Source organism: Streptomyces sp. NPDC111656, from assembly GCF_055656965.1.
In genome coordinates this window covers 224,666-280,356 of sequence record NZ_JBVKCA010000015.1, presented here as the reverse complement: position 1 = coordinate 280,356, position 55,691 = coordinate 224,666, and the positions used below count along the sequence as shown (strand labels likewise).

54 protein-coding genes and 3 pseudogenes (2 of these 57 running past the window's edge) are annotated in these 55,691 nt (G+C 70.6%); 32 read left to right on the top strand and 25 right to left on the bottom strand.

Annotation, left to right across the window (positions count from 1 at the left end):
* From ACZ7M3_RS36470 to ACZ7M3_RS36460, 3 genes are all read left to right on the top strand, one after another.
* A protein-coding gene (locus ACZ7M3_RS36470) for an AAA family ATPase (protein ID WP_472069115.1) crosses the window boundary here: on the top strand, positions 1-514 show its final stretch. It extends 2,495 nt beyond the left edge of the window; 514 of the gene's 3,009 nt are visible here — the last part of the coding sequence; its start codon lies off the left edge, out of view; it ends in the stop codon at positions 512-514.
* A 226-nt stretch (positions 515-740) separates the two neighbouring features.
* A complete protein-coding gene (locus ACZ7M3_RS36465; RefSeq protein WP_472069113.1) occupies positions 741-1,481 on the top strand; it encodes a vWA domain-containing protein in 741 nt (246 codons plus the stop codon).
* A 245-nt stretch (positions 1,482-1,726) separates the two neighbouring features.
* Positions 1,727-3,520: a DEDDh family exonuclease gene (locus ACZ7M3_RS36460; protein WP_472069111.1), complete on the top strand. Its 1,794-nt coding sequence runs from the start codon at positions 1,727-1,729 to the stop codon at positions 3,518-3,520.
* 270 nt (positions 3,521-3,790) lie between these two features.
* Here the strand turns inward: ACZ7M3_RS36460 and ACZ7M3_RS36455 are convergent, their stop codons facing one another.
* Together ACZ7M3_RS36455 and ACZ7M3_RS36450 are read right to left on the bottom strand one after the other, a co-directional pair.
* On the bottom strand, positions 3,791-5,740 hold the full coding sequence (locus tag ACZ7M3_RS36455; RefSeq protein ID WP_472069110.1) for a hypothetical protein: 1,950 nt from the start codon (positions 5,738-5,740) through the stop codon (positions 3,791-3,793).
* 655 nt (positions 5,741-6,395) lie between these two features.
* Positions 6,396-7,349 carry a hypothetical protein gene (locus tag ACZ7M3_RS36450; protein ID WP_472069108.1) on the bottom strand — a complete coding sequence of 318 codons (954 nt, stop codon included), beginning with the start codon at positions 7,347-7,349 and terminating at the stop codon, positions 6,396-6,398.
* A 457-nt stretch (positions 7,350-7,806) separates the two neighbouring features.
* Here ACZ7M3_RS36450 and tap point away from each other — a divergent pair, with 457 nt between their 5' ends.
* From tap to ACZ7M3_RS36410, 8 genes are all read left to right on the top strand, one after another.
* A complete protein-coding gene (tap, locus tag ACZ7M3_RS36445; RefSeq protein WP_472069106.1) occupies positions 7,807-9,939 on the top strand; it encodes a telomere-associated protein Tap in 2,133 nt (710 codons plus the stop codon).
* Positions 9,940-9,943: 4 nt separating this feature from the next.
* The gene (gene tpg / locus ACZ7M3_RS36440) at positions 9,944-10,501 is read left to right on the top strand and encodes a telomere-protecting terminal protein Tpg (protein WP_472069104.1); all 558 of its coding nucleotides are present in this window, start codon (positions 9,944-9,946) and stop codon (positions 10,499-10,501) included.
* Positions 10,502-10,978: 477 nt separating this feature from the next.
* On the top strand, positions 10,979-11,329 hold the full coding sequence (locus ACZ7M3_RS36435; RefSeq protein ID WP_472069102.1) for a hypothetical protein: 351 nt from the start codon (positions 10,979-10,981) through the stop codon (positions 11,327-11,329).
* Positions 11,326-12,066: a restriction endonuclease gene (locus tag ACZ7M3_RS36430; protein WP_472069100.1), complete on the top strand. Its 741-nt coding sequence runs from the start codon at positions 11,326-11,328 to the stop codon at positions 12,064-12,066. The genes ACZ7M3_RS36435 and ACZ7M3_RS36430 overlap by 4 nt, the downstream gene beginning before the upstream one ends.
* Positions 12,067-13,182: 1,116 nt before the next feature.
* Positions 13,183-13,959, top strand: a complete 777-nt coding sequence (locus tag ACZ7M3_RS36425; RefSeq protein ID WP_472069098.1) for a hypothetical protein — start codon at positions 13,183-13,185, stop codon at positions 13,957-13,959.
* A gap of 968 nt (positions 13,960-14,927) precedes the next feature.
* Positions 14,928-15,185: a hypothetical protein gene (locus tag ACZ7M3_RS36420; RefSeq protein WP_143605076.1), complete on the top strand. Its 258-nt coding sequence runs from the start codon at positions 14,928-14,930 to the stop codon at positions 15,183-15,185.
* Positions 15,160-15,693, top strand: a complete 534-nt coding sequence (locus ACZ7M3_RS36415) for a DUF6879 family protein (protein ID WP_472069096.1) — start codon at positions 15,160-15,162, stop codon at positions 15,691-15,693. The genes ACZ7M3_RS36420 and ACZ7M3_RS36415 overlap by 26 nt, the downstream gene beginning before the upstream one ends.
* 25 nt (positions 15,694-15,718) lie before the next feature.
* Positions 15,719-16,570 (top strand): helix-turn-helix domain-containing protein, encoded by an 852-nt coding sequence (locus tag ACZ7M3_RS36410; RefSeq protein ID WP_472069094.1) that lies wholly within the window; start codon positions 15,719-15,721, stop codon positions 16,568-16,570.
* Positions 16,571-17,036: 466 nt separating this feature from the next.
* Here the strand turns inward: ACZ7M3_RS36410 and ACZ7M3_RS36405 are convergent, their stop codons facing one another.
* The 3 genes and pseudogenes from ACZ7M3_RS36405 to ACZ7M3_RS36395 all read right to left on the bottom strand — a co-directional run.
* Entirely contained in the window at positions 17,037-17,609 is a 573-nt protein-coding gene (locus tag ACZ7M3_RS36405) for an HNH endonuclease family protein (protein WP_472069092.1), read from the bottom strand.
* Positions 17,610-17,746: 137 nt separating this feature from the next.
* The gene (locus tag ACZ7M3_RS36400; RefSeq protein ID WP_472069090.1) at positions 17,747-18,286 is read right to left on the bottom strand and encodes an AAA family ATPase; all 540 of its coding nucleotides are present in this window, start codon (positions 18,284-18,286) and stop codon (positions 17,747-17,749) included.
* A gap of 95 nt (positions 18,287-18,381) precedes the next feature.
* Positions 18,382-18,638: pseudogene (locus ACZ7M3_RS36395) on the bottom strand (MarR family transcriptional regulator); the annotation flags it as partial.
* A 46-nt stretch (positions 18,639-18,684) separates the two neighbouring features.
* On the opposite strand from ACZ7M3_RS36395, the gene ACZ7M3_RS36390 reads away from it, so the two are divergent.
* The 3 genes and pseudogenes from ACZ7M3_RS36390 to ACZ7M3_RS36380 form a co-directional block, all read left to right on the top strand.
* Positions 18,685-19,569, top strand: coding sequence for an NmrA/HSCARG family protein (locus ACZ7M3_RS36390; RefSeq protein ID WP_472069088.1), 885 nt, complete (start codon positions 18,685-18,687; stop codon positions 19,567-19,569).
* Between the two features lie 54 nt (positions 19,570-19,623).
* Positions 19,624-19,869 (top strand): annotated as a pseudogene (locus ACZ7M3_RS36385) (heavy metal transporter CzcB); the annotation flags it as partial.
* 9 nt (positions 19,870-19,878) lie between these two features.
* A pseudogene (locus ACZ7M3_RS36380) lies at positions 19,879-19,992 on the top strand (flavoprotein); the annotation flags it as partial.
* Between the two features lie 12 nt (positions 19,993-20,004).
* Here ACZ7M3_RS36380 and ACZ7M3_RS36375 read toward each other — a convergent pair.
* From ACZ7M3_RS36375 to ACZ7M3_RS36360, 4 genes are all read right to left on the bottom strand, one after another.
* Positions 20,005-20,238, bottom strand: coding sequence for a hypothetical protein (locus ACZ7M3_RS36375; RefSeq protein ID WP_472069086.1), 234 nt, complete (start codon positions 20,236-20,238; stop codon positions 20,005-20,007).
* Positions 20,239-20,560: 322 nt separating this feature from the next.
* Positions 20,561-21,190: a class I SAM-dependent methyltransferase gene (locus ACZ7M3_RS36370; RefSeq protein WP_472069084.1), complete on the bottom strand. Its 630-nt coding sequence runs from the start codon at positions 21,188-21,190 to the stop codon at positions 20,561-20,563.
* Between the two features lie 243 nt (positions 21,191-21,433).
* The gene (locus ACZ7M3_RS36365; RefSeq protein ID WP_472069082.1) at positions 21,434-22,030 is read right to left on the bottom strand and encodes an NADPH-dependent F420 reductase; all 597 of its coding nucleotides are present in this window, start codon (positions 22,028-22,030) and stop codon (positions 21,434-21,436) included.
* Between the two features lie 48 nt (positions 22,031-22,078).
* Positions 22,079-22,918, bottom strand: coding sequence for an inositol monophosphatase family protein (locus ACZ7M3_RS36360; RefSeq protein ID WP_472069080.1), 840 nt, complete (start codon positions 22,916-22,918; stop codon positions 22,079-22,081).
* Between the two features lie 135 nt (positions 22,919-23,053).
* Between ACZ7M3_RS36360 and ACZ7M3_RS36355 the strand changes: the two genes are divergently transcribed.
* Together ACZ7M3_RS36355 and ACZ7M3_RS36350 are read left to right on the top strand one after the other, a co-directional pair.
* Positions 23,054-23,959 (top strand): LysR family transcriptional regulator, encoded by a 906-nt coding sequence (locus ACZ7M3_RS36355; protein WP_472069078.1) that lies wholly within the window; start codon positions 23,054-23,056, stop codon positions 23,957-23,959.
* A gap of 469 nt (positions 23,960-24,428) precedes the next feature.
* Positions 24,429-24,617 (top strand): hypothetical protein, encoded by a 189-nt coding sequence (locus ACZ7M3_RS36350; RefSeq protein ID WP_472069077.1) that lies wholly within the window; start codon positions 24,429-24,431, stop codon positions 24,615-24,617.
* Here ACZ7M3_RS36350 and ACZ7M3_RS36345 read toward each other — a convergent pair whose 3' ends face one another.
* Both ACZ7M3_RS36345 and ACZ7M3_RS36340 read right to left on the bottom strand, forming a co-directional pair.
* Positions 24,618-25,823: a low temperature requirement protein A gene (locus tag ACZ7M3_RS36345; protein ID WP_472069076.1), complete on the bottom strand. Its 1,206-nt coding sequence runs from the start codon at positions 25,821-25,823 to the stop codon at positions 24,618-24,620.
* Between the two features lie 29 nt (positions 25,824-25,852).
* The gene (locus ACZ7M3_RS36340; RefSeq protein ID WP_472069074.1) at positions 25,853-26,755 is read right to left on the bottom strand and encodes an MBL fold metallo-hydrolase; all 903 of its coding nucleotides are present in this window, start codon (positions 26,753-26,755) and stop codon (positions 25,853-25,855) included.
* 122 nt (positions 26,756-26,877) lie between these two features.
* Between ACZ7M3_RS36340 and ACZ7M3_RS36335 the strand changes: the two genes are divergently transcribed.
* Entirely contained in the window at positions 26,878-27,708 is an 831-nt protein-coding gene (locus ACZ7M3_RS36335) for an aldo/keto reductase (protein WP_472069072.1), read from the top strand.
* Positions 27,709-27,736: 28 nt separating this feature from the next.
* Positions 27,737-28,180 (top strand): tautomerase family protein, encoded by a 444-nt coding sequence (locus tag ACZ7M3_RS36330; protein ID WP_472069070.1) that lies wholly within the window; start codon positions 27,737-27,739, stop codon positions 28,178-28,180.
* Positions 28,181-28,210: 30 nt separating this feature from the next.
* Here ACZ7M3_RS36330 and ACZ7M3_RS36325 read toward each other — a convergent pair whose 3' ends face one another.
* Both ACZ7M3_RS36325 and ACZ7M3_RS36320 read right to left on the bottom strand, forming a co-directional pair.
* Positions 28,211-28,849, bottom strand: a complete 639-nt coding sequence (locus ACZ7M3_RS36325; RefSeq protein WP_472069068.1) for an alpha/beta hydrolase — start codon at positions 28,847-28,849, stop codon at positions 28,211-28,213.
* Positions 28,846-29,736: an alpha/beta fold hydrolase gene (locus ACZ7M3_RS36320; protein WP_472069066.1), complete on the bottom strand. Its 891-nt coding sequence runs from the start codon at positions 29,734-29,736 to the stop codon at positions 28,846-28,848. Before ACZ7M3_RS36320 ends, ACZ7M3_RS36325 begins: the two co-directional genes overlap by 4 nt.
* A gap of 63 nt (positions 29,737-29,799) precedes the next feature.
* On the opposite strand from ACZ7M3_RS36320, the gene ACZ7M3_RS36315 reads away from it, so the two are divergent.
* Positions 29,800-30,048 carry a hypothetical protein gene (locus ACZ7M3_RS36315; protein WP_472069064.1) on the top strand — a complete coding sequence of 83 codons (249 nt, stop codon included), beginning with the start codon at positions 29,800-29,802 and terminating at the stop codon, positions 30,046-30,048.
* Positions 30,049-30,056: 8 nt separating this feature from the next.
* On the opposite strand, the gene ACZ7M3_RS36310 is transcribed toward ACZ7M3_RS36315, so the two are convergent.
* On the bottom strand, positions 30,057-30,941 hold the full coding sequence (locus ACZ7M3_RS36310) for an alpha/beta fold hydrolase (RefSeq protein WP_472069062.1): 885 nt from the start codon (positions 30,939-30,941) through the stop codon (positions 30,057-30,059).
* A gap of 151 nt (positions 30,942-31,092) precedes the next feature.
* Between ACZ7M3_RS36310 and ACZ7M3_RS36305 the strand changes: the two genes are divergently transcribed.
* A complete protein-coding gene (locus tag ACZ7M3_RS36305) occupies positions 31,093-33,846 on the top strand; it encodes a helix-turn-helix transcriptional regulator (RefSeq protein WP_472069060.1) in 2,754 nt (917 codons plus the stop codon).
* A gap of 237 nt (positions 33,847-34,083) precedes the next feature.
* Here ACZ7M3_RS36305 and ACZ7M3_RS36300 read toward each other — a convergent pair whose 3' ends face one another.
* The gene (locus tag ACZ7M3_RS36300; RefSeq protein ID WP_054234267.1) at positions 34,084-34,464 is read right to left on the bottom strand and encodes an anti-sigma factor antagonist; all 381 of its coding nucleotides are present in this window, start codon (positions 34,462-34,464) and stop codon (positions 34,084-34,086) included.
* 164 nt (positions 34,465-34,628) lie between these two features.
* Positions 34,629-35,066 carry a MarR family winged helix-turn-helix transcriptional regulator gene (locus ACZ7M3_RS36295; protein ID WP_095850940.1) on the bottom strand — a complete coding sequence of 146 codons (438 nt, stop codon included), beginning with the start codon at positions 35,064-35,066 and terminating at the stop codon, positions 34,629-34,631.
* A gap of 118 nt (positions 35,067-35,184) precedes the next feature.
* Between ACZ7M3_RS36295 and ACZ7M3_RS36290 the strand changes: the two genes are divergently transcribed.
* Positions 35,185-36,642 carry an aldehyde dehydrogenase family protein gene (locus tag ACZ7M3_RS36290; RefSeq protein ID WP_472069057.1) on the top strand — a complete coding sequence of 486 codons (1,458 nt, stop codon included), beginning with the start codon at positions 35,185-35,187 and terminating at the stop codon, positions 36,640-36,642.
* A gap of 33 nt (positions 36,643-36,675) precedes the next feature.
* Complete coding sequence (locus ACZ7M3_RS36285) at positions 36,676-37,782, top strand: NAD(P)-dependent alcohol dehydrogenase (RefSeq protein ID WP_472069055.1); 1,107 nt, start codon at positions 36,676-36,678, stop codon at positions 37,780-37,782.
* On the opposite strand, the gene ACZ7M3_RS36280 is transcribed toward ACZ7M3_RS36285, so the two are convergent.
* Complete coding sequence (locus ACZ7M3_RS36280) at positions 37,779-38,729, bottom strand: NADP-dependent oxidoreductase (protein WP_472069054.1); 951 nt, start codon at positions 38,727-38,729, stop codon at positions 37,779-37,781. The genes ACZ7M3_RS36285 and ACZ7M3_RS36280 overlap by 4 nt on opposite strands.
* A 69-nt stretch (positions 38,730-38,798) precedes the next feature.
* On the opposite strand from ACZ7M3_RS36280, the gene ACZ7M3_RS36275 reads away from it, so the two are divergent.
* Together ACZ7M3_RS36275 and ACZ7M3_RS36270 are read left to right on the top strand one after the other, a co-directional pair.
* Entirely contained in the window at positions 38,799-39,755 is a 957-nt protein-coding gene (locus ACZ7M3_RS36275) for a GlxA family transcriptional regulator (RefSeq protein WP_472069052.1), read from the top strand.
* Between the two features lie 133 nt (positions 39,756-39,888).
* On the top strand, positions 39,889-40,743 hold the full coding sequence (locus ACZ7M3_RS36270; RefSeq protein WP_472069050.1) for a hypothetical protein: 855 nt from the start codon (positions 39,889-39,891) through the stop codon (positions 40,741-40,743).
* 4 nt (positions 40,744-40,747) lie between these two features.
* Here the strand turns inward: ACZ7M3_RS36270 and ACZ7M3_RS36265 are convergent, their stop codons facing one another.
* Together ACZ7M3_RS36265 and ACZ7M3_RS36260 are read right to left on the bottom strand one after the other, a co-directional pair.
* Positions 40,748-41,302 carry a TetR/AcrR family transcriptional regulator gene (locus tag ACZ7M3_RS36265; protein WP_067360187.1) on the bottom strand — a complete coding sequence of 185 codons (555 nt, stop codon included), beginning with the start codon at positions 41,300-41,302 and terminating at the stop codon, positions 40,748-40,750.
* Positions 41,299-41,661, bottom strand: a complete 363-nt coding sequence (locus ACZ7M3_RS36260) for a DUF1304 domain-containing protein (RefSeq protein ID WP_054234260.1) — start codon at positions 41,659-41,661, stop codon at positions 41,299-41,301. The genes ACZ7M3_RS36265 and ACZ7M3_RS36260 overlap by 4 nt, the downstream gene beginning before the upstream one ends.
* 413 nt (positions 41,662-42,074) lie before the next feature.
* On the opposite strand from ACZ7M3_RS36260, the gene ACZ7M3_RS36255 reads away from it, so the two are divergent.
* Entirely contained in the window at positions 42,075-42,707 is a 633-nt protein-coding gene (locus tag ACZ7M3_RS36255; RefSeq protein WP_472069048.1) for a hypothetical protein, read from the top strand.
* Positions 42,708-42,715: 8 nt separating this feature from the next.
* On the opposite strand, the gene ACZ7M3_RS36250 is transcribed toward ACZ7M3_RS36255, so the two are convergent.
* A complete protein-coding gene (locus ACZ7M3_RS36250; protein WP_472069046.1) occupies positions 42,716-44,020 on the bottom strand; it encodes a PucR family transcriptional regulator in 1,305 nt (434 codons plus the stop codon).
* A 347-nt stretch (positions 44,021-44,367) separates the two neighbouring features.
* On the opposite strand from ACZ7M3_RS36250, the gene ACZ7M3_RS36245 reads away from it, so the two are divergent.
* On the top strand, positions 44,368-46,089 hold the full coding sequence (locus tag ACZ7M3_RS36245) for a fatty acyl-AMP ligase (RefSeq protein WP_472069044.1): 1,722 nt from the start codon (positions 44,368-44,370) through the stop codon (positions 46,087-46,089).
* Positions 46,090-46,150: 61 nt separating this feature from the next.
* Here the strand turns inward: ACZ7M3_RS36245 and ACZ7M3_RS36240 are convergent, their stop codons facing one another.
* Positions 46,151-47,827, bottom strand: a complete 1,677-nt coding sequence (locus ACZ7M3_RS36240; protein ID WP_472069042.1) for an amidohydrolase — start codon at positions 47,825-47,827, stop codon at positions 46,151-46,153.
* Positions 47,828-47,849: 22 nt separating this feature from the next.
* A complete protein-coding gene (locus tag ACZ7M3_RS36235; RefSeq protein ID WP_472069040.1) occupies positions 47,850-49,343 on the bottom strand; it encodes an APC family permease in 1,494 nt (497 codons plus the stop codon).
* Positions 49,344-49,472: 129 nt separating this feature from the next.
* Here ACZ7M3_RS36235 and ACZ7M3_RS36230 point away from each other — a divergent pair, with 129 nt between their 5' ends.
* The 3 genes from ACZ7M3_RS36230 to ACZ7M3_RS36220 all read left to right on the top strand — a co-directional run bounded on the left by ACZ7M3_RS36230 (position 49,473) and on the right by ACZ7M3_RS36220 (position 51,163).
* Complete coding sequence (locus ACZ7M3_RS36230) at positions 49,473-50,240, top strand: TetR/AcrR family transcriptional regulator (protein ID WP_472069147.1); 768 nt, start codon at positions 49,473-49,475, stop codon at positions 50,238-50,240.
* Positions 50,237-50,698, top strand: coding sequence for a pyridoxamine 5'-phosphate oxidase family protein (locus ACZ7M3_RS36225; protein ID WP_472069038.1), 462 nt, complete (start codon positions 50,237-50,239; stop codon positions 50,696-50,698). Before ACZ7M3_RS36230 ends, ACZ7M3_RS36225 begins: the two co-directional genes overlap by 4 nt.
* A 72-nt stretch (positions 50,699-50,770) precedes the next feature.
* A complete protein-coding gene (locus ACZ7M3_RS36220; RefSeq protein WP_054234255.1) occupies positions 50,771-51,163 on the top strand; it encodes a VOC family protein in 393 nt (130 codons plus the stop codon).
* A 44-nt stretch (positions 51,164-51,207) separates the two neighbouring features.
* On the opposite strand, the gene ACZ7M3_RS36215 is transcribed toward ACZ7M3_RS36220, so the two are convergent.
* On the bottom strand, positions 51,208-51,525 hold the full coding sequence (locus ACZ7M3_RS36215) for a DUF4235 domain-containing protein (protein WP_095857548.1): 318 nt from the start codon (positions 51,523-51,525) through the stop codon (positions 51,208-51,210).
* Between the two features lie 111 nt (positions 51,526-51,636).
* Here ACZ7M3_RS36215 and ACZ7M3_RS36210 point away from each other — a divergent pair, with 111 nt between their 5' ends.
* Positions 51,637-52,623, top strand: coding sequence for a cation diffusion facilitator family transporter (locus tag ACZ7M3_RS36210; protein ID WP_472069036.1), 987 nt, complete (start codon positions 51,637-51,639; stop codon positions 52,621-52,623).
* A 145-nt stretch (positions 52,624-52,768) separates the two neighbouring features.
* Here the strand turns inward: ACZ7M3_RS36210 and ACZ7M3_RS36205 are convergent, their stop codons facing one another.
* A complete protein-coding gene (locus ACZ7M3_RS36205; RefSeq protein WP_393021889.1) occupies positions 52,769-53,212 on the bottom strand; it encodes a nitroreductase family deazaflavin-dependent oxidoreductase in 444 nt (147 codons plus the stop codon).
* A gap of 120 nt (positions 53,213-53,332) precedes the next feature.
* Positions 53,333-53,962, bottom strand: coding sequence for a LysE family transporter (locus ACZ7M3_RS36200; RefSeq protein ID WP_472069034.1), 630 nt, complete (start codon positions 53,960-53,962; stop codon positions 53,333-53,335).
* A 405-nt stretch (positions 53,963-54,367) separates the two neighbouring features.
* Between ACZ7M3_RS36200 and ACZ7M3_RS36195 the strand changes: the two genes are divergently transcribed.
* Both ACZ7M3_RS36195 and ACZ7M3_RS36190 read left to right on the top strand, forming a co-directional pair.
* Entirely contained in the window at positions 54,368-55,555 is a 1,188-nt protein-coding gene (locus tag ACZ7M3_RS36195) for a cytochrome P450 (protein WP_472069032.1), read from the top strand.
* Between the two features lie 19 nt (positions 55,556-55,574).
* Positions 55,575-55,691 carry the 5' portion of a ferredoxin gene (locus ACZ7M3_RS36190; RefSeq protein ID WP_266590917.1) on the top strand. 78 nt of this gene lie beyond the right edge of the window, so the window shows 117 of its 195 coding nt (coding positions 1-117); the start codon lies at positions 55,575-55,577; its stop codon lies off the right edge, out of view.

Sequence of the window (55,691 nt, the reverse complement as noted above, 5' to 3'; positions counted from 1 at the left end):
CAGCGCCCGGGTACGCATGCAGCTGGAGGCCTACGTCCTGGCCGCCCGCCTGGAAGAAGTCGTCACCGCCGCCAACACCCGCCTGCACCTCATGTCCGAAGGTCGCTACACCCTCTCCCACTCCGACCATCAAGCGGCCCGCGGCGCCCGCTCCGGCCTGGGGCTCGAGATCACCGACTCCTGGACCGGCCGCCCCCGCAAGACCGACACGCTCTCCGGAGGCGAATCCTTCTTCGCCTCCCTGTCCCTCGCTCTCGGACTGGCCGACGTCGTCACCCACGAAGCCGGTGGCAACCCCCTGGACACGCTCTTCATCGACGAAGGCTTCGGCACCCTCGACGAAGACACCCTCCACAAGGTCCTCGACGTCCTGGACTCCCTGCGCGCCCACGACCGCACCGTCGGGGTCATCAGCCACGTCCCCGAACTGCGCCGCCGCATCACCCACCGCCTCCACGTCCGCAAGGACCCCGCCGGATCGACCTTCGCCCACCTGACGGCAGCAGCCGAGTGACCGCGAAATGGGCCGGACCGGCGGCGAGAGCACCGCGCACATGCCGGGGGTGCCGGACCGGACAGGAGGGCGACGTGGACATCCGCCACCGCCGACGGCCACCCCTTCTGGGCGGTCGGGCCGTTGACCTGGGGTGCACCGGTCAGGGACCCGGTGGAGAACTCTTCCTCGTGGTGCCGCCTCGACCGAGAGGATGAGGGTGTTGCGCGACACAGGAGTGGTGACCATGGGCAGGGTTCAGAACGAGGCCTCGGCAATCAGTCTGTCCAAGATACAGACGCAGGCCCCGGATCTGGTGAGCCTCTACAAGGCGGCCGGGTCGAGCGTGCGCGCGCACGGTCTCGAGGGGGTGCGTGCTGCCGTGTATCTCGTGCTGGACCGCTCCGGTTCGATGCGGCCCTACTACAAGGACGGCACCATGCAGCATCTCGGTGAGCAGGTCCTCTCCTTGTCCGCCCACCTCGATGACGACGGCACGGTGCCGGTGGTGTTCTTCTCCACCGACGTCGACGGATCCACCGATCTCAGGCTCGGAGGGCATCGTGGCCGCATCAACAAGCTGCACGAGAACCTCGGCCACATGGGCCGGACGAACTACCACTGGGCCATGGACGAGGTCATCGACCACTACCTTGCTTCCGGCAGTGACGCCCCAGCCCTGGTGATTTTCCAGACCGACGGCGGCCCCACCAACAAGTCCGCCGCCGAGCGGTACCTGTGCAAAGCCGCCCGCCTGCCGCTGTTCTGGCAATTCATCGGCTTCGGCGACCCCGACGACAACGAGTTCGCCTTTCTCCGCCGTCTCGACGACCTGGCCGTACCCAGACACCGCATCGTCGACAACGCTGGCTTCTTCCACGCTGGCCGCGATCCGCGCACCGTACGCGACGATCTCCTCTACGACCGGCTTCTGCAGGAGTTCCCCAGCTGGCTTTCGTCGGCTCGTACCGCTCAGGTCCTGCAGTGAGCGCTTGAACCGCATCGAACCGGAGGACCGATCTCGCCCGACGTGGCGTGAACAGTTGAATGCCCTCTCGATCCACGGCTCGGGCTCAGCCCGGATCGGATCGGAGCGCACGCGGTGCCCCGTGGCGTGTGCTGTGCTCCAGACGTCGGGAAATACCGGTGCGAGGCCGCCGGCCGAGCCCTGGCAGATGAGGCTCTGGCCGCAGGATTTTGAGCGGTGGGGCGGGACAGGGGATGCTGACCGGCATGGATGGAGTGCCGGTTTCCGATGATGTGTTCAACGCCGTGTCCGGAGCTACCGGGTGGGTGGTCGTGGACGTGGAGACATCGGGCCTGAAGCCGTACGAGCACCGGGTGCTCTCGGTGGCGGTGCTGACACTGGATCCGGCGGGGGAACTGGTGGAGGAGTTTTCCACGCTGCTGGATCCGGGCTGTGACCCCGGGCCGGTGCACATCCATGGCCTCACGACGGAACGCCTGCGGGGCGCGCCCGCCTTCGAGTCGGTCGCCGAGCGCATCGGGACGCTGCTGGCCGGCCGGGTGATGGTGGCACACAACGCCCAGTTCGACTACGAGTTCCTCGCGCGCGAGTTCGCCCGGGCCCGTTCGTGGCTGCCGGTCTCACAGCGGATGTGCACCCTGGCGCTGAACCGGCGGGTCGCGCCGCCCACCGACGATCTGAAGCTGGCCTCCCTGGCCGCTTACTACAAAGTGCCGCAGCAACGGGCGCACGACGCCCTGGACGATGCCCGGGTGCTCGCCGGGATCCTGAGAGGCTCCCTGGCAAAGGCGGGGGAGCTGGGCCTTTCCCTGCCGTTGGTGGCCTGCCCGCCCAAGCAGGGGTCGGGGTATCCGCCCCGGGTGCCGAAGACGCCCTGCGCGCACCGCAACCCCGGCCGGCTCGCCCCGGGCGCTCCGTTGGTGCAGGGCATGAAGGTCGCCTTCACCGGTGACACCCGCACCGCACGGGAGGAACTCGTCGCGCGCTCCGTCGCGGCAGGGCTGAACGTGATGAGCTCGGTCAGCCGTCACACCAGCGTGCTGATCACCGACGAGACCGACTCCGACAGCGCCAAGTATCGTGCGGCACGCAGTGCGGACGTGCCCGTGATCACCGAGGAGGCCTTTCTCGGCCTGCTCACCGACGTGCGGCCCGGTACCGCTCACACGAACCCCGCACCGCCGGCGCCGTCCGTACCCGTCCAGCGGCCCACCGACCGCCCGGCCACTGCCGCACCGCTGTCCGGACGCCGGATCCTGGTGCTGGGCGGCCCCCACGACCACGCGTCGGCGCTGCGCACCCGCATCGCGGAGCTGGGCGGAGCCGCCGCCGTCAATCTCTCCGCCGGCGTCACGGACGTGATCCTCCTGGCCGACGGGGCCGGGGACCGCCGCATGCCCCACATCACGGGACGCGGATTGCCGGTCCACGACGCCCACTGGCTCACCACGCTCACGTCGCCATCGGGCAATACCGAAGAGGTGGAGAGGAGCGACCCGGCCGGTGTCCAGATCCTTCCCCGCGGTGGCGTCATCGACCTGCCGACCGCACCCGGCGACGCCGGAACGTGGACGGTCACCGCAAGCTGGGACCATCAGATCAGCTGCGAGATCGACGTGGTCGCCTTCGTTCTCGACGAGGACGAACAGGTCTCCTGCGACGAGGACTTCGTCTTCTACGGAGCACCCGAACGACCCGACGCGACCGTGCGCCTGACCACCGACGGCCCCAGCGAACAAGCCGTCACGGCGGACCTGACCTCTCTTCCCGACGCCGTCCGCAAAATCGTCGTCGCCGCCGCCATCGACGGGCCCGCGACGTTCGCCCACGCCGGAGCCATCGAGATCACCGTCGCACGGGGAACCAGCGCGCGAGCCGTGGCCCAGGCCACCCTGGACGCCGCGACCACCGAACGAACACTGCTGCTCGCCGAGGTCTACCGGCGTGGCCCGGGATGGCGCGTACGCGCGGTCGGCCAGGGATACGACCACCAACTGGCCTCCTTGGCCCGCAGCTTCGGAGTCGACATCGTCGGCTGACCTCTCACCCACTCTCCGCCGGACAGTGCCCTGCACGACATCGGGCCCACCGTGTCGAGATCCTGCGGGATGACGGGGCCTGCGGCATCCCCCCGCCCCGTCGTCCCGCGCACCCTGCCCGCCACCGCGAGCATCCACCGCGCCCGCCTTTCCCCGGCACACCCTGGGTGGCACCGCGGTTGCCACCCTCACCCTCCGGCTGCGCCGCCGCGACCAGGCGGCCCGCGACCCTGCGTTCGCCGGAGGTACGAGCCGGGAGAGGACCAGGGTCTATCGGCTGCCCGGCGGCTTCGGCCAGGGTGCTCCCGTGGCAGCCGCGTCCAGGAGGTCACCGAGGCGCAGCCAGGCACTCGGTCCGGAGTTGGTTGCAGGGCAGGTCGCGAACCGGTTCCACGCGTCCTGGTCGACGCCCAGGGCATCGCGTACCGCAGCGACCACCGACGGATGCGCGCTCCCACAGCGATCCCCCCGGGCGCGCAGCGCGGGCCAGGCCGGCAGAGCGCGTACGAGGGCCCGTTGGGGGTCCGGCCTGGAAAGGATCAGGCGGGTCCAGGCCTCACGCCATGTCGGTGCGCCGCCGAGGTTCCCGCGCAGGCCCTTGGTGAGAGGGAGCAGCACGGTGTCCGGACAAGTGTGACGCCGCAGCACCCTCTCGAAGTCGTCCTCGGACCTGTGTCCGCTCGCGGCGCAGGCGAGGAGAGCCTTTTCCACGAGGGAGTCGTCGCCTGCGTGCCGGTCCAGGTAGTCGCTCAGTGCTTGTGCCGGGACGCCTGCCAGTTCGCGCACGGTCACCTTGTCCGGGGCGCCGAGCGCAGTGCGGCGGCGATCCCCACCGACGGACGGCGGAGGATCGGCGAGGACGCGCTCGATCGTGTCGAGGATCTCCTCGAGTTCACGCCGGTGGTCATGACGCGGTGGGAATGCCGGATGGTGAGGACGTAGCCGCATACGCGCGTCATGGACGATCGGGCGGATTCCGGCCTTCACGTCGTCGGTGACCGTCGGGAGGTGCAGCACGATCTCGCGCACCCAAGCCACCTCACTCGGGTTGATGGTCGAGTAGCGTTCCTCGGGCTCCCAGAAGGGAAGGGCGCGTGCGGCGGTCTCGGCGAACGTGGTGGCGAGGCCGGCGAGAGCGGCGGCAGGAGCACGCCAGGGAGCCTGTTGGTAGCCGTCCTTGGCCTGCGTCGGGTTGAGCAGGTGACGCCAGGTTCCCGACGCGGCGCCTCGCACCCAGGCCACCGGGGCGTGACACCGCCGGTTGAGCAGTGTCGTGCTCCGCAGGCCCAGGAAGGTAGAGAAGTCGATCTGCTCCTCGTCCGTCAGGGCGGACAACTCCTCGGCGAAATGAGCAAGGACCTGCTCCTCGTCCGATCCGGCGCGGCGCATACGGCAGGCCTCGGCCACCAGGATCTCGAGCGGGAACCGCTCGAGATCTGCTGTGGCGAGCTCGGCCAGCAGCCCCGGCTCGACCGCCCAGGGCAGGCTGCCGAGCAACTCGTTGCGGACCGTCCACTTGGCGTCGGTGCCATCGGCCCACTGGGCGAGTTCTCGATGCCGCTCCGGGTGCCGTTCGAGTACCTGACGCCACATGCTCTCCCACGCCGCGCATGCGCCTTTGTATCGCCTCAGCCATTCCTTCGTGTCACCGTCCGCGTCCAGCTCGTCGGGGCCTGGTGCGGCAGGAAGCGTGTCGCGGGCGGCCTCGAAGACCAGGTCGTGCAGCGGGCCTCGCCGCAGCACGACCTGGGCGGGGGTCGGCATCTCGAGCAGCTGGGGCGTCATGGGTGGGGTCGCACCGCCGCGAATTCGCAACTCCTCGGCAATCGCACCGGCGAGCTGCTCACCGGCTCGCGGGCTTCCGAGCAGAGCCAACTGCTCGACGGTGCAACGCTTCAGCGTCGCATCCTGCAGCGATGCCGGACACGACGGATGCCCGAGCGCGAGGGCGACAAGGGGCATGCCACCCTCGACGTGGTACGTCTCCGTCTTGGCCTCCAGATCCGCCGCCACGGCCGCCTCCAGAAGCCACTGCGGCGCCTGCTGTGCATGAGGCCCCGACAACAGGGCTTCGGCGAGTGCCGAGCGTTCATGGCGAGATCGAGCGGTTCGAACCTGTTGCGCCGCCAGCTGCACCACGGGGTCGTCCGGGCCGCTGCCGGTCATCGCTGTGAGGAGGAAGTTGCAGGGAAGCACAGCGGCGGGGTCCTGGCCGGTCACGAATGGTTCTCCATCAAGCTTGTTCGGGCTGCTTGCCCGGCATGATGCCGTACGGCACTGACATCGACTCCGTACTCACCCGCGCAGTGAACCCGGCCGTGGAACGGGCACTCAGCCGACGTCGGCGATGACCTAGAGGACGCCCGCCGCACCCGGCCCGATGGACCGGCGGGCCTCCTGGGCTGCTGCGCCTTGTCGGGCATGGTTTCCCGTGCGCCGGCCATACGCGCTCAGCGTGATCCGGAGCCTGCAGACAGGCCTCGTCCCCTGACCCGCCGTCGAATCCTGGTCTTGGCCGGTGCGGGCTGGTTGGAATCCGCCGTGGTCCCAGCCCGGGGCGGGAGGCATCTGCGGTTCGAGGCGACGGGAGCCAGGTCATGCGGATTCTCCGGGGCCGCAGGAGGAGTTCTTCGGTCGCTCCGGAAACGCGTCACCGCGGTTTCCTCAAGAGATGCGGTCGGAAGATTTCTGTTTGAGCCCGCCTCGGCATGTCGTGATGCAGTGTCACCATCTCGCGGGGAACGGCGCACCGCGCCGGGGCAAGCGGCCTCGTGGTCCGGGCCGTGGCGGAAACCCAGGGGCAGACTTCCGTCGTGTGAGCCGTTTTCGCAGCCACCAGCGGCCTGGCCCGGCCCGCTCGTTGCTGACGGATGCATCAGAGTGGCAAAGCCTGTTGGGCTTGGACTTTGGAGGCTGCCTTCTGCGTGGCGAGGAAGTCTTTGACGGCGGGCCGGCCCAACAGAAGGGTCACGGTGCGCGGTTTGGGCCGGTGTCCGCCGGTCAGTTCGGTGAGGAAGTCTGTGGTGACGATCCGGCGTGCCGGAGCATCGTGGACGTCGTCCAGGACGCCTTGGTCGAGCAGGCGGGCGGCGGTGTCGTCGAGGGCGTTCTCGATGGTGCGGTAGAGGTCGGCCGCGTCCTGCGCGATGGCCTGCTGCGCAAGGGCGAGGGCCTGTTGGAGCAGGCGGCGGTGGCGCCAGTCGTCGTCGCCGTTCGGGGCAGGGAACGCTTCGGCGGCAGCGTCACGTCGCTGGCTAAAGGTGCCGGCCGAGATGACGGCCGGCATCTTCTGGAGGAGGCCGGCGATGCGTTTGACGTCGAGGGGATCGGGCTCATCCGCCTCGGGTCGCTCGAAGTGTGCCTGCTGCAGGTCGTCCATGAGCAATTCGCGCTGTGCGTCGAGGTCGTCGGCCCAGGCCGCCGACATCTCCCACTCATGCACCACGCCCTCCACGACAAAGGCGATCCGCACGGCTTCCAGCGCACCCGCACGACGCCGCGCGGCAGTCAGCAGCTTGCCCGCCCTCTGGCGCAGCGCAGCCGGTACGCCGTTGTCTGCACCATCACCCATCAGCAGCGCCGGCTCGTCTTCGTCGTCGGCGGCAAAAACGTCGAACTCGTCGGCGTCGAAGTGGTCGAGGTCCCCGTACAGAATGCGGGCCCCGCAGGCGGCAGCCAGCTGTGCAACGGCTTCGGCATCGTATCGGTCAGAGCTGAGAACGGCCCGCAGCCCGGCGGTCCCGCCGACCGATGCCGAGGTCAGCTGCAGCCCGTGCCGAGAAGCCACTCCAGGCAGCGCATCGGCCACCTTGCGCAGGTCACAAGCCACCACAACCTCCGTACCCTCGAGATCACCGGATGCTGAAGTTAGTGGGCGTCGCTGCCGGTGAGGGCGAGCTCTGGACAACCTCGTTCGCAAGGGGGCTGCAGGGAGGGACAATGCGATGCAGCTCCCACGTGCGGAAACGAACCGCTGTCATCGCCACCGAGGGCCCGGCCGGGCTGCGCCCGATGGGGTGTCCCCTCTGGGCGGATCGCACCGTGTCGGCGGCTGCGGGATCGGTCCGTGCAGGGGCGTCGTCGGCGCGGGTCGCGTGTTCGTCCGGGAGGGTGGAACCGGCGCGTCCTGCAGCGGTGGCGCCAGGCTCGGTGATCCGGGACCAGGTCGGGAGAACGGTCGTGGGAGAAGCCGGCGCGACACCCCGAATGTTCCATGAAAGGGTTAAAGGAAAGGGTTAAATGGTGGGGTGGGGCTTTGGTAAGGTCCCGAGCGGAGGTAGTGGTCTGTGGCATCCGAGGAAGAGCTGTTCGCGTCGGTCGACGCACTGTTGGAGGCGGAGCCGCAGCTCCCTCATCCCGCAGAGCGCGCCCGGCTGCGTGAGGCCGCCGGTATCACCCAGGCCCGACTGGCGACCGCACTGAAGACCACAACTCAGTCCGTCAAGAACTGGGAGAACGGCCGGAGCGAGCCGAAGTCGCCCCGCCTGGAGGCATATCAGCGACTGCTGAACGGCTGGGCTGCGAAATACCCCGCACACGGCACGCCCGTAACGGTGCCGGCCCCGCTTTTCTCGCCCCAACCGGAGACGGCTTCCAAGGGGTTCACGGCCCCCGCACCCGCGATCCACGAGACCGACGCCACCACACCGATGAAGACCCCCGAGGCTTCGGCACCCCAACGGCGCCCCACTGCCCGGCCCGCCACATCGGCACACCCACCGGTGAAGAAGTCAGCTGCCCAGCCCCCCGACACCCACCTGCGCTTTCCACACGGCCCACTCGCCGTCCTGGACGGCGACGGCTCCGCCTACGCGACAGCCGGCATCGTGCTCGACTGCCCCGCCGACACCGTCCCGGAACTCGTGGAATGGACGCTCCAGGAATCCGGCCTCGGCGCAGCCAAACTGCACCGCAACGGCAAGGACGCCGATCCCCTGATCGTCCTCACCGCAAGCGCCGCGGTGAACCTCGGCCTCCCCGAGCACCTCGAGGGCCACGAGCAACGCCGCTCCCTGCGCCTGCCCGCCGACCACCCGGTGGTCAAGCAGGTGGCGAAGGCGAAATGGAACCTCACCCAGCGCGGCTTCGGCCCATGGGCGCGCATCTACCGTCCCGCGCAGTCGGGCCGACGCCAGTGCGTTCAGCTCGCCGTCCTGTCCTGGGACGCCCTCGACGAGCGTTCCTGGCCGGGCGTCGCACAGATGGAGCCGGCCGACATCGCCCGCGTCCTGGGCATCTACGCGATGCGGGTCATCACCCCACGCGGCAGCACGGCCGTCTCCGGACTGGAGCTGATGACCGCGCTGCGCCCGCCCACCCGGGCCCTCCAGGACAAGGAGACCGGGAATTGGGTGTCCGGCCACAACCCGGGTTCGCTGGGCACCGAACCGATGGATCCGGCGCCGCCAGAGGCCACCGCCGAACATCCCGTGGTCGTGAACTCCGGCTGGAGCGGTGGCTTCCTGGACGAAGAGGCCTACCAGTGGGTCCGCGACGTGGAACTGCTCACGGGGCAGGAGGCGGCCCTGCCGTGGGCGGTGGGCCTGGATCTGAACACCGCGTTCCTCGCAGCCTCGGCCCGCCTCACCGTGGGCCTGTCCGCCCCGGACCACTTCCATGCCCCCACGTTCAACCCGAAGATCCCCGGCTCCTGGCTGGTCGACCTCAGCCGCATCGAGACGGACCCGCGCCTGCCCTCGCCGTTCACCCCGGCCGGCATCCGCCCCCAGGGCCCGGCCTGGTACCAGACGCACACCGTCGCCTACGCCCAGGAACTCGGCTACAACGTCCAGCCCATCGAGGCGTATCTGCGCCGGGAGACGGGCGCGTACCTGGATCCCTGGCACGACCGGCTCAAGACCGCCTACCTCGACACCCTCGCCGACCTCGGCGTCACCAAAGAACTCACCGACACCGAATTCCTCGCGGCGATGGAGCGGCACAAGGATGCAGACCCGGCTCTGGCCGCGGTTCTCGCCGCGATCAAGGCAACCGTCAAAGGCGGCGTCGGCAAACTCCGCGAGCGCCCGCAGGGCCGCCACTACCGGCAGGGCGAACGATGGCCCGCGCTGGAGCGCCCGACCTGGCGCCCCGACATCCGCGCCGCGGTCATCTCCAAGGCGCGGGTGAACATGCACCGCAAGCTGAACAACATGGTCAAGATGACGGGCCTTTACCCGCTGGCGGTACTGTCCGACTGCGTCGTCTACCCCTCACCCGGCCGCAGCCCGCTGGACTTCCTGCCCTACAGCGCCTCCGGCAAGCCCCAGCCCGGTGGCTTCCGCCTCGGCCCCACCCCCGGTCTGGCGAAACTTGAGGGCGTCCAGGATTTGGCCTGGGCGGTCGACCTGATGGAACAGGGCCTCAACCCCGCCCGCCACATCAAGGGCGGCGACGCCGTCATGGACGACGGAGAGTAGAACCGTGGGACAGATCGACGACGCGATCGAACGCGCCGACCGGGAAGCCTTCACCCGCGAACCGCCCAAGGCCCTTCCGACCCGCATCAACTACCTCCTCAAACAGCTGGGGAACGCGAGGGCCGTCGCGGCGGAACTCGGCGTCACCGCCGACTCGGTGAACCGCTATCGGCGCGGAGCCAGGAAGAACCCGCCCAAGGACATCGCCGCGAAGATCGACGCCGCGGTGCGATCCCGCTGGCAGCCGCGGGTCCGCAAACGCCGACGCAAGCAGGCCGCCGCCACGGGCGGGATCACCGTGGAGACCCGGGCCCGCTTCGGCTACACCGCGCCCATCGGCACGACCGATGACGGCCGTTTCCGCCGCCTCACTGTCCACCTCCCCGCCGCGTACGCACAACGCCTGTTCGACGCCCGCGAGGCCGGCGCAGGCGACCAGGAGATGCGCCAGATCATCGCCGAAGGATTCAAGGACATCTACTTCCAGGACGGCGGAAGCCGCGCCACGGGAATTTCGGACGTGGCCATCAACGACATCGATTACCTCGACCTGGATTTCTGAGCAGATCGCGTGAATGCCGGGCGCTCGGTCATGTTCTGGGACATCTGCGTAGCCCTTTGGCCGAGTTCGTCGAGCGTGACGTCCTGCTCGGTCCTGACCGCTCCTTGCCCCGAGCACCTCACAACAGCCCCTCACTCCCCATCTGTCGCCGAGCGGCGGCAACTCCCGGAAACGGCTGGATCCGCGGGGGGCCTCCGGCCTGATGACCCGCACCGCCACGGCAGAGCCCTGGCCGCATCTCGCATGCCTGCGCCGCAGGTGAATCAGCCTTCCGAGGCAGACCGCAGTCGCTCCCGGCTGGTACCGCACGCTTCTCCTGCCCCGGGAAGAACACGGCGCAGAACACATGAGCGAATGCCTCATGTCCTGAACTGGCCCTCAAAACACGGTAGTTGTAGCTCATCGGGTGATCCGCTGTCAGTGCCTCCCGCCAGCATGACCGTGATGCAGCCGAGCCACGATCACCTGGGGGACCCCATGCCTTTCGTTCGTCCGTACATGCGCTCCGACGGAACGCCGGTACGCGGACACTCCCGCTGGGCGCCGGGCGCCCGCCGGGAGATGACCGTCTTCGCAGCCTTTGGCCTGGCCGTACTCGGCTTCGGCCACACCTCGGCCGCAGAGGGAACCGGCGGTGTGTCGCCCACACCGTCGGTGACCTACCCGATCCGCTTCGACGACGTCCCCCACAACGCCCCGCGGGTGGCCGTCCCACGGCCGACGGTGTCGTATCCGATCACGTTCGACACCCCCGCACCCCGCAAGGCGGCGCCCGCACCCAGCGTGTCGTACCCGATCGACCTCGCAGCCCTGGGAGGCGGGCGATGACCCGGCGTCCGCCCGCCAGGCGTCGGACCACCGGCCGGCGCCCCAGCCGCCGGCGCAGCCGACACGACACATCCGTCACCGTGCCGGCCGCGGCCGCCGTCGCAGCGGCCGCTCTCATCGTCATGGTGGTCAACTGGCTGCTCGCACACTGGTGGTTCCTGCTGATCGCAGCCGTCCTTGCCGCCCTGGGCGGCTTTGGATGGTGGCAGCAGCGGACACAGCGCATGCAGTGGGAGCGGGCCCGCTCACGCGCCCTGCGCTACGGCCTGGCCCAACTGGACGGACTCTCCCACCAGCAGTTCGAGTACGCGGTGCGCGACCTGATGCACCGGGACGGCTGCACCGACGCCGTCCAGGTCGGCGGGCAGGGCGATCTGGGAGCGGACGTGAAGGCCACCGATCCGCTGGGACGCCGCTGGGTGATCCAGTGCAAGCACCGCCGGCACGGTGAACGCGGCGCCGCGGTGGGCACCCCGGAACTGCAGGTTCTCAACGGAACGGGCCGGCCGGTCCACAGGGGGGATGTCGTGGTGATGGTGACCAACGGCAGGATCACCCAGCCCGGCCGCATCTTCGCCCGCCAACAGCGACTGCACCTCGTCGACCGTCACGTGCTCGGCTCCTGGGCCGCCGGATCCCGGCCCTTGTGGGAACTCCTGCCCGCGCTCCCCGCTCCCCGCCGGCCCTCACCGCTTTCCCAGGACACAGGCACACCCGGCCGACCTGAGCACGCCTGACGAGATCGCGGGAAGGCATGGGCGCAGCAGGCGCGCACGTTCCATGATCGCCAGTAGCGCCTGGGATCTGCCCACCTCGTAACGGTCCGGTGGCTGTTTTGTCATCTCGGGCGGGACGGGCGGCACGGCCGGGGGAGAGCGCTGCGGGACTGAGGGGAGACCGGGCTTGCAACTGCCCGGCCGTGCCCGATCGTCCTTCGGCCATGTAGTACCCGAACCCTGCACCGTCCCCAACTCCTCATGACGGGCCGTACTGTGGCCACGGCGCCGCTGCGGAGCCCCGGCTGGCTGCCACGGCATCCACGTCACCGGCCGCACGGAATGACTCGCCCACATGGATGGCTCGGCTCCCGGCGCCGCCGTCGACCATCGCGGCACCCATTTCACCGAAACCCCTCACTAACGCCCTCCTCAACGCAGTGCGCGATCCGGTCGCCGCCTGACGCGAACTCTTGTGCACGTACGTGCAGTTGACTGTTCACGTGGTCGTGACCCGCACGGCTTTATCGCCATTGAGCTGGTGGACAATGGGTGTGCATGCCGGTAGCCACTTGGCGACGTGCCACGGTGGGACCTCCGGCGGGGCGTCCCTTCTTGCCCTGCGGTGCGGCACCGGGCAGCGGAGGCGAGGACTTCATGGCTGCCACACCTGAGGACCCCACGTCTTGTGAGGCGGGGCAGGCTGTGCAGGATTGGCGGGCGGGCGAGCCGTGACACTGTTGGCTGGGAACTGACGGCTTCGCGTCGGCGGGTGATCTCGATCGTGTGCCCCAGGGCGAAGCGTCGGCTCGGATCTTCCCAGATCGGCATGATGGTCGAATGCCGCACTCCGACACCCCGCCGCCGACGCAGCCGAACCTCTGCCCCTTGTGCATGATGCTCAGGATGGACGGGCCGGTTCCGGACTCGGTCGGCCGGTACTCGCTGGCCTACGGCTCGCAGTACCGCTGCTCAGCGTGCGACGCATGGCTGTGCGCGGGCTGCGGCGACAGGCCCGTGGCAGGCGCAGGTGTCCGCTGCGGCGTGTGCTCCGTCCCGCAGGAGTCAACGGGTCCGCAGGTATTCCGTCCCCCCGTCGTGCTCCCCGGGCCAGTGAGCGAGGCGCGGTGCATCCGGATGTTGAAGACCAAGGCGCGCCGCTGTTCGAGCGGGCCGACAGACTGGCCAGCGATCCCGGGAGAGCCGGCGCCCGTTGCTGCCTGTTGGACCCACCTCAGCAAAGAGGAGCGCGAGAACTGCACCCGGGCACGGGGCCTCAGGCGCGCGGAACGGGCGAGGATCTGGGCAGAGGGAGAGCCGGAACGGCGACGCTGCGCTGCCGAAGCCGATACCGAACGGCGCGCGCGGCTGGCAGCGTGTCCGTGCGACGAGGAGTTGCCCGAAGAAGTGGGAACGTACTCCGCGGACTACGCCGCCCCGAACCGCTGCAAGGGGTGCGACTCCTGGCTGTGTGGGTCGTGCGACCGGGTACGCGTGGCGACCGAGGGTGCTCAGTGCGAGACCTGCCGCCCACAAGTCACGGCACCCGTACGGAACGGCGATCGCGCAGAGGAGGACGGCCCCTACTACCGGATCACAGTGGGTGGCCTGGAATGCTTCGAGATGGCGATGCGCCTGTTGATCCGCGCGGGGGCACACAACGGAGGTAGCCCCCGTGTATTCGCGGTACACCTCCCGATCTGCGACAGCCAGATGGAAGCACTGGATGCCCTGAAAACGTTCGACCATGGACCGGACGCGGGGAGCATTGAGGTGGAGCTGGTGCCCGAAGGTGCGAAGGCGACGGTGGACCCGGGTCTGCCGGAGCCGGACCTGTCCGGCCTGGGGGACATCGACAACTGGTGGTACTCCAACGGATACCCCTCCGACGACAAGAGGCGTCGGCTGCAGTGAGCCGGGTCAGAGCCAACTACAACACGAACGTCCTGTTCGGCGCCCGCGGCGGCTCCTTCGTGCTGGTGGCGAGCGCGAGGAAGCCTAGGCCGCGCGCAAGCGGCCCCAGCCGGGTCGGCGTCCGGTCGGGGCCTGGGCCCACCGGCCCGAATGGGCTGGGGTGCCGGGGGTCTACCGACTTGTGCGGCTGTACGGGTGCCAGGGCCCGCCGTTGCCGTCCTTCGGACGGTGTCCAGGCCGTTCGGTGCAGTGGATGCCGCGAATCGGGTGCTCGGCCCCGCAGCAGCCGCCGAGGCCGCGGGCGTGACGGGGCAGGGTCGTCTTGCTTACCAGATCTCTCCTGCCTGCGAGGGGCGCCGGGGTCGCCTCGGGCAGTCGGGCCCGCACTCGTACACCTCGATGCTCAGGTCGTGGGCGCCACTCATCCCGGCGGCGCGGCCAGCTGACCGGGCGCCGCGCGTGAGCCGGGTGTTGCACCAGCAGCAGGCATGTCCCGAGTACTGAGCCGCGTTCAGTCCGCGCGCGGGTGGCGGCTTCGGCGTCCAGATCATGGCCGGTCGGCGAGCGCAATCAGGCCACGCTTTTCCCGGCAGGGCGCGCGCGTACAGGGCGATGGGCGGGGCGCTGTTGCGCTCGATCGCGTCGACCAGGATCGCGGTCTCCGACGGGCCTTTGTGCCAATGGCACCAGCGGTGACGCTGCGGACTGTCGGTGATGCTCGCGGTGTGCGTAGGCTGCGCCATGTCGACTCCAACCAGTCGGCCATCCCCGGGACCGTTCGCGCGGTCGCCGGGCTTTGTCGTTCCTCCTGACGCTAGAGACGTGATGTGTACCGCTGTCAGGCTTGTGCACGGTTGTGCGCATGAACGACCGGCTAGGGGACAAGGCAGGTTCGCGCCCTTGACCAGCCAGCCCGTGCAGGTGACGTTGATGCACATCAGTGCACGCGCTATCAGGGGAGGAAAGTCATTGCCTTACTGTTCATCGGCATCGACCCGGAGACGGGACAGAGCGGGTCGCCCACCGCGTGGGTCGACACCGAGACCGCCGACATCGTGTTCCAGAGCTACACCGCGGATGCCAAGACCCGAGAGCAGTGCCAGGAGAACACTGCGCCCGGACACGACAAGGGCATCCCCGACCACGAGACCGTCATCCGAATCCCCGTCCAACTCGTCCCGCTGCTGAGGGAGGCCTGCGATGCCGCAGAACGAGCTGCGCTTTAACGATCTCCTCGAGGCCGCCCAACACTCCGCCGTGCACCTGGAGATGCGCGACTCCTACGGTGTCGGCGACGAGGAAGACGACTACCAGCAGTGGAAGCAGACAGGCCTGCGCGACGCCGACCCCGGCTCCGCCTACTGGGCGCCGTGGGTCGACCTGATCCAGCGGACCACCGCCCGCGGCGTCACCGTCCGGCGGGCTCGTGTCGTCTCTGAGCCGGTCACCGACTACATCCGGTACGAGCACGCAGGCGCCGGCGTCAACGTGCACGCAGGCGAACAGGTTCGCTGGCTACCCCGCAGCCAGGCCGTCAACCTGCTGCTGCCAGGCTGCGACCTGTGGATCTTCGACGGAGCCCGCGCGCTGTTCAACCACTTCACCGGCGACGGCGACTGGGCTGACCCCCCGCTCGAACTCCGCACCGAACCTGGCATCGTCAAGCAGTGCACCGACGCCTTCGAGACCGTATGGGAACGCGCCACCCCACACGACCAGTACGAGATCCACTGACAGGAAGCAACGGACAGGCCGGCTCATGCCCCTCTCACCCTCGTCCTCGGCCCAGGCCGCGCGCGAAAGCGTAGCCGCGCAGCTGCGCGCCATCCGCAAGGACGCCGATCTGACGGTCGCAGAGCTGGCCAGCCTGTGCGGCTGGCATCATGCCAAAACGTCGCGCATCGAGAACGCCAAGACCCCGCCGTCACCGACCGACATCCGCCGCTGGTGCGCCACCTGCCGAGCCGAGACACGCGCCGACGACCTGGTGGCCGCGTCCCTCAACGCGGAGTCCCTGTATACCGAATGGCGACGGCGCACCCGCATGGGCCTGCGGCAGCTCCAGGACAGCTACGTGCAACTGTTCCGCTCCACCGGACTGTTCAGGATCTACTCGCCGACCCTCGTGCCTGGGCTCCTCCAGACGGAGGGCTACAGTCGCGCCCTGCTCAGCAGCAACGCCCGCCTCCTCGACATCCCCGATGACGCCGAGAGTGCCGCAGCCGCACGCGTCGAGCGGTCCAAGGTCATCCACGGGCCGGGCCACCGGTTCGTCCTCGTCATCGAAGAGGGCGTCCTGCGCTACCAGCTCGGTGACCATGACACGATGGCGGCCCAGCTCGGCTACCTGCTCACGGCAGGCGCGCTCCCGTCGGTGTCGCTCGGCATCATCCCCGACGCCACACCGCAGCGGATCCTGTGGCCGCAGGAGTTGTTCCACGTCTACGACGACACCCTCGTATCCGTCGAGTTGCTGTCCGCGCAGGTCAACATCACGCAACCCGGCGAGATCGCCCTGTACCTGGCCGCGTTCGAAGAGCTGCGCAGCATGGCCGTGTACGGGGCTGAGGCGCGCGCCCTGGTCGTGAAGGCCATCGAAGCTCTGCGCTGACCCCGACATGCGAAAGCGGCCCGTCCCTCCGTGTGGAGAGACAGGCCGCTGATTTCGTTACCCGGCAACGTGGCGTACTTGAAGGCGGTCACCAGGCAGTCCTGCGCCGCAACGGCGTACTCCTTGGCGAGCGCACCGAAGATGTCGAAGACACTGGCACCGCGACGGACGTGTCCGCCGGCCGCTGCCCCGTGCGTAGAGTGGCCGCCAGTCCACAGATGACCGGGGAACTGAGGCGCAGGACTGCTCTGCCGCCGACCTGGCAATCCTCCGGCTGCTGCGCACAACGCCGCCCCTGGCCTGGTCCGGGTCGCCGACGAGGACCAGAGGACCCTGCAGGCGAGGCAGTGGCCTGGGACAAGCTCCGCTACGAGACCGCCAGCAGGTGACGGCCGCTGGAGGCGGCGAACCGGGCAGGCAGCAGAACGACGTGCCGGCAGCGGCTGGCTGGCCTCAGCGGCGCCTGTCAGCCCCCGTACACGCTCTGCCAGTGCTCAAGAGCGGGAAGCGTGTGCGTGCCGACCACGAACTCGGCACGACGCGGATCAAGCCGGTGCATCGCATGCACCACATCGACGAAGGGCGAGTCGAACAGTGCCTGGGCCAGCCTGTCAGCCTCCGCGTCGCCCGCCTGGCGCAGGTTGTGCCAGTCCCGCAGGTTGGAACAGGCAAGACAGAAGGCGTCTTTACGGCCCCGGCCGAGATCCGGCCGGTTGAGGCCGAAGACACGGATGGTGTGTTTGCCCTTCTCGCTGTAGGAGTCGTACTCGCCGCACCGCAACAGCAGATACAGATGATCGGCCGGATCGTCGGCGGTCGGATCGACCAGGAGACAGTCACCGGCCGCGTCGACCGGATACTGGTCCCGTTTGAGGTTGCTGTTGCAGAACGAACAGGCAAGTAGATGGTTGTCCCAGGTGAAAACACGCAGCGGCGCCAGTTTGAGAGGCTGGAAATGGTCGATGTCGGTGCCGCGGCTGTCGTCGCAGTACATACACCGCGCACAGCCGTGGGCCATCGACTCCAGCAGAGTCTTCACATGCCTCTTCGGAGCGGCGGCGACAGTCCACTCGGCGCGCGCTGCCTCGCTTGTCGCACCAGCGCTGTGTACTCGGTCCGCCCACTGCGTCAGCAGCCTCTGCGTGTTCGCCGGGGCGGGAAGCCGCTGGAGGGCAATCACCGCTCCTGCTCCAGCCGCGCGGCGACTTCGGCGACCCGGCTCTGCACGGAGCTGGTCAGCAGGTCACTCAGCACGTGGTACTCGCTGATCTCCTGGGGGCCAGCAGTACCCGCGTACACCTTGCGCTCCAACGTCACGAGCCTTCGCCGACGCACTTCGGCCCGGTCCGAGTACGGAGTCTCCAGACCGAACAGTTCTGACAGCACGGTGTCGTCAGCGCTGCCGTAGACCACACGCCGGTACAGGTCTTCGCCGACCACGGCAGGTGGCTGGTCCTCCTCCGGGCCCGGGAGGCGGATCAGCCCTCCTTCATCGGCGGCCTGGCAGATGTAGGGGCTGTGGGTGGTGACGATGAACTGAATGTTGGGGAAGTGGTCGCGCAGCCAGTCCCCGATCTGACGCTGCCACGTCACGTGCAGGTGCGCGTCCACCTCGTCGATCAGGACGACGCCGGGCTGCAGGACGGCGGGCCGCCCGTCGCCGGTCAGCCCGGTCTGCAAGTGCCCGTAGGAGTGGCCAGCGTCGGAACTGGTCACCTCACTACTGCCAGCGCCTTTGGGTCCGCCGAGTCGCCGCCCGCAGCGTCCTGCCCATGGAGTCGAGGTGAGCCCCGCCCTCGGCGTGGGCTGCCGAACGTCGCCTGGCAGGCCTCGGCGAGCGAGTCCCAGAACGCGCCGAGGCGCTGCATGGCGGCAGGCGCCGGCTGGACCAGCACCCGTCGCCGGTCCTGCTCGTCGCGCTGCCGGGTGACGTACCCGGCCTTCTCCAAGCGGTCGACCAGCCTGGTCGCCGATCCGCTGGTGAGGCCGGTCAACTCGGGTTGAGGTACTGCGCGTCCGTCGGGTGCATTCCCAGGTGGTCGGCCACCGCCTGGTCGTCTCGGGGCAAGGGTTAATATCTGCGTGGCGCAGAGAATGTCTTGTACATTGGCTGCATGACGCAGAGAATCTACCAATCCACCGTCGCTGTCACCGGCGCGACCGGCGCCCAGGGCGGCGCTACCGCTCGGGCCCTGCTCGGCCACGGGTTACGGGTCCGCGCGCTGACCCGTAACCCGTCGTCCGCGGCCGCCGAGCAGTTGCGCCGGCTCGGCGCGGAGGTGGTGTACGCCGACTTCGACGACCGCGTCGGCCTGGATGCCGCGCTCGCCGGGGCCGACGCACTGTTCGCGATGTCCACGCCCTTCGGCACCGACATCGACGCCGAGGTGCGGCAGGCGGTCGCGCTGCTCGACGCCGCCGCCGCGAGCGGGACCGTCCGGCACATCGTGTTCACCTCGGCCGCCAACGCGGACCGCGGCACCGGCATCCCCCACTTCGACAGCAAGCACCGCATCGAGCTCCACCTGCGGAGCCTGGGCATCCCCTGGACGGTTATCGCCCCGGGTGTCTTCATGGACAACTACACCGGCGAGTGGACGATGAGCGGCCTGCGCGAGGGCCGGTTCGCCCTGCCTCTGCCCGCCGACCTCCCGCTGCCGTTCATCTCGGCCGTCGACATCGGCGCGTTCGCGGCGCTCGCCCTCCGGCATCCCGAGGAGTTCGCCGGGCGGCGCATCGACCTCGCCTCCGATCGTGTGACGTGTTCCGAGATCGCCGAGACCCTCTCCACCGCCTGCGGTCGTCCGATCGAATTCGCGCCGGTCCCCGTCGCCGAGATCGAGGCGTACTCCGCCGATCTGGCCACCATGTTCCGCTACTTCGCCGGTACCGGTCTCGACGTGGACGTCGAAGGGCTGCGGCGCGACCACCCCGAGGTGGGCTGGCGGAGCTTCGCCGACTGGGCAGCCGCCCAGCACTGGGATCTGGAGGCCCGGTAAAGGCGAAGGGGCCCATCGCCATCGAGACGGCGATGGGCCCCTTCTGGTGCTGAGAGAGCAGCCGCTGAACTCTCGCGCTCCGGCGACCCGATGGTCCTGGCCTCCAGCGTCCGCGTGCAGGCCCACGTCCTGGCCCGCGAGAAACACACCGCTCAAGCCGTCACTCTCGTCCGCCACACAGCTGACCAGCTCACCGGTTCGTACGACCTGCGCTCCCCGAAGTACCCGGCTGCGGTCGGACTCTTGCTGCGGCGCGGGGTGACCGCGGCCAGTGGGCGCGGCGACCGCGCGGCAACCGAGGGGGATCCTCTCCTTGTCGGGACGTACGAGCCCCACAAGCCCAAGGCCGGCGGTGGGTCCGACCGCTTCCGCTGGGAAGAGGCGCTGGATCTCCTGGAACCACACCTCGCTCTTCGCCGATAACCGGGCTGGTGGTCAGGGGCTTTCCTCGTCGTCCTTCTTGGGCAGGACCCGCAGGGCCATGACGGTGCCGTCGTCGCCGAAGGAGACGGGACCCCATAGCAGAGCCGTGGTGCTGGTCGGATAGGTGTCGCGTAGGTCGTACGTCCGGTTCCGGTACGTCTCGACCTCACCCTTGACCAGCAGCTCGTACAGTTCCTCGGCGATGCCGGAGAACGCCTCCACGCGGACCCGGTTGAGGCGGAACACCTGATCCGTTCCGACGCCTGCGCTTGACTGGCATCCGCAACGAGGAGCTCCTGGAGCTGACCCGCCACAGCGTCACCGAATACCGGCCCAGGAGGGATGGCTCGGTGAGATCGAAGGAATCCAAGTCAGCCTAGCCAGCGCAGAGGAGAAGCTCACCCAGCTCGATGCAGAGCAAGTCCGTCAACGCCAAGTGATCGATCTCGGCATGCCCTGCTCCAGCCAGATCGCGACACGAATCAGTACGGCAAGAGGACCTTCAAGTTGGCCGAGCCTCGTCCACGCGGATGATCTACACCACCCGACCCAGGCCACGCCCCACGCCCTACGGGCGGCGAGCCAGCACATGGGTGTCGAGGAAGCCCCGCTCGGACGCTGGGTCGTGGCGCAGCCGGGCGAACGTGACGAGCCCGGCCGCGGCCAGCAGCTCGGCGAACCGTTCCACCGGCCAGCTATAGGCGGGCGTCACCTTATGGTCGAAGCGGACCGGCTCCGGTCCCTCGGTCCCGAAGAAGGACACCAGGAGCAGGCCCCCTGGTGCCAGGACAGGCACCTGCTCGGCGAGCAGCGCGGGCAATTCCCCAGGTGGGGTATGGATGATCGAGTAGTGGGCCGGCACTCCGCCGAGTGCGCCGTCCTCGACCGCCAGGGCCTCCATTCGCGCTTCGTCGAACCGCAGCGCCGGAAGGGCCCGCCGAGCGTGGTCGACCATGGCCGGGGAGAGGTCGAGCCTGAAGGCGTCCAGCCCCAAGTCGTGCAGCATGGCCGTCAGATGACCGGGGCCGCACCCGACGTCTGCTACCCGCAGGTTCCCCGTGGCACGCACGAACTCGGTGAAGGTGGCGATCATGTTCCGCGCGAACGGCCGCGTCTCCAACTGACTGGTGAACATCGAGGCATACAGGTCGACGACCCCGTCGTAGGCCGCCCTGGTCTCGTCCTGATGGCTCAACACGGGAAGGAAACCAGCACCCGCACTGTTCGCAGCCGTTCTCCGGCCTCATTCTGGCGCTTCCCCTCGGGACTGATCGTCCCGTCACCTGATCACGGGACATCCTCCTTAGTTCAGAGAAGAACTCGGCTCGGCCTTGTCTGCCATCACCGCCGTCCTCGGTGATGGGCTTGAATTCGAGCTCGTCGCGTAGGGCGATGTGGTGACGCTCGTGGTGTAGGGAGCCCTGGCCTGTCTGTGTGCGGATCAGCGGGCGATCGAGATCGCGAACGGTGCGAATCCGCTGGACCGGATCACGTGCGGTACGAACAAGATCGCGGCCTCGACAGCCCGCGCGGTCTCGATCCCGCCGAGGTCTGTGATCCACTCCTGGTGCCAGCCGAGGTCCAGGAGAAGCCCGTGGACGACCTGCTTGGCCTCCGGGTCCTTGCCGGAGAGGAAAGCGGTTGGCGTCTGGGCGAGCGCGGCGGGGGCGGTCATCACCGAGTGAAGCATCGTGTTGAGCGTCTTGACGACGAGCGTCTCGGGCAGCGCGTCTTGGAGTTGCTCCGCGAGACTTGAGCCGGGGTAGAGCAGATCGGCGGGCAGTCCGTCCGGTCCGTCGACAGTGGCGTTGGAGACGTCCACGAGGATCTTGCCCCGCAGCTCCGTGCGCAGTGCGGCGAGCCGCTCCAGCGAGCCGGCGCCCGGCGTGGCGTTGATGACGATCTGCGCTGTGCGGACGGCATCGGCGGCAGCGCCTGGCGAGCGGTCCGCCACGGTCACCTCGTGCCCGGCCCGAGTGAGGGCGGTGGCCAGGCCGCCGCCTACGCGGCCGCCGCCGAGAACGGTGATGTTGCTCATGCTGAACTGGTCCTCCTGGTCTTTCTGGTTCTCGCAAGTGGTCAGGGGTCAGCGGGAGAGCGTGGCGACCGCATCGGCGTGCACGCCGGATGCCGCGGCCAGGAAGCTCTCGCTCTCCGGGGTCCAGGGGTGGCCCTCGGCGTCGGAGATCCGTCCGCCGGCCTCCGTGACGAGCAGCGCCCCGGGAAGCAGGTCCGCGCGGGCCCCGGCGAACTGCCAGAAGGCGTCGATCCGGCCTGCGGCCACGTTGAGCAGGTGCAGGGTGGCGGGCACGGATGTCCGCACCACGAGCGCGTCGAGGAGCATCTCGGTGATCGAGGAGCCGACGCGCCGTACGACCTTCTCGTCCTCGTCCGGCCTTGCCTGGCTCGTGGCCACGATGCTCAGGCCGAGGTCCGTGGTCCCGGACACGTGCAGCGGCCGGCCGTCGAGGTGGGCGCCGGCACCGGTGAGCGCGGTGTAGGTCTCGCCGGTCAACGGCAGGTGGACCGCGGTGAGCACCGGCTGGTTGTCGCGCACGAGGGTCGCGGTCACCGCCCACTCCGGCAGGGCGTGCAGGTGGTTGACGTTGCCTTCGGCCGGGTCCACGACCCACCATTCGCCGGACGGCAGAGCGCCGCCCGCCAGCTCGTCCTCCACCCAGCGGGCGTCCGGGCGCAGGGCTGTGAGGCGGGGGCGCAGGACGTCGAGGGCCGTGTCGTCGTTGGCGGCGAGCGCGCGCATCAGCTCTTCGCGGCTCTGGTAGCGGACCACGTCGCCGAAGCGCTCCCGCAGCGCCGAGCCCGCCGCGCGTACGGCGATCGCGGTCTGTGCGAGCAGGTCGGCGTCGGAGGTGGGGGCGGAGTCGGCGGCTGCGCTACTACCGGTGTTCTGAATCGACTCGGGCATGGCGGTACTCCCATCTGAGCAGGGGTGATCGAGACCAATCGGGCGAGAACCGGGTTCCTTTGCGCCCGCATCTCGAAGGTAGGAGCGGCCATCATTAACTTCAAGTGCATGTAAAGCACGGCTAGGATGACTCCCATGCAATTGGATCTGAATCTGCTCGCCGCGCTCGACGCTCTCCTGGAGGAAGGCAGCGTGGCCGGCGCCGCCGACCGCCTGCACGTCACCGCCCCCGCGATGAGCCGCAGCCTCGGCCGGATCCGCCGCACGACGGGGGACCAGATCCTGGTGCGCACCGGGCGCACGATGACCCCGACGCCGTACGCGATCGCCGTCCGGGAACAGGTGCACGACCTGCTCCAGCAGGTCCGGGGCGTGCTGGCGCCGAGCCGTGAACTCGACCTCGCGACGCTCGAACGCACCTTCACACTCCGCTGGCACGACGCACTCGTCGCCCTCAGCGGCCCCGCGCTTCTCGCTGCCGTGCGTGAGCAGGCGCCGGGTGCGCGGCTGCGCTTCATCGCGGAATCGAGCATCGACACACCCGAGTTGCGCCGCGGCGAGGTCGACCTCGCCGCGAACGCGGACCGCCCGACCGCACCCGAGATCCGCGCCGATCGGGTGGCCGAGACCCAGCACGTCATCGTCGTACGGCGGGGACACCCGCTCACCCGTGTCAAGGCCGTCACCGCCGCGCGGTACGCCGCGGCCGAGCACATCACCGTCTCGCGGCGCGGAAGGCTCGGCAACATCCTCGACGACGCTCTCGCGCGGCTGGACCTCACCCGACATGTGGTGGCGACCGCGCCCACCGAAAGAGCCGCGTTCGAGTTCGTGCGAGGCTCCGACCTCCTCGTCACCGCCCCGGAATCCACGGCGCGTTCGGCCGCCGCGGATCTCGGCCTGGTCCTGCTCCCGCTCCCGCTCGATCTGCCGCCGGCCCCGGTGTACCTGTCATGGCATCAGCGCTATGACACCGACCCCGCACACATCTGGCTACGCGATCTGGCACGGACCGCGTTGACCAGTGCGATGACGCGATGAGAGGACAGCGCCAGACGGCACGTCGACCCCTGCTGACGCACAGAACCAGTCCGTCATCGAGGGCTTCCGTCCCTGGTGACCCGATTCCCCGATCTCGACCTCGCGGTTCCGGCAACCGAGCTGACCTGGCGTCACGACTTCATGCGCGGTCTGAGCCACCTGCCCGTTCGGATGCGGGCCCGGACGCGTCCGGTGCCCGGCAGACCGAATTGACCGGTATCCGCCCGGGAGGATCCGTGACCATCCGTGTTCCTTCGACGGCATCGAGGCGCCCGCCGTGCCGCTCGTGCGCGCGGGCGGATGCTTGGTTGTCGCTGGTCATGAGTTGTTGACGCGTGAAGTCTGACGTGCCGAACAGGGTTGGTCACCAGACAGCCTGACCCCCTCGGCACACCGGGCCTGAGGGGATCAGGCTGCACCTGCCGAACCCGGCTCGTCGTGGTGGTTGTGGACGAGGGGCAGGAAGAGCTTGTCGACGATCGACCGGATGCGTGCGGGCTTCACCGTCCCGTCCGGCGCCCTGACCGAGGAGGGTCGCAAGACCGTTCAGCGCGACCTGGCCGCCGTACTGCTGTTGCGGTTGTGTACGTGTGGGGCCTGGCAGGAGCTCCGCGGACGCGCGCTGTCAGAGCACGAAGTTCGTCCCGGCGTCGAGTGATCAGTCCGTCCGCCGCACGGCCCAGGTCTTCATTGCCGCCAGCGCCGCGGTGATCACGGCCATCAGGGGCACGGCCGCGGAGGTCCAGGCCGCGGCCAGCACCAGAACCGCGGCCACGGGCGAGGCCGCGACGGTGGGACCGCGCAGCGGCGGGCCTACGCGCAGCCACCAGACCGTCGCGATCCAGGCGGCGAGGGGTATGCCGACGACCAAGCCCTGCTGCAGGTGTGTGACGTGCGCGTGGCCGATCAGGGCGTCGACGGCGACGGCGAGTCCGGCGCCGATCGCCGCGGTCGAGGCGAAGACGAGGTAGTGGCCGTAGCCCCAGATGATCGTCGTGGGCATGGAGCGCAGCATGCGCTGGGTGGTCCGGTCGAAGTAGAGCCACCACAGGCTGAAGATGAGCAGCAGACCGCTGCCGGCCAGGACCAGCAGGTCGACGTCGGTGCCGCCGCGCGAGTCGGCCGCGGTCTGCACGGCGACGGTCGCGGCCAGCACCGCCTCGCCGAGCACGATCATGGTGAACAGCCCGAACCGCTCGGTGATGTGCTCCGGGTGAAAGGGCGTCACCTGCGCCCGCTCGGCCCAGATCGGGACCAGCAACTCGCCCACGGCCACCGCCAGCCCGACATAGAGGTACGTCGGCTGGTCGAAGGCGAGGCGAGCGACCCATCCGGCCTGTACCAGGGCGTAGCCGACGGCGTACCGCAGGGCGGTCGTGCGCCCTTCCGGATCGGCCCTGGCCGCCCGCAGCCACTGCATGACCATGGCCAGCCGCAGGATCACGTAGCCAAGGGTGATGACGAGATAGTCGCCGGACTCGAAGGCCCGGGGTACGCCGGCGGCCAAGGTCAGCGCCCCGGCGATCTGCACCATGGTCAGCAGGCGATAGGGGTCGTCGTCGTTGTCGTACGCGGAGGCGAACCAGGTGAAGTTCGCCCAGGCCCACCAGATCGCGAAGAACACCCAGAGGTAGTTGCCCACGGCATGGCCGAGGTGCCCGCCGCTCAGGTCGTGATGCAGATGGGAGGCGGCCTGCGCGACAGCGGCGACGAAACAGAGGTCGAAGAACAGTTCCAGCGGGGTGGAGGACCGGTACGCCTCGTCGGTCCGGCGGGCCGTCATTCTGCGCAGGTTCAGCACCCGCGCGCCGCGGCCCTCAGCGGCCGGTTCCAGGCCGACCGCTTCTCTGGTCTCCCCGGGCATGGTTCGGCGATCCGTTCTGGCTGTCCGTGTCAGGTTCCGGTGCCGAGCAGGTCGTGGGCCGCGACCCACAGGGTGTAGGGGTTCGCCAGCTCGGGATGGGCGGCCGTCATGCGGTCGATGAGCTCGCTGGGTGCGGAGCTGCGTTCCAGCGCCGTCTCGAAATCGGCCAGGTAGCGGCGGCTTTCGTCGATCTGGCGGCGGGCGTCGTCGTCGGGGGACCGTGGATCGCGGTGGCCGGCGATCAGGGTGTCGGCCTCCAGCGCCGCCACGGCGTCCAGCGCCCGCGCCCAGTCGGCCCGGGAGTCCGGTGTCGATCCCATCAGCCACATGTGCGTCCGGTTGTAGACGACGTCACCGGAGACGACCAGGCTCAGGTCCGGGACATGGACGACGCTGGAATGCACGGTGTCGGTGGTCCCGACCGGGATCACCGCGGCCGACGATCCTCCGATCGGGATCGTGCGGCCGGCCAGCGGCCCGGGCGGGACGGGCTTGCCGGTCAACTGGCCGGGGAAGAACCCGCCCCAGATCTGCATGTACCCCGCTGAGATCTGCTCCTGCATCGCGGGGATGGACTCGGCCAGGGCCACCGGCCTCGCCTGCGGGAACGCCGCCAGGATCTCCGTCAGCCCGAGGAGGTGGTCGGCGTGCGGATGGGTGATGTACACGTACTCGGGCTCGCAGTCGTGGGACTTCACCCACGCCGCCAGCTCCCGGCCCTCTCGCACGGTGATGAGGCAGTCGATCAGCACGGCACCGTCGTCATCGCTGATCAGCGTCGCTGTGGACGGCGGCCAGGTCGCCGGGCCCACCACCTCCTCGAATCCCGGTACCGCACTCGGGATCGGCTTGGGATCCACCACGAACACGTCGAAGTCAAGGCTCATCGTCTTCTCCGGTTCTCCGGCATCGCTGACTCGGCTGGACCTCATGGTCACTCCGGGGGACGGCGGCGGAGTATCAGCATGTTGACTGCACTGCGAGCCCGAGCCGCGGCCGGTTGCAGTCATGTTGCTGATACCTCCCCACGGTGCGTTGCCGGATGCTGGTGCTCATGAACCTGAACGCAGCCACATCCGGGGGCGGCGCGCGCCTGCTGGCGGACGGGAACCAGGTGCCGGTGCTCGGCCTCGGCGTCTGGCAGGTGCCGGCCGGGCGCGAGTGCGTCAACGCCGTGCGCTGGGCGCTCGACGCCGGTTACCGGCATATCGACACGGCTCAGGCATACGGCAACGAGGAAGGCGTCGGTCGCGCCCTCCGCGACAGCGGCGTACCGCGCGACCAGGTGTTCGTCACCACGAAGTTCCATCCGCGGGGCGACGATCCGGTCGCCCAGGCAGAAGACAGCCTTCGTCGTCTCGGCCTGGAGCAGGTCGACCTCTACCTGGTCCACTGGCCCGAGGGCGGCCCGACCCGGGCCTGGGCCGGGATGGAACGTACCCAGGAGCGGGGACTGGCCCGTTCCATCGGGGTCTCCAACTACGACGCGGCCGAACTCGAGGCCGTGATCGCCGCGGGAACCGTTCCGCCCGCCGTCAATCAGATCCTGTTCAACCCGCGGCACCGTCGGCGGGCGCTCCTGGACGCCTGCGGCCGGTTCGACGTCGCTGTCGAGGCCTACAGCCCGCTGGGCACCGGCCGGTACGTCGACGACACCACCGTGGCCGGGATCGCCCGACGGACGGGCCGGACACCGGCACAGGTGCTACTGCGCTGGGGCCTGCAGCACGGACTCGTGGTCGTGGCGAAATCAACGCACCGCGACCGCATCCACGAGAACGCGCAGATCCACGACTTCACCCTGTCGGCCGAGGACATGGCCGAACTCGACGCGCTCGACCGGACCGACGGCACCGACCGCGCGCTCGAAGCCAAGTGGTGGTAGCACCCAAGAAGCACCCGAGGAGTACGTAATGCCCATGATCGACGTGTACGCCACAGCGGGCACCTTCACGGACGGGCACCAGCTCGCCAAGGACCTCGCTGCCACCCTGATGGCCATCGAGAAGGTTCCGGACATCCCGATGTTCCGCCAGAACACCGCGGCCTTCCTCCACGAGTTGCCGGCAGGCGACCTGTCGAACGTCGACGGCGCGTCCCACTACGTACGCGTGCAGGTGCTGACCAACGCGGGTGCTCTCGACCGCGACCAACAGATCGCGGTGGTGAGCCGGTTCACCGGCATGGTCGCGGAGGCCGCCGACGACCCGACGCTCGCGGACCGCACCTGGGTGTTGCTGACCGAGGCCGTGCCCGGTGGGTGGGGTCTGGGCGGTCACGCGCACACCAACGACGAACTCGTCGCCGCGGCGCGCAAGCAGATCGCGGAGCTGCAGGCGATGGCCGGCGACCAGTGATGTACCGGGGACCACTGAGGTAGGCGACGATCACGCCTGTTCGTGGATCCAGGCTTTCGCCAGCGTGGTCCATATCGCGGCCTCGCCGGCCTTCCGGGCGAGGCCGAGGCTGTGCGGGCCGTGGGCGAACACGTGGACGGCGTGGGGGACTTGGCCGGCCGCGAGCGCCGCGGCAAGGCGGTAGGTGTGTTCGGCGGGGACATAGGGGTCCTCCGCGGTGTGCCAGACGAAGAACGGCGGCGACTGGGGCGTGACCAGCGCGTCCAGCGATGTCGACCGGCGCAGCTCGGGGCCGGCGTCCTCGCCGAGAAGGATCACCCGGGCCGGACGGTAGGTCTCGGTCTCCATCGAGGTGATGGCGTAACCGAGCACGGCGAAGTCCACCGCCTCATCGGGCGGGGCGCCCGGCGAGAGGGCGGCCAGCCCGGCCAGATGACCTCCCGCGGAGAACCCGACGAGACCGATGCGCTGTGCGCCGGCCGCCCGCCGGCGGCGGATCTCGGCGCGCAGCGCGTTGAGCGGCTCCGGGTGCCGGGCGCGGAGCGGATAGCGGAACACACTCGCCCGCACGCCTATGTCGCCGAGCCAGTCCACCGCCGGCTCGGCCTCGTGCGAAGCGTGTTCGGCGTACCCGCCGCCGGGCAGGACGATCATGTGGGTGCCGGTCATCGGGGACCGCCGAGGAAGGCGTCGACGTCCGCGGCGAATTCCGCGTGGTGCTGGAACAGGAACCCGTGCGCCGAGTCGGGATAGATCTTCACGCGGGCCTGCGGGATCAGACCCGCGAGCAGGTGGGAGTAGTGCGGCAGGATCATCGGGTCGCTGTCGCCGTTCGCCACGAACACGGGCATCCTCAGGCAGCTGAGCCGCTGGAGCTTCGCGTGATCGGGGATCCCCCACGTGCACACCGCGTCGTACTGCGCCTCGCGGGTCGCCCAGTCGGTCGCCGTGTCCCGGTCTTCGCTCCGGGCGCCGTAGATCCGCTGCAGGGTTTGCCGGCCGGCCTGCAGGCTTGCCGGGGACCCGGTGAAGAAGACGCTCAGGTATTCCTCGGGGCTGGTCTCAGGGTTGCCGACAGCGTCGATGACCTCAGGGGCCCAGCCGTGCATGCCGACGGCGCCCCGCGGCGCCGACGAGGCGAGGACCAGCCTTCTGACGAGCGCCGGCCTGGTCAGGGCGATCTGCTGCGCGACGAAGCTGCCGAGGGAGAATCCCAGGACATCGACCGGGCCCTGGCCGGGGCCCAGGGCTCCGCTCGCCCCGCTCGCCTCGATGAAGGCGATGGCGTCGTGTGCCATCCGGTCCGCGGTGTTCGGAGTCGTCCCGGTGGAGCCGCCGACTCCGGCGTTGTCGAAGGCGATGACACGCCGGGCCGGTGCCAGCGCGTCGATCAGCGCCGGATCCCAGTTGTCGAGGTTTCCACGGAAGTGCTGGAGAAGGACCAGCGGCACACCGGCGTCGTCGTCCGTCGGGCCGGTGTCGCGGTACGCGTAGTCGATGCCGTTCGCGGCCTTGATCCGCTCGTTCGGCAGACCTGAGTACGAGTTGAGCTCCATGACCCGAGCGAATCAGTCGCGGCGCGGCGGCGGAATCCGCATGTTGACTGCACCGGGCCGCCGTTGGGGAGGTGCAGTCAACATGCGGATACCGGCGACCGGGCCTGGGACGCCTCCTTCGAGGTCGCGGTCACCGCCTCGCCGTTCGCCACCTACGCGTGTGTCGACTCCTGGCCGGCCGACTTCCGCGACGACCTGCCGAAGATCGACGCCGCTCTCAGGCTGGTCGGCGTCGAGGGCGGCCCGCACACCATCCGCTGGACGCACCACGAAGAGGTCAACCAGGCTCTGCTGGAGTTCCTCGCCGCCTGACGTACGCGTCACAGGGCTCGCAGAAAGGCGACGAGCAGTTGGTTGACCTGGGCGGCGTGCGTCCAGATGATCGCGTGCCCGCCGTCCGGGATCACCGCGAGGCGGGCGTCGGCCAGCATCACGGCCAGGCGGTTCCCGGTCGCGCCGGGCGGCATGACCCTGTCCTGAGCGCCCTGCACGATCAGGACGGGGATCGTGATGCGGGCGACGTCGTCGCGGAAGTCCTCCCGCCAAGCGACCGCGCAGCCCAGGGCCGCGACCGCGGACACCCGGAGCGCGACGTGGAAGCTGTTCTGCCACGCCTGGTCGCTCACCCGGCTCCCGCCGAGCAGGTCGGTGGTGCGGTAGTCGGTGTGGTAGTAGTCGATGTTGTAGTACCGGTCCAGGTAGGCCTTGATCGCCGCCGGGCGGTCGGCGGACAGCTCGCCGAGGAAGGCGTCGAGGACGCCCGGGGCGATGCCCTCCGGGTTGGTGTCGGACCGGGGCAGGAACGGCGGCAGAGGCGCCAGCAGCGCCGCGCCGCGCACCCGCCGCTGCCCGTACGTTCCCAGGTACCGGGTCAGTTCCCCGGTGCCGGAGCAGCAGCCGACGAGCACCGCGTCCAGCACATCCAGGACTTCCAGCAGTGTGTTCAGGTCCGCGGCCAGCGTGTCGTAGTCGTAGCCCACCGCCGGCCGGCCCGAGTCGCCGCCGCCGCGCCGGTCGTAGCTGATGACGCGGTACCCGGCCATCAGCAGGGCCGCCTCCTGCTTCTCCCACGAGCGCCCGTCGGCGAGGTAGCCGTGGACCAGGACGACGGGCGGGCCCGCGCCGTGGTCCTCGTAGTGGATCCGGATGTCACCGGTGTTCTCCCGGCCGACCACGACATACGGCATCACGAACCCGCGTTCCATCGCGCCCGGGGGACAGCATCCATACACTCAACCCTGTGCCGCGCAGCGGCCGTCCGGTATCCGCAACCTGACTGCACACGGCCTCGCGTGAGCGGATCACCTTGGCTGTGCGCGGGCCTGTATTCGGCCGAGTGAGGGTGGCGTTTCCGCGATGACCCGCAAGGACACCGACGTGATCGGGCGGCGGGAGGAGCTGTCCCTGCTGCGGGAACTGATCGCCCCGCCCCACAAGGAGAGCCACGTTCTGCTGCTCCTGGGCGATCCGGGTCTGGGCAAGACCGTCCTGCTGGCCGAAGCCGCGCGCGAGGCCAAGGCGGCGGGGATGCGGGTGCTGGCGACCACCGGCAGGGAGTCGGAGCAGGACCTGGCGTTCGCCGGGCTGTACCAGCTGCTGCGCCCGGTCCTTGACCGCGTGGCCCGCCTGCCGACCCGCCAGGCCGAGGCGCTGCGCGGTGCGTTCGGGCTCTGTGACGACCCCGCGCCGCCCGACGCCCTGCTCACCGGGATCGCCGTACTCACCCTGCTGTCCGAGCTGTCCGACGAGCAGCCGCTACTGGTGACAGCCGACGACACGCAATGGCTCGACCGTGCCTCCCTCGACGCGCTCGCCTTCGCCGCCCGCCGCCTGGAATCGGAGCAGCTCGTGCTGCTGGCGGGCGCCCGCGGGAACGTACCTCCCGCCGGTTTGGAGCGGGACCTGCCGCAGCTCCTGCTGCGACCACTCACCCGGCCGGACGCGGGCCTGCTCCTGGACGCGCAACCGCGTCCGCCGCACGGTCGGCTGCGTGAACAGGTGCTGGCCCAGGCGGTCGGCAACCCACTGGCGCTGATCGAGCTGGCCAGGGTGATCGCCACGGATCCCGACGCGGGGCGCCGATGGACCGCCGAGCCGCTGCCGTTGACCGGGCAGCTGACCGCCCTCATGGCCGCCCAGTACGTCACGCTGCCCCCGGCGGCCCGATCCGCGCTGCTGCTCGCCGCGGCCGCCGACAGCCCGGACCTGACCACGGCGATACCGGGGCTTTCCGCCGACGCGCTCGCCCCGGCGGAAGCGGCGGGCCTGATCCGGCTGGACACGCCGGGCCCGCGGTTCGCCCATCCGCTCACCCGGTCGGCCGTCTACCATGCCGCGCCCTTCGCCGAGCGGGCCGCGGCGCACCGACAGGTCGCCGACGCGCTCCGCGACCAGCCCGACCGCCATGCCTGGCACCTGGCGGCCGCCACGCTGGAACCCGACGAGCACCTGGCCGCGCTGCTCGAAGACAGCGCGGCCCAGGCACAGCGCCGCGGCGGCGCCGCCGCGGCGGCACGCGCCCTCGAACGCGCCGCCGAGCTCAGCCCCGGCGAACCCGACAAGGCCCGGCTGCTGTTGGCCGCCGCCGAACTCGCCCTGCCCGCCGGACAGGCCGACTGGGTACGCGAACTGGCGGGCAAGGTACTCACGCTGACCTCCGACCCGGACCTGCGCATCGCCGCCCGGCTGGACATCGGCTGGTCGCTGCTGTGGTCCAACCGCAACGCCGACGCGTTCGACACACTCCTGTCCGTCGTCGCCGAGGCATCCCCGAGGCTGCCGGCCATCGCGTGGCAGGCCGCTTGGATGGCCGCCACGGTCGCCCACCAGACCGGACTCCCCGAAGTCTGCGCCCAGGCACGTGCCGCCCTCGACCTGCTCGACTCCCGGGTCGGGCCACCGCCGTCGGCCGAGGACCGGCCCGCCGGCCGCGCCGACGAGTACCGGATCTGGATCCGGGCCTGCACGGACCCGTTCGGCGAAAGAGCCGACATCGTCCCCCTCCTGCGGCGCACAGCGGGAGGATCCCTCTCGGACCCGGGTACGTTCGGCGCGGCGGCCTGGGTCCTGGACGAAACCGAACTGGCGGTCAGGGTGCTGCGCGAAGCCCTCAGCCGGCTGCGCGCCCCGGGCGTCCGCGGTGCCAGCGGCGGCGTGCTGTCGGCACTGGAATGGGCATGCGTCGACAGCGGGCGCTGGGACGACGCACTCGCCGCAGCCCGAGAGGCGGGCGACATCGCCGCCGCCTACAAGATGGCAACCGTCGCGGGCTCGGCCGACCTCACCACGGCCGTCGTGGCGGCCATGCGCGGCGAACACGACCAGGTGGCACCGCTGCTGGCCCGCGTGCGCGCCGCCGTGGACACGGGCGAATACCGCGGGTTCGCCGCCAGGATCTGGCAGACGGCAGGTCTCGCCGCACTGGCCCAGGGCAACTACGTGACCGCGTACGCGCAGCTCAGCCGGCTCTTCGCCGCCGACGGCACACCCCTGCACCATCACTTCTCGTACCTGACCGTCGCCGACCTCGCCGCTGCGGCGGTGCGCGCCGAACGGCGCCTCGAAGCACGTACGTTGGTGGAGCGCGCGCTGGCTCGCGTGGCCCCCGCGCCCGGGCCGCGCCTGGAACAACTCACGGCCCGCGCCCGCGGACTGCTCGCCGAGCCCGACAGCGCCGAGGCCCACTTCGCCGCGCCCCTGGCCGATCCCACCGGAGACACGTGGCCGTTCGAACGGGCCCAGCTTCAGCTGGACTACGGGGAATGGCTGCGCCGGCAGCGACGGATCAACGACGCCAAGCCCATCCTCGTGACCGCCCTGGAAACGTTCCGCCGTCTGGGCGCGGCACCGTGGACCCGGCGCGCGGAATCCGAGCTGCGTGCCTGCGGCGTAACGGTGCAAGTCCCGCGGGGCGCCCCGGGCGCGCTGGACGGCCTCACCGCTCAACAGCGCGAGATCGTCATCCTCGCCGGACACGGCCTGACCAACGGCGAGATCGCCGACCGTCTGTTCCTCTCCCCCCGCACCGTCGCCTCACACCTGTACCGCTCCTATCCCAAGCTCGGCATCGCCGGCCGTCGCCAACTCCGCGACATCATCGACCAGCTGTAACTGCCCGTCGCGTAGCGGCCGGTGAGGTCGCAGAGGAGGACGCGATCGGCCGCGGCCGGAGGGAGCCGGGAGAGGTCCAGCGGGCCACGTGTGAGAGGAAGGTGCGGCTGGGGGAGTGGCTGGTGGGTGCTGTCCGGCACGGTGGGGTCGTCTCGCAAGAACGCGGACGTCACCCAGACCCGCCAAAACCACGGGCGGTACCGGCAGAGTCCTCCAGGAATGCAAGGGCGGCAGGGGTCATAACGTGCCCGACGTGGCCTCCGGCTGCCCCAGCGCCGCGTCCAGCGATGCCGAGGGCGGCAGGAGCCGGGCCAGGCCGGTCACCTTGAGGACGCGTAACGTCAGCGGCCGGGTGCAGACCAGGTGCAGTCGGCCGCCCCGGTCGAGAACGCGGCTCCTGGCGCGGTACAGCAGTCGCAGCCCGGAGCAGTCGAAGAACTCCACGGGCCGCAGGTCGATCACGATCTGCGGCTCCGGGTGCCCCGTCACGGCGTCCAGGTACGGCGTGATCTCCAGCGCCGCGACGATGTCGATCTCTCCGTGGAACTCCAGCACCGTGTGACCCCGGTCCAGGCGGACGCGCAGATGACGGGTGGGCGGTGCGGGGTCGTACGTCACGGCGACATCGCCTCCAACCGGCTGCTGACCCACTCCTGGTGGCAGGGCCCGCAAAACCGTTCCCTGCTCTGCAAGTTACCCTCGTTGGAGTGAATTCCAGCATGTTCGATTGACATATGTCTGCGATTTGGCGGGCGAGTCGCCCCTCAGGTCGGCCACGCGGATCACGACAGAGCGTGCCACGCCTTGGACAGGGCCTGGCGGAACTGATCCGTCTGGTGTGCGCTGAGCTCGCGCACCATGCGTTCCTCCAGCTCACGTACCGCGTCGGTGTACCGCGCCAGTAGCTCGCGCCCCTCGTCGGTGAGCAGGATCAGCAGCTCGCGCCGGTTGTGCGGATTGCGCTCGCGGCGGATCAGTCCGCGGTTCTCCAGTGAGCGCACCAGGTCGGCCATCGACTGCGCGGTCACGAAGGAGTCCCGGGCGAGCTGTGCCGCCGAGAGGCCGTCGTGCCGCTCCAGCACGGTGAGCGACGTGTACTGCAGTGCGGTGATCCCCGCCGGCTTCACCAGTTCGTCGAGGTGGGAGCGCACGACGAGCTCCACCTGCTTGACCATGTAGAGCAGGGACGGAGGTGCCTTCGTTGCCTGGGTGCCGACCATGGGTTCAGCCTAAGCCATTGACAGGAATCCTGTCCGTAAAGAGACTGCGAACCGAGACTGCGAACCAACAGGAATCCTGTTGGTTGAAATCTTGGCGATCAAGGCTGAGGAGTGGGCAATGACGACCACCTTCGAGAGCGGGCCCGGGCGGCTGTTCATCGGCGGACAGTGGCGCGAGGCGGCCGACGGAGCGCGTACGGACGTGATCGACCCGTCCACCGGCCAGGTGGTCACGACGGTCGCCGAGGCGGGTGCGGCGGACGTGGACGCCGCCGTACGCGCCGCACGGGAGGCCTTCGACCACGGCCCCTGGGCCGGCCTGAGCGGACGGGAGCGGGGCAGGGTGCTGCACCGCGTCTCGGAGCTCATCCGCGAGAACGCCGAGGAGCTCGCCGCCCTGGAGAGCCTCGACGTCGGCAAGCCCATCTCCCTGTGCCGCCCCGTCGACGTGCTCACGGCCGCCGACGAGTACGAGTACTGCGCCGCGCTCGCCCAGACCCTGGACGGCGCCACCCGCGACACCCCGCTGGGCGCCTTCGCCTACACGCGCCGGGGACCGCTCGGCGTGGTCGCCGCGATCACGCCCTTCAACTTCCCGCTGATCCTCTCCAGTTCGAAGCTCGCCCCGGCTCTCGCGGCCGGGAACACCGTGGTGCACAAGCCCGCCGACGAGACCCCGCTCAGCGCCCTGTACATGGCCCGCCTGCTCCAGGAGGCCGGGGTCCCGGACGGTGTGGTGAACGTCGTCACCGGCAGCGGACCGGTCGCGGGCGAGGCGCTGTTGCGCAACCCCGGCATCGACAAGCTCGCCTTCACCGGTTCGACCGCCGTCGGCCGGCACGCCGCGAGCGTCGCGGGCGAGGCGCTCAAGCCGGTCACCATGGAACTGGGCGGCAACGCGGCCCACGTCGTCTTCGAGGACGCCGACCTGGAGAAGGCGGTCGGCGCGGTCATCAAGGGATTCGTCTTCAACACCGGGCAGTTCTGCATGGGAGGCCCGCGGCTGCTGGTGGCACGCTCGGTGTACAGCACCCTGCTGAACATCCTCGCCGACGCCGTCCCCGGTGTCCCGGTCGGCGACCCCCGCGCCCCCGAGACCGTCGTCGGCCCGATGGCGGGGGAGAGGCACCTCCGGAAGGTCGAGGAGTACGTCGAACTGGCCCGCAAGGAGGGCGCCCGCATCGTCTGCGGCGGCGAGCGGCTCGACCTGAACGGCGGCTACTACTACAAGCCCACGGTCCTCGCGGGCCTGCCGAACGACTCCCGCGTGATCCAGGAGGAGATCTTCGGCCCGGTCCTCACCGTCCAGCCCTTCGACACCGAGGACGAGGCCGTCGAACTGGCCAACTCCACCCCGTACGGCCTGGCTTCGGGCATCCAGACCTCCGACCTCACCCGCGCGCACCGCGTCGCCGACCGGCTCCAGGCGGGCATCGTCTGGATCAACGACTGGGCGATGCTCGACCCCGCGGTCCCCTTCGGCGGGGTCAAGGACTCCGGCTTCGGCCGGGAGTACGGGCCCGAGGCCCTCGCCTCCTACACCAAGGTCAAGTCCGTCGTCGTCTCGCTCGACTGAGCCGCGCACCATCACAACAAGGGAGTTCGTACGATGTCCACCCCCACCCGCGCGGCCGTGGTCGAGTCCTCAGGCGCGCCGTTCACGCTCGCCGATGTCGAACTCGACGAGCCCGGCTCCGGTGAAGTCCTCGTCCGTATGGTGGCGACCGGCCTGTGCCACACCGACCTCGGTGTGGCGAGCGGCGGCCTGCCCTTCCCCCTGCCCGGCGTCCTCGGCCACGAGGGAGCGGGCGTCGTCGAGGCCGTCGGACCGGACGTCACCGGCGTCGCCCCCGGCGACCATGCCGTCCTGTCCTTCACCTCCTGCGGCGGCTGCCGCAACTGCCGTGACGGGCACCCCGCCTACTGCGCCACCTGGCTGCCGCTGAACCTCATCGGCGGCCGGCGCGCCGACGGCACCAGCACGATCAGCCGTGCCGGGGCCCCGCTCGGCGGGCACTTCTTCGGGCAGTCCTCCTTCGCCGAGCGGGCGCTGGTCGACGCGCGCAGCCTGGTGAAGGTCGACCCCGATGTGCCGCTGGAGTCCGTCGCTCCTCTGGGCTGCGGGGTGCAGACAGGGGTCGGTGCGGTCTGGAACGTGCTGAAGCCCAGGCTCGGCGACACCCTCGTCGTGCTCGGCGCCGGAGCGGTCGGCCTGTCCGCGGTGATGGCCGCCGCCCTGACGCCCGCCACGAGGATCATCGCGGTCGACCGGGTCGCCGAACGTCTCACCCTGGCCGAGGAGTTGGGTGCGACGCACACGATCGACGCGGGCGAGGCCGACCTCGGCGAGGCCGTCGCGCTGCTGACGGACGGTCACGGTGCCGACGGTGTCGTCGAGACCACCGGCAGCGTCGCCGTACTGCGCCAGGGTGCCGACGCGCTCGCCGCGCGCGGCACCCTGGTCGTGGTGGGCGCTCCGCCATTCGGTACGGAAGTCGCCCTGGACGTCAACGGGTTGATCCCCGGCAGGCGGATCGTCGGCCTCACCCTGGGGGACGGCGAGACCCAGACCGTCATCCCCGCGCTGGTCCAGCTCGTGAAGGAGGGGCGGCTCCCGCTGCACCGCCTGATCAGCCACTATCCGTTCGCGGACATCGAGCAGGCGGTGCGGGACATGAAGGAGGGCAAGACGATCAAGCCCGTACTGACCTTCTAGTCGACCGTGAGCACGAGCTTCCCCGTGGTCCGGCCGGTGTCGCCGAGCGCGTGTGCCTCGGCGGCATCGGCCAGCGGGAACGTCCCGGCGATCGTCGCGCGCAGCTTGCCCGCGTCGACGAGGTCCGCGATCGCCCGCATGCCCGCGTGGTCCGCCTCCACCAGCATCCGCGCCGCCCGCACACCGAGCGCCGCGGCCTCCTTGTAGAGCTCCTCCGGCCCCATCGGCAGGATCGACACCACGATCCCGCCCTCGCGCAGCACACGCAACGAATGGAAGGTGTTCTCCCCGCCGATCGTGTCCAGGACGACGTCGACGTCCCGGACCGCCTCGGTGAAGTCGGTCTCCCGGTAGTCGATCAGCTCGTCGGCGCCGAGGCCGCGCAGGAACTCGTGCTTGCCCGCGCTCGCCGTGCCGATCACATACGCGCCGCGCGCCTTGGCGATCTGTACGGCCACATGCCCGACGCCGCCGGCCGCGGCGTGGATCAGTACCCGCTGCCCCGGCCGCAGATCGGCCGTGTCGACCAGTGCCTGCCAGGCGGTCAGCGAGACCAGCGGCAGGGCGCCCGCCTCCGTGTGGTCGATCCCGGTCGGCTTGGGCGCGAAGGAGCGGGCGGGCGCGGTCACGTACTCGGCGTGCGAGCCGTGTCCGAACGGGTAGGGCAGCATGCCGAAGACCTCGTCGCCGGGCTCGTACAGGGTGACGCCGACCCCGACGGCCTCCACCACTCCGGAGACGTCCCAGCCCAGGACGAAGGGCGGCTGCCCCAGGAATCCGCCCGTCGCCCGGTGCTTCCAGTCGGTCGGGTTGACCCCGGCCGCCCGCACCCGCACCAGTACCTCGCTCGGCCCGGGGGCCGGCCGCTCCGTCTCCACTTCCTTGAGGACCTCGGGCCCGCCGAGGACGTCCTGACTGATCGCGCGCATCGTGTTCGCAGTGCTCATGAACACAGCGTGCCGGGCCGGCGCGCTCCGCGAAATGGCAAGATTGCCAACCTTCGATAAGATCGTGCCATGAGCCGAGTGGAGCGAGTGGAGCGCGTGGTCGTCCTGGCACTGGACGGCGTCTACCCCTTCGAGCTGGGCATCCCCAGCCGGATCTTCGGTGCCGCGGACGGCCGGTACGAGGTGCTGACCTGCAGCGTCGACGGTCGCCCGGTGCGCTGCAACGCGGACTTCTCGGTCACCGTCGAGCACGGCCCCGAGGTGCTGGGCACGGCGGACACGGTGGTGATCCCCGCCATGGACCCGGCCGCCGTGACCGCGGAGCTCCCCGCCGAGGTCACCGCCGCGCTCGCAGTCATCCGCCCGGGCACCCGCATCGTCTCCATCTGCACGGGTGCGTTCGTGCTGGCGGCGGCGGGTCTCCTGGACGGGCGGCGGGCGACCACGCACTGGCAGCTGGCCGACGAGTTCCGGCGCCTGTTCCCGCGGGTGTCCCTGGACGCGGACGTGCTCTTCGTGGACGACGGCACGATCCTCACCTCCGCCGGTGCCGCCTCCGGCGTCGACGTCTGTCTGCACATCCTGCGGGGCGACCACGGCAGCGAGCTGGCCAACAAGGTGGCCCGGCGCTGTGTGGTGCCGCCCTGGCGCGACGGCGGTCAGGCCCAGTACATCGAGCAGCCCGTGCCGGACATGGCGGCGACCAGTACGGCGGCGACCCGTGGGTGGGCCCTCGCCCGACTGGGTGACCCGCTGACCCTGGCCGATCTCGCCGGACACGCCCGCATGAGCCTGCGCACCTTCGCCCGCCGCTTCAACGACGAGGTGGGCATGAGCCCCGGCCGCTGGCTCATCCAGCAGCGCGTCGTCAGGGCCCGCCATCTGCTGGAGTCCAGCGACCTCTCGGTGGACCAGATCGCCGGCGAGGTCGGCTTCGCTACGGGCGCCTCGCTCCGTCAGCACCTGCACGCGGCGATCGGCGTCTCGCCGGGGGCTTACCGGCGCACGTTCCAGGCTGCTCGCTGAGCGACGAGCGCTCACCGCCCCCGTACGATCCCTCACCGCCCCCGTACGATCCCTCACCGTCCCCCGTGCGAACGATCACGGTCCCTCGTGCGTCGGAGGAGGGACAGCGAGTGTTCGTCGAACAGGGGGCGGGATGCGCAGAGGGATCGTGGCGGCGGTGGCGCTGGCGGGACTGGCGGCGGTGGGGTGCGACGACCACGGGGTGCGCGAGGACCTCGTCGTCACCGGTACACCCCCGGCAACGCCGTACGCGGGGCGGCTGGACCTGCCGTTCACGGAGAGCGCGGACGGCAGCGCCCGAGAATTCGAGGAGAGCTCGGGCGCGGCCGGCCGGGCATTGGAGTGCGACGGCCCGATCTACTCGGGCGGCGGGGGCGACGGGTGGGCCGAGCGTGACGGCGGCTCGACGCCGGAGGAGGGTCTGAACGCGTACTTCGACATGGACCAGCCCGAACTGCCCGATCACGGCTACCGGGTGGAGCGCAGGGCGGCGGGCCGCGTCCTGTTCTCGTACGACGTCGGCGGCAGGACCAAGATCGCCGTTGTTGTCGCCAAGGACCAGCCGAACCGCCCCGGTTGGGGCCCGGAGACCAACGCCTCCTGCGACCCGGCCGAACTCCCCGCGAGTTTTACGGACGACAGGTTCGAGATCTGGACCGACCGGGACGGCCGTCGCCTGCCCACCACGACGGTGAGCAGCTCGACGGGGCCGGAGCACTGCGACTGGGAGAGCGTCCACTTCCTCGCGTTGGGCGAGCGCAAGGAGGTCAGGCAGTACGCCCGCGATCCGCACGGGGTGCTCGGGAGCCACCTGCTCACCGCGGCGTACAAGGGGGACGTCCGTATGCCCGCGGTCGCGCACGACACCGGATACCGCTTCCACGACTGGGCGCTCTGGCTGACGGACGACAAGGCCACGGCGTACGTACGCACGAACCACGGGGTGGAGGCATGGCCCGCCACGAAGGAGCGGGTGGCCTGCAAATGAGACTTCAGCGGCTCATGTGCAGGGCGACCAGCAACTGCCAGACCTGGTCGGCGACTTCCTCCGGCGTGCCCTCAAGCAGTCCGTGCAGCCAGTCGGCGAGCACCCCCGCGAACGTGGCGGCGACCGCGGAGGCCACCAGCGGGGCGTCCGCGGCGCCCGCGAGGGTGCGCTCGGCCAGGCTGCGGGCGCGCAGGTCGCGATGGAGGACGTGTCCGAGCGGGCCGCCCCCGCCCGGGCTGAGCAGCGCGCGGTAGAGGCCGGCGTGCGGGGCGAGGTCGGCGAAGAACGCGAGCAGGGCGGGTGGCGCGGACACCGGGTCGGGCCGCCCGCGCCACGCGTGCAGCGCCTCCACGGCCTCCCGTACGACATCGGCGCAGGCATCGACGGCCAGTGCCTCCAGGTCGGCGTAGTGCACGTAGAAGGTGGCCCGGCCGACCCCGGCCCGCCGCACCAGCGCGGCGACGCCGACCTCCTCCAGCGGGTGCTCGGCGCACTCCGCGAGGAGCGCCCGGCGCAGCTTCTCGCGGGTGCGGGCGGCCCGCGGGTCCTCGGGCGTCACCGCGCGAGCAGGACGGCGGCCAGGGCGAGCGCGCCGGGCAGGGCCTGCGCGAAGAGGATGCGGCGGTTGGCGGTGAGCGCCCCGTACACCCCGGCGACCACGACGCACACCAGGAAGAAGACCTGGACGCGGAACCCGGTCGGATCGGCGGCGATCAGCCCCCACACCAGGCCCGCCGCGAGAAACCCGTTGTAGAGCCCCTGGTTGGCGGCCATCGGCGCGGTCGCCCGGGCCATCTCCGGGTCGAAGCCGTGCAGGCCGCGCCCCGGCTTCTTCTCCCACAGGAACATCTCCATCACGAGTATGTACGCGTGCAACGCGGCCACCAGGCCCACCAGCACGTTCGCGACCGTCTCCATCGTCAGCAAGCTCCCTCGTACACGGTTGTCCACGGTGTCCCTGGACAGATGTTTCCTGGACGGATGTCCACTATAGCTGGACGACTGTCCAGGAAGTCACGGGGCGCTTCAGGGTGCCCCGCGCGCCCCTGGGGTAGCGATGCTGCGTTTTCCGTTGCTGGAGGGGGAGTTGACGTGTCGGGCAGCCTCGCGCCGGGTGGTTGGAGCGGGAGTGAGCGGGGCATGTGGGCCGCGTTCCGCAGGGGGGAGTGGTACGCGGACGGGGGCGAGGTCCGGGCGTCGGTGGTGCGCCGACTGCTGCTCGCGCCGCCGCCCGCCGAACCCGGCCACCTGCCGAGGCTGACGGGCTCATCGACGCCCCCGTCGGACAGCCCGCCCTCCTCAGCCGCCGCTCCACCGCCTCCGAACTCGACATGCGCTTCCGCGCACCCGTACGCGGCACCGTCGACCTCAGCCACACCCGCGTCACCGTCCTGAGCGGGACCCCGGACAGTTGGCCCACGGCGCTGCGCATGGAGGGTGTGGTCTACGACAGCCTGCTGCCCCAAATCCCCGCCGCGCAACGGCTTCCCCTGCTCGCCCGCGACCCCGAGGGCTTCACCCCACAGCCCTACGAGCAGTTGGCCGCAGCCTACCGCCGGCACGGGCACGACGGCGACGCCCGGACGGTCCTGCTCGCCAAGCAGCGCCGGCTGCGCACCACCCTGCCGTGGCCGGGGCGGGTGTGGAGCGGCCTCCAGGACATCACCGTCGGCTACGGCTATCTGCCGATGCGCGCCGTGTGGTGGCTGTGCGCGATCATGCTCAGCGGGATCCTGCTGTTCACCCGCTGGCCCCCGCAGGCCGTCGACCCGGGCAAGCCGCCCCGCTTCCAGGCCGCCATCTACACCTTCGACCTGGTCCTGCCGCTCGTCGACTTCGGGCAGGAGCAGGCGTTCAGCCCACGCGGCGGACTCCAGTGGGCGGCCGCGGTCCTGATCTGCCTCGGCTGGCTGCTCGCGACGACGGCTGCCGCGGGCGCCAACCGCACACTCCGCAGGGCGTGACCGTCACGTCACCGGGCCTCGGCGGCCCGCCGCAGCGTCAGCGCCCGCAGCGCGAGCTGCATCTCGAACTGGGCCGTCGGATCGTGGAGCCGCTCGCCGAACAACTCGTCGAGCTGCCGCATCCGATAGCGCACCGTCTGCGGGTGCACGGCGAGCCGCGCCGCCACCTCACTCGCGTTGTGGCCGCTCTGCAGCCAGGTCAGCAGCGTCTCGGCGAGCCGCTCCCGCTGCGGCGAGCGCATCCGCTCCAGCGGGCTCAGCCGGCGTTCGGCCATCGCGTCCACCAACGCCTCGTCCCGGAAGAGCAGGAGCGTGGCCAGGTGCTCCTGGCAGCGCAGCATCTCCGTGTCGGGCAGGATGCCCCGCCGCACCAGCTCCAGCGCCTCGGTCGCCCAGCGCAGCGACCGGGCGCCCTCGTGCAGCGCCACGGTGGGCCCCATCGCCGTACGTAACCCGTGCAGCGCCCCGGAGACCGCCCGCGCCCGCCCCGGCCCCTCCGGATCGGGGACGACGAGGACGGCCGGCTGGACATCGAACCGGGCGAGGAACTCCGGCGGCACGATGGGCCGGGCCGCCGCCGCGGGCCGCGGCCCACGGTCGATCGCGACCACCGCCAGCGCCCTCGGTACCGGCCACCCCGCGGTGTGCGCGAGCTCGCTGATCGCCTCGGCCGACGCCGGCGGATCGGCGGTGAGCAGATCGAGGAGCCGGGCCCGCCGCTGCTGCAACTCGCCCGCCCGGTGCAGCCGTGCCTCCGTGTAGCCCGAGGTCGTCGCGGCCGCCATCTCGTCCAGATGAAGGAACAGCGCCTCGCCGAACGCGGCCAGCACATTGCGCGGCAGCAGTTCGGCGTCGACCAGCGCGTTGATCCGACGCCACGTCACCCGCGCGCCGAGCCGCAGCGCGGACTGGAACGAGTCGAGACTGCGCCCCTCATCCGCCTCGCCCCGCCCGATGCGCCGGTAGGTCTCCTTCACCGGCTCCCAGTCGGTGTCCGGCTGCGCCATCCGCTCCAGGAACCCCTGCAGGGCGTGCTCGACACCTCGCTGCACGACCTGCATGTACGTGTCGTCCGTCGGGCGCGCGTACTCCGGGATCTCGGTCTTGATCGCCCGTACGACCTCTTCCCTGATGTCCGTGAAGAACGGCCGGAGATGGTGGTGCAGCCCCGAAGGGATCGCCTTGAAGGGGCCGTTGGGCTCGTCGCCCGTCTCCTGGGCGGCCACCGCGTCCGTCGCGTCCGCCGCGGAGTCGGTCGCCTCGACCGCTCCACGGCCCGCGTGCTCGCTCTTCGAGGTGTGGAATCCGGTCATCGCTGCGGCTCCCTTCTGCGGGCGCGGTCGGGGGCTCGGAGACGATACCGGCAAGTAAGGAGCCGCGCCCCGTCAACGGCGGACAGACGCGGGTGTGTGGATTGTCACTGGGTGACAACGGGGACCCGACGGCACGGACGGCCGACGGCCCGGAGCCCCCGTGGTTCGGCCCCGGGCGCCGAATCGAGGCCCGGTCTTTGTCAGCCGACTGACAGAAGCCGGGTGACGAACTGTCAACACGTCGACTAACCCGACCGGCACCCCTCGACGGACGCTGGGCCCGTCCCCCTTGCTGGCCCACCCCGCCGGTCAACAGCCCCACCACCCCCACGAGTTGGAGCCACCCCATGACCCCCGCCCGGCCGCCCGCCGACGCACCACTGACGGACCACCTGCGGCACTGGGCCCGCCACCGCCCGCAGCAACGCGCCTTCAGCCACGTCGACTTCCCCGACACGGCGTCCCCGGGACAGCACCGCACCCTCGGCTGGCGGGCCCTGGACGCCCGCGCCCGCGCCGTCGCCGACCGGCTGGTGACCCTCGCCGCGCCCGGCGACCGGGCCGCCCTTGTCATGCCCCAAGGACTCGACTACGTGGCGGCCTTCCTCGGCTGCCTCTACGCACGCGTGATCGCCGTACCGCTCTTCAGCCCCCGGCTCCCCGGTCACGCGGGCGGACTGGCGGCCGTCCTCACCGACTGCGAACCCGGCTGCCTGCTCACCGACTCGGCCACCGTCACCGCGGTCGACGCCTTCGTCCTGGACCACGCGCTGCCCGCCGTACCGGTCGTCCCCGTCGACCGGCTCCCCCTCCAGCGCTTCGCCTTCGACGAGGTCGAGTCCGCGCCGGTCCCCGACGACATCGCCTATCTCCAGTACACCTCGGGCTCCACCCGGGACCCCGCGGGCGTGATGATCAGCCACGCCAACGTCGTCGCCAACGCCCGACAGGCCATCGACGCCTTCGCGGGCGACCTCGACGATCCCGGCGCCACCACGGCCGTCGGCTGGCTGCCCCTCTTCCACGACATGGGCCTCGTCCTCAGCGTGGCCGCGCCCGTCCTCGGCGGCTTCCCCTCCGTCCTGATGGACCCGGCGGCCTTCCTGGAGAACCCCGCGCGCTGGCTGCGCCTGCTGAGCGCGTACGACGGCACCATCAGCGCCGCCCCCAACTTCGCGTACGACTACTGCGTGGCCCGCACCGACCCCGCCGTGGCCGACGAGCTGCGCCTCGACCGCGTACGCGCCCTGATCAACGGCAGCGAGCCGGTGCGCCCGGGCACCATCGACCGCTTCCGTGCCGCCTTCGCACCCGCCGGCCTCGACCCGGCGGCGCACTGTCCCGCGTACGGACTCGCCGAGGCCACCGTGTTCGTGACGGCGGACGCGCCCACGGCGGAGCCCACGACGGTGGCGTGCGACGCGGGCGCGCTCGCCGAGGGGCGGATCGAGAGCGCACAGGACCGGGCGGGCGCGGCGGCCGTGCTCGTGTCCTGCGGCGCGCCCGTCGGCCAAGAGGTGCGGATCGTCGACGCCGAGGGCGCCGCGCTGCCCCAGGGGCGGGTCGGCGAGATCGAGTTGCGCGGGCCCAACATCGGGCGCGGCTACTGGAAGCGCGCCGACCGGACCCTGCTCGACCCCGGGGGGTGGCTGCGCACGGGCGACTACGGCGCTCTGCTCGACGGACGACTGCTGGTCACCGGCCGCCTCAAGGACGTGATCATCGTGGACGGACGCAACCACTACCCCCAGGACATCGAGGAGACCGTCCAGAGCGCCGTGGACCTCGTGCGCCGGGACCGGCTTGCCGCCTTCGGCGTGACCCGCGCCGACGACACCGGCGAGGAACTCGTCGTGGTCGCCGAGCACCGCCGCGAGATCGACCCCACCGAGGAAGAGACCCGCGCGAGGGAACGCGATGTACGCGCCGCGGTCTCCGCCCGCCACGGACTGCGGCTCGCCGCACTGCTGCTCGTCCCGCCCGGTTCCGTACCCCGCACCAGCAGCGGCAAGGTGGCCCGTGCGGCCTGCCGGGCCCGCTTCCTCGACGGCGGGTTCGATCCCTGGTGAGCCCCACGCGTACGGCGTGCCGCCCGGGGGTCGGACCGCACCCGTACTGCCGCAAGAGAAGTCAGGCTCCCGACGCCGTGTGGACGCGCTCACCCCCCACATAGGTCAGGGCGACCTTCGCGGACGCGATCTCCTCCGGCGGACCGGCGTACGGGTCGCGGTCCAGCACCACGAGATCGGCCAGCGCCCCGGCCCGTACGCTCCCGGTGTCGTCGAGGTGGTTGGCGTACGCCGAGCCCGCCGTGTACGCCATGAGAGCGGCCGTCAGGTCGATGCGCTCGGCCGGCAGGAACACCGTTCCCGTCCCGTCCGGGGCCACCCGGTTGACCGCGACGTGGACGCCCTGAAGCGGGTCGGCGCTGCTGACCGGCCAGTCGCTGCCCGCGGCGAGCCTCGCCCCGGACCGCAGCAGCGCCCCGAACGGGTACTGCCAGGAGGCCCGTTCGGGACCGAGGAAGGGCAGGGTCAGCTCGTCCATCTGCGGTTCGTGCGCCGCCCACAGAGGCTGGATGTTGGCCGTGGCACCGAGACGCGCGAAGCGGGGTACGTCGTCGGGGTGCACCACCTGGAGATGAGCGAGGTGCGGACGCGTGTCGCTTCGCCCGTTGGCCCTGCGCGCCGCCTCCACGGCGTCCAGGGCGTCGCGTACGGCCCGGTCGCCCAGCGCGTGGAAGTGACACTGGAAGCCGAGCGCGTCCAACTCGGTGACATACGACGGAAGCCGAGCCGGATCGATGAAGCTCTTCCCCCGATTCGCGGTGGCGCAGCCGCACCGGTCCAGATAGGGGTCGAGCAGCGCGGCCGTGCCGTTCTCGGCGACCCCGTCCAGCATCAGCTTGACGCTGCCGGCGCGGAACCGGCCGTGACTCAACGCGGCCCGCCGTTCGACGAGTTCGGGTATCTGCTCGGCCCCACGCTCCCGGTCCCACCACAGCGCGCCGACGACACGTGCGGTCAGCGAACCGTCGCGGGCGGCCGTCAGATAGGCGTCCGACGGGTCCTCCATCCCCACGAACGCGCCGACCAGCGCGTCCTGCCAGGCGGTGATGCCGAGCGCGTGCAGCTCCCGCTGGGCACGCAACAGCGCGGCGAGCCGGTCCGCGGCAGTGGCCCGGGGGGTGTGCCGGCCGACGTAGTGCATGGCCCCTTCCTGGAGCATCCCGTTCGGCTCGCCCGAGGCGTCCCGCTCGAAGCGCCCGTCGGCCGGGTCGGGCGTGTCCCGGGTGACGCCCGCGAGCTCAAGGGCGCGGCTGTTGACCCAGGCGCCGTGGTGATCCCGGTTCGGCAGGTACACCGGCCGGTCCGGTACGACCGCGTCCAGCAGCTCCTTGGTCGGCGTACCGCCCTCGAAGGCCTCCATGGACCAGCCGCCACCCGTGATCCACTCCCGTTCCGGGTGCGCGTCGGCGTAGGCCCGTACAGCGGCGAGGGTCTCCTCGGCGGTCTTCGCCCCCGTGAGGTCGCACTGACTGAGCTCCAGCCCCGCCGGGACCGGGTGGACGTGGGCGTCCTGGAAGCCCGGCAGGAGCAGCCGGCCCGCCAGGTCGACCACCTCCGTCTTCGGGCCGACCAGGTCGTGGAGCTCGGAGTTTCCGACGGCGGTGATGCGGTCGCCGGTGACGGCGACGGCTGTCGCGGCGCGGCCTTCGGGGCCCCTGGGACCCCCGGGACCCTCGTGGTCCTCGTGGTCCTCGGGGGTGAGGACCGGGCCGCCGGTGAAGAGGAGATCGGCGTGCATGTGCTTCTTTCCTTGGTCGGATTCAGTTGGATGTGACCAGCAGTTGGGGCGCGTCGGCGTCGGTGCCGTGTCCCGTACGGAAGTAGGGGGACTTACGGACCCACTTCGCCCACGCCGCGGCCAGGAAACCGGAGGCGATCATCAGGGCGGGGGTGAGCAGCAGGAACCAGCCGTTGTCCGCGCTGACTTCGAAGTGGTCGGTGGAGGTGTAGAAGGACCAGGCGAGATAGCCGCCGAGCGCGAGCAGGGCCGCCGCGCTCAAGGCGGGCAGGACCACCGCCCGTATCCCCTGCCGCCAGTCCTCCCGCAGCAGGCCCCGGAAGCGGGCGGCGGCCGCGAGGGCGGTAAGCGCGTAGGACAGCGCTACGACGATCCCGACCGCGTTCACCGTCGCCATGATCATGTCGGCGAGACGGGGAATCACCAGGGCGAGGGCGGCGACCACCGTCGCCAGCGCGCCGATCAGCAGCGTTCCGGTCGCCGGAGTCCCGTACCGCGCGCTGACCTTGGACCACACCGGTCCGAGCGTACGGTCCCGGCTCATCGCGAACATCCCGCGAGCCGTCGGGATCACCCCGGCCTGCAGCGAGGCGACGGCCGAGAACATCAGGGCCACCAGCGGCAACGCGGCCAGCGGCTGGGAGGCGAGCCGGTCACCGAAGAACGCCAGCCCCTGCGCGCCGTGCCCGGCCAACTCCTGCTCGGACAACACACGTTGGAAGGCGATCGAGCCGAGGAGGAACAGCCCCAGCATGGTGACCAGCGTGATGAGCCCGGCCCGTGAGGCGTCGCGCGGGTCGCGCACCTCCTCGTTCACGGTGAACGCCGCCTCGAAGCCCCAGTAGCAGAACACCGACAGCAGCAGCCCCTGCGCCAGCGCCGACGCCGAGGGAATCGCGAACGGGTCGAACCAGCTCAGCCGGAACGGGTGCGGACCGGTGACGATGCCGTAGCCGCAGAAGCCCAGCAGCACGACGTACTCGAAGACGAGCAGCCCGCTCTGCAGCCGGGCCGCGGTCCTGACCCCGGTGACCGCGGTGAGGGTGACGGCGACGAGGACCACGATGCCCACCGCGGTCGTCTGGGCGGTGGAACCCGGGTCCAGCACCAGCCCCGCCACCGTGTGCAGCCCGGCCTCACCGGCCAGTTGGAGCATCGCCGAGCCGGTCACGGCCGTGGTGTACGCGAGGAACGCCACCGTGGCCACGATGTTCACCCAGCCGACGAGGAAGCCGAGCCAGGGGGTGAGCGAACGGCCCACCCACACATAGCCGTTGCCCGCGTTCGGCTCGACCCGGTTCAGCCGGCTGTAGGCGCCCGCGATCCCGAGGATCGGCAGGAAGGCCAGCAGCATGATGGCGGGCAGATGCAGCCCGACCACGCCGGCCGTCACGCCCAGCCCGATGCCGATGCTGGTGGTTGCCGCCGTGCTGGAGGCGGCGATGGCGACGCCGTCCACGACGCCGAGCGACTTGCGCAGGGAAGGGGGGTCCTCACCGTAGGGCTGCTGCGTCATGGCCTGCTCCGATCGCACCCAGGGGGCCTGATTCCGGCCCGATGACCGGAAATGAAACTGCCCGAGGCCTTAACAGGTCAACGCCGTTGACATAAGGTGCCCGCACCGGAGGGAGAGTCCATGACGTCCATGAGCGACCGGGTCGTCCCGCCCGCTGCCCGGCGGCGCAGGCGCCCCACCAAGACCGGAGTCGTGCTCTCCGAGGAGCTGATCGTCGCGACCGCGCTGCGGCTGCTCAAGGAACACGGCGCCGACGCCCTCACCGTCCGCCGCCTCGGCCTCGCCCTCGGAGCCGACCCGACCGCCCTGTACCGGTACTTCCGCGACACCGACGACCTGCTCCTCGCCATCGCCGACGAACTCATCGGCCGCACCCTGCGCACCTGGCGCCCCGCCGGGGACTGGCGCGCCGACCTGCGGGATCTCGGCCTGCGGATGCACGCAGGGGCGCTGTCGCATCCGCAGGCCGCGGTGCTCAGCTCCTACCGCGTCACCGGCCGGGTCCACGAGATCGAGGCCGTCGAAACCATCCTCGGCGTGCTGCGCCGAGCCGGTTTCCCGGACCCGGACGCGGTGCGGATCTACCACGCCTTCGTCGACCAGTCCCTGGCCTTCGCCGCCCTCGACGCGGCGAGCCTGGCGCTTCCGCGCGCCGCGCGCGACGCGGAGGCGGGCGTGTGGCGGGCGACGTACGCCCGGCTGCCCGCCGACACCCACCCGCACATCGCGGCGACCGCCCGCCATCTGCTGGTGGACATGCGCCGCAGCGCCTATCCGGTGGCGCTGGACATGCTGCTGACCGCCGCGGCGGCCTGCCTCGAAGAGGTCACCGAGCACGCCGGTCACGCCGATCCTTCCCACGCCCGAACAGGAAATCAGGAGTCCGCCCGCCCATGAACCCGCCCGCTCGCTCCCCGAAGCAACGCAAGCACGACACCCTTTGCCGGCTGGAGAACGACGTCGACTGCTGGGTGTCCACGGCCGACGGCGCCGGGCAAACGCCGTACCTGATCCCGCTGTCCTTCCTCTGGGACGGCACGACCCTGCTGCTCGCCACCCCCGCCGCCAGTCCGACCGGCCGCAACCTGCGCACGACCGGCAAGGTGCGTCTGGGCATCGGCCCGACCCGCGACGTGGTGCTCGTCGAGGGAACCGCCGAGGCGCTGGAACCCGCCGCGCTGCCGGACGGAGTCGGCGGCGCCTTCGCCGAGAAGACCGGCTTCGACCCGCGCGGACTCACCACGGCGTACCTCTACTTCCGTGTCACCCCGCGGCGCGTGCAGGCCTGGCGCGAAGCAGACGAACTCACCGGGCGTGACCTCATGCGCGACGGGGAGTGGCTCGTGGCGGACTGAATTCGTCCTACGCGGTAACCGGGAACACAGCGGGCGGCCGCCGCCCGCGCCCAAAACCCGTACGGAGGACACATGGCACTGGTCACCGCAGGCGTCGTGGTGCTGGACTGCGCCGAGCCCGAGAAGCTCGCCGCCTTCTACAGCGAGCTGATCGAGGCCGAGGAGACGGACGCGACCGCGAACCGTGTGGAGATCAGGGGCGTCGACGGCATCCGGATGGCGTTCCGCCGCGACGTGATGGCGACGCCGCCCAGCTGGCCGCGCCCCGAGAACTCCCTCCAGGTGCACCTGGACTTCCAGGTGGCCGACCTGGACGAGGCGGAACGCCGGATCGTCGGCCTCGGCGGGCGCCCGATCGAGACCAAGGACCCCTCCGGCCCGTTCGAGGAACGCGGTTACGCCGACCCGTCAGGACACTCCTTCACCCTGCGCCTCCTGCCGTCGACCACACCCAAACAGGGCTGACCGCCCGACCCGCGCCAGGCCCCTCTCGCGCGGGTCGCCGGTCCTCAGTCCCGCCCGCCCTTGTCCGAGGACGGCCAGACACCCGTCGAGCGTTCGACGGCCTTGGCACCCGTACGGTCCGCGGCGCTGCGCGCCACCGCGAACAAGGCGCCCTGAAGGGCCGCGGCGAACAGCACCTCGCCCCAGCCGCGGTCCTTGTCCAGGGCGTCGGGCGCGTCCTCCTCGTGCCGGATCGCCTTCCAGGTCGCGCGGAAGGCGATCCCCGCCAGCGCGCCGCTCGCCCAGCCCAGCGCGAAGCCGAGGGGCTTGTAGGCGAGGGGGAGTTTGAGTTTCCTCGGCTTCTTGGACACCTTCTTGGACACCTGGTCCTCCTTCTTGGTCGAGGCCGACGGTGTCACCGAATCCGGGCGCGGGGTAGAGGGCGTGGGGGTACGCCGAAGTGTGAGGCGGGCACCCCGGGGAAACCGGCCGAGGTGAACCGGAAACCGAACAAGTCGGATCGCAGGACACGCCTCACCGTGCTGGTCGCCCTGGGCGCCAACCTGTTGATCGCCGTGGCCAAGGCGGTGGGCGGCCTCCTCGCGGGCTCACCCGCGCTCCTCTCCGAGGCGGCGCACTCCGTCGCCGACAGCATGAACGAGGTGTTCCTCCTCGCCGCGCTGCGCCGCAGCCGCCGCCCCGCCGACCACCGACACCCCTTCGGCTACGGCAAGGAACGGTTCTTCTGGTCGCTGCTCGCGGCCGTCGGCATCTTCGTGATGGGCGGCTGCTTCTCCTTCTTCCAGGGCGTCGAAGCGCTGAGGAACGGCGCCGAGGAGTCCTTCCACGGCTATGTGGCCGGACTGGCGGTCCTGGGAGTCGCCCTGCTCGCCGAGGGAGCTTCCCTGCTCAGGGCGCTGCACCAGGTGCGCCGGCAGGGCGGCGGCGCGGACGGGATGCGCGACCCCGCCCTGCGTACGGTGGTCGCCGAGGACGGCACCGCCGTGATCGGTGTCATGTTCGCGATCACCGGCATGGTGCTGCACATGGTCACCGGCCAGGTCGTGTGGGAGGCCTGCGCCTCCCTCGCCATCGGGGCGCTCCTCGTGTGCGTCGCCTACTGGCTCGGCCGGGACGCGCGCGAACAGCTCATCGGGCGGGCCGCCGACGAGGAGGCGAGCCGTCGGATCCGGGCCCTGCTGGAGGCGCAGCCCGAGATCGACAGCGTGGAGGCGCTGCTCACCATGCAGCTCGGCCTCGACTCGACCCTGGTCGCCGCCCGGATCGACCTCGCGCCGGGCCTGGACAGCGAGGAGATCGAGGAGGTCGCCGTCCGCATCAAACGCTCCGTCGCCCACACCGTCCCGGAGGCCGACCAGATCTTCCTGGACGTCACCGACGCGGGTGCGGCACGAGCCGCGGCGCGCGGGAACGTGGCAGCGGAAAGCCCCGCCGCGACGGGGGAGCGCGGCGGGGCCTGAGGCACGGGTGCCCCGGCGCGCGACGGATCATGCGCACCGACGTCCACGAAATCTCAGTCCGGGTCGGTCGGACGGAATCCCTGTCCGGGTCGGTCGGACGGAATCCTTGTCCGGGCCGGTCAGGTGGATCCTCTGTGAGGGTCGGTCAGTCCGTCGGCTCCAGCACGAAGACGGGGATCTCGCGGTCCGTCTTCTTCTGGTAGTCGGCGTACGGGGGGTACGCGGCGACCGCGCGCTCCCACCACTGGGCCTTCTCCTCACCCGTGACCTCACGCGCCGTCATGTCCTGGCGCCCGGCGCCGTCCTGGAGCTCCACGTGCGGATCGGACTGCACGTTGAAGTACCAGACCGGGTGCTTGGGGGCGCCGCCCTGCGAGGCGACCACCGCGTAACGTCCGTCGTTCTCGACCCGCATCAGCGGGGTCTTGCGGATCTTGCCGCTCTTGGCACCCCGGGTCGTGAGAATGATGACCGGCAGTCCCGTGTCCAGCAGCGTGGTCCCCTTGGTGCCGCCGGAGCCCTCGTACAACTCCACCTGGTCACGCACCCACTGCGTCGGGCTGGGTTCGTACTCACCCTCAAGAGGCATGACTTCCGTCCCATCGTCGCTCGTGCTGATCCTGTCTCGGCATGATTCAACACCAGCACGGACGCGAATCATCCGCACCCGGCCCGCAGCTGCGCGAGCTCCACTCCTCATGGCGACTCCTCACGGTGCGACGAGCATCCGTACCGCCAGCACCACGATCACGGCACTGGACGCGAGCGCCGTGACCAACCGCCCCCGGTGTCCCGTCAGCGCCCGGCCGAGCAGCGCGCCGCCGCCGGCGAGCAGGAGTTGCCAGCTCGCGGACGCGACGAACGCGGCGAGCACGAACACCCCCTGCTCCACGGGGCGCACCGCCTCGGCCGTCCGGCTGCCGAGGACCAGGGCGGCGAAGTAGATCACGGTGGTGGGATTGAGCAGGGTGATCCCGAGCAGGGTCAGGTACGCCCGCGCCGGGCGCACCGGGTCCCGCATGGACCGGGCCGCGAGCCGCTGTTCGCGGTACTGGCGCACCGCGCCGACCGCGCCCCGTACGGCCATGGCGAGCAGCACCAGACCGGAGGCCCAGCGCAACGGCACGAGCGCCGGTCGCAGCGCGGCGGCGAGCGCGGCGCCCCCGAGGGTGGCGACCAGGGCGTACAGCCCGTCGGCGGTCGCGACGCCCAGCGCGGCGCACCCGCCGGTTCTCAGGGACGTACGCGCGGTGAGGGAGACGAGATAGGTCGCGACCGCTCCGACGGGGATGGCGATGCCATAGCCCGCGAGAAGCCCCGCGACGAGCGCGGCGGTCACGACCGGGGAAGCGAGGGCCTCCGCGGACGGCCGGGCTGCTGCTGGACCCGCACCGGACGAGCGGCGGCGGAGGTCGGCGGCAGGAGGGCTTCGATCGTGGGCATGGGCAGATCCTGGGGTCCTCGAGCCGCCCGCGCAAGCGAATTACGCGAGGACGTCACCGAGCCACCGAAGACGGGTGTGTACCGTGGAGGTAGCGGTTGGATCGAGCCACACACGCGCCGTACGTACGGCACCCGGGCGGCGACCGAGGCCCGTGGGAGCCCGGCGACCGCCCCGACCGGCGACGGTGACCGGCCAGATGGTCCGTCCGGGGCATCTGGCTGAACTTTGCGTGGCTCCTATAGGTGCCTGGGGCATCTAATGAAGATCGGCAAGAGGGAACCATCGCTTGCGAGGTCACTCATGACAGAACCCGTTGCCTTCCCCCAGGACCGTACGTGTCCCTACCACCCGCCCACCGCCTACGACGCCCTGCGCGAGGCGCACCCCCTGTCGCGCGTCTCCCTGTTCGACGGGCGCAACGTGTGGGTCGTCACCGGGCACGGCACCGCCCGTGAACTGCTCACCGATCCCCGGCTCTCCTCCGACCGCACCCGCCCGGCGTTCCCGATGCCCACGGAGCGGTTCGCCCGGTCCCGCAACCGGCGGGTCGCGCTGCTCGGGCTCGACGATCCCGCCCACCACACCCAGCGCCGCATGCTCGTGCCGAGCTTCACCCTGAAACGGACCGCGGCCCTGCGCCCGCGCATCCAGGAAACCGTCGACCGGCTGCTGGACGCCGTGGAGCGGCAGGGCCCGCCCACCGAACTGGTCAGCGCCTTCGCGCTGCCGGTGCCCTCGATGGTGATCTGCGCGCTGCTCGGCGTCCCGTACGCCGACCACGACTTCTTCGAGGAGCAGTCCCGCAGGCTGCTGCGCGGCCCGTCCGCCGCGGACACCCAGGACGCGCGCGACCAACTGGAGGCCTACTTCGGGGCACTGATCGACCACAAGTGGAAGGACCCGGGGGACGGGCTCCTCGACGAGCTCATCCACGAACAGCTGCGCGAGGGGAAGGTGGACCGCGAGGAGCTGATCAGCCTGGCGACGATCCTGCTGGTCGCCGGGCACGAGACGACCGCGAACATGATCTCGCTCGGTACGTTCACCCTGCTGCACCACCCCGAGCAGCTGGCCGAACTGCGCGCCGAGCCGACGCTGATGCCCGCCGCCGTGGAGGAACTGCTGCGCTTCCTGTCCATCGCCGACGGGCTGCTGCGGGTGGCCACCGAGGACATCGAGGTGGCCGGGGCGACGATCCGCGCCGACGAGGGCGTGGTCTTCTCGACCTCCGTCATCAACCGTGACGCGGGCACCTTCCCCGAGCCGGACGCCCTGGACTGGCACCGTTCGGCCCGTCATCACGTCGCGTTCGGCTTCGGCATCCACCAGTGCCTCGGTCAGAACCTCGCCCGCGCCGAGATGGAGATCGCCCTGCTGTCGCTCTTCGACCGGTTGCCCGGTCTGCGTCTGGCCGTGCCGGCGGGCGAGATCCCCTTCAAAGCGGGAGACACGATCCAGGGGATGCTGGAACTCCCCGTGACCTGGTAAGAGGCTGGCGGCCATGAGTATCGAGATCGCCATCGACAAGGACGTCTGCATCGGCGCGGGGCAGTGCGCGCTGACCGCGCCGGACGTCTTCACCCAGGACGACGACGGCTTCAGCGCGCTGTTGCCCGGCCGCGAG

Coding starts and splice junctions, on each gene's coding strand:
- ACZ7M3_RS36465 (WP_472069113.1), top strand. CDS start 741: ATGGGCAGGGTTCAGAACGAGGCCTCGGCAATCAGTCTGTCCAAGATA.
- ACZ7M3_RS36460 (WP_472069111.1), top strand. CDS start 1,727: ATGGATGGAGTGCCGGTTTCCGATGATGTGTTCAACGCCGTGTCCGGA.
- ACZ7M3_RS36435 (WP_472069102.1), top strand. CDS start 10,979: ATGCCTTTCGTTCGTCCGTACATGCGCTCCGACGGAACGCCGGTACGC.
- ACZ7M3_RS36430 (WP_472069100.1), top strand. CDS start 11,326: ATGACCCGGCGTCCGCCCGCCAGGCGTCGGACCACCGGCCGGCGCCCC.
- ACZ7M3_RS36425 (WP_472069098.1), top strand. CDS start 13,183: ATGTTGAAGACCAAGGCGCGCCGCTGTTCGAGCGGGCCGACAGACTGG.
- ACZ7M3_RS36415 (WP_472069096.1), top strand. CDS start 15,160: ATGCCGCAGAACGAGCTGCGCTTTAACGATCTCCTCGAGGCCGCCCAA.
- ACZ7M3_RS36410 (WP_472069094.1), top strand. CDS start 15,719: ATGCCCCTCTCACCCTCGTCCTCGGCCCAGGCCGCGCGCGAAAGCGTA.
- ACZ7M3_RS36390 (WP_472069088.1), top strand. CDS start 18,685: ATGACGCAGAGAATCTACCAATCCACCGTCGCTGTCACCGGCGCGACC.
- ACZ7M3_RS36365 (WP_472069082.1), bottom strand. CDS start 22,030: ATGAGCAACATCACCGTTCTCGGCGGCGGCCGCGTAGGCGGCGGCCTG.
- ACZ7M3_RS36360 (WP_472069080.1), bottom strand. CDS start 22,918: ATGCCCGAGTCGATTCAGAACACCGGTAGTAGCGCAGCCGCCGACTCC.
- ACZ7M3_RS36355 (WP_472069078.1), top strand. CDS start 23,054: ATGCAATTGGATCTGAATCTGCTCGCCGCGCTCGACGCTCTCCTGGAG.
- ACZ7M3_RS36345 (WP_472069076.1), bottom strand. CDS start 25,823: ATGCCCGGGGAGACCAGAGAAGCGGTCGGCCTGGAACCGGCCGCTGAG.
- ACZ7M3_RS36340 (WP_472069074.1), bottom strand. CDS start 26,755: ATGAGGTCCAGCCGAGTCAGCGATGCCGGAGAACCGGAGAAGACGATG.
- ACZ7M3_RS36335 (WP_472069072.1), top strand. CDS start 26,878: ATGAACCTGAACGCAGCCACATCCGGGGGCGGCGCGCGCCTGCTGGCG.
- ACZ7M3_RS36330 (WP_472069070.1), top strand. CDS start 27,737: ATGCCCATGATCGACGTGTACGCCACAGCGGGCACCTTCACGGACGGG.
- ACZ7M3_RS36325 (WP_472069068.1), bottom strand. CDS start 28,849: ATGACCGGCACCCACATGATCGTCCTGCCCGGCGGCGGGTACGCCGAA.
- ACZ7M3_RS36320 (WP_472069066.1), bottom strand. CDS start 29,736: ATGGAGCTCAACTCGTACTCAGGTCTGCCGAACGAGCGGATCAAGGCC.
- ACZ7M3_RS36310 (WP_472069062.1), bottom strand. CDS start 30,941: ATGGAACGCGGGTTCGTGATGCCGTATGTCGTGGTCGGCCGGGAGAAC.
- ACZ7M3_RS36305 (WP_472069060.1), top strand. CDS start 31,093: ATGACCCGCAAGGACACCGACGTGATCGGGCGGCGGGAGGAGCTGTCC.
- ACZ7M3_RS36295 (WP_095850940.1), bottom strand. CDS start 35,066: ATGGTCGGCACCCAGGCAACGAAGGCACCTCCGTCCCTGCTCTACATG.
- ACZ7M3_RS36290 (WP_472069057.1), top strand. CDS start 35,185: ATGACGACCACCTTCGAGAGCGGGCCCGGGCGGCTGTTCATCGGCGGA.
- ACZ7M3_RS36285 (WP_472069055.1), top strand. CDS start 36,676: ATGTCCACCCCCACCCGCGCGGCCGTGGTCGAGTCCTCAGGCGCGCCG.
- ACZ7M3_RS36280 (WP_472069054.1), bottom strand. CDS start 38,729: ATGAGCACTGCGAACACGATGCGCGCGATCAGTCAGGACGTCCTCGGC.
- ACZ7M3_RS36275 (WP_472069052.1), top strand. CDS start 38,799: ATGAGCCGAGTGGAGCGAGTGGAGCGCGTGGTCGTCCTGGCACTGGAC.
- ACZ7M3_RS36270 (WP_472069050.1), top strand. CDS start 39,889: ATGCGCAGAGGGATCGTGGCGGCGGTGGCGCTGGCGGGACTGGCGGCG.
- ACZ7M3_RS36260 (WP_054234260.1), bottom strand. CDS start 41,661: ATGGAGACGGTCGCGAACGTGCTGGTGGGCCTGGTGGCCGCGTTGCAC.
- ACZ7M3_RS36255 (WP_472069048.1), top strand. CDS start 42,075: ATGCGCTTCCGCGCACCCGTACGCGGCACCGTCGACCTCAGCCACACC.
- ACZ7M3_RS36250 (WP_472069046.1), bottom strand. CDS start 44,020: ATGACCGGATTCCACACCTCGAAGAGCGAGCACGCGGGCCGTGGAGCG.
- ACZ7M3_RS36245 (WP_472069044.1), top strand. CDS start 44,368: ATGACCCCCGCCCGGCCGCCCGCCGACGCACCACTGACGGACCACCTG.
- ACZ7M3_RS36240 (WP_472069042.1), bottom strand. CDS start 47,827: ATGCACGCCGATCTCCTCTTCACCGGCGGCCCGGTCCTCACCCCCGAG.
- ACZ7M3_RS36235 (WP_472069040.1), bottom strand. CDS start 49,343: ATGACGCAGCAGCCCTACGGTGAGGACCCCCCTTCCCTGCGCAAGTCG.
- ACZ7M3_RS36230 (WP_472069147.1), top strand. CDS start 49,473: ATGAGCGACCGGGTCGTCCCGCCCGCTGCCCGGCGGCGCAGGCGCCCC.
- ACZ7M3_RS36225 (WP_472069038.1), top strand. CDS start 50,237: ATGAACCCGCCCGCTCGCTCCCCGAAGCAACGCAAGCACGACACCCTT.
- ACZ7M3_RS36220 (WP_054234255.1), top strand. CDS start 50,771: ATGGCACTGGTCACCGCAGGCGTCGTGGTGCTGGACTGCGCCGAGCCC.
- ACZ7M3_RS36205 (WP_393021889.1), bottom strand. CDS start 53,212: ATGCCTCTTGAGGGTGAGTACGAACCCAGCCCGACGCAGTGGGTGCGT.
- ACZ7M3_RS36195 (WP_472069032.1), top strand. CDS start 54,368: ATGACAGAACCCGTTGCCTTCCCCCAGGACCGTACGTGTCCCTACCAC.